At 72.9% G+C, this 41,287-nt stretch carries 39 protein-coding genes and 1 pseudogene; 1 reads left to right on the forward strand and 39 read right to left on the reverse strand.

The genetic code is table 11. From position 1 onward, the window contains the following. From EBM89_RS21065 to EBM89_RS21070, 17 genes and pseudogenes are all read right to left on the reverse strand, one after another. Positions 1-672: primosomal protein N' family DNA-binding protein (locus EBM89_RS21065; protein WP_500778882.1), on the reverse strand; the 672-nt coding region annotated here is incomplete at its 3' end. Positions 673-689: 17 nt separating this feature from the next. Next, positions 690-1,898, reverse strand: coding sequence for a methionine adenosyltransferase (metK, locus tag EBM89_RS05745; protein ID WP_122148504.1), 1,209 nt, complete (start codon positions 1,896-1,898; stop codon positions 690-692). Between the two features lie 26 nt (positions 1,899-1,924). Next, positions 1,925-3,154 (reverse strand): annotated as a pseudogene (gene coaBC, locus EBM89_RS05750) (bifunctional phosphopantothenoylcysteine decarboxylase/phosphopantothenate--cysteine ligase CoaBC); the annotation flags it as partial. Between the two features lie 13 nt (positions 3,155-3,167). Beyond that, positions 3,168-3,434, reverse strand: coding sequence for a DNA-directed RNA polymerase subunit omega (gene rpoZ / locus EBM89_RS05755; RefSeq protein WP_122148506.1), 267 nt, complete (start codon positions 3,432-3,434; stop codon positions 3,168-3,170). Between the two features lie 35 nt (positions 3,435-3,469). After that, complete coding sequence (gene gmk, locus EBM89_RS05760; RefSeq protein ID WP_122148507.1) at positions 3,470-4,045, reverse strand: guanylate kinase; 576 nt, start codon at positions 4,043-4,045, stop codon at positions 3,470-3,472. Positions 4,046-4,109: 64 nt separating this feature from the next. Next, positions 4,110-4,421, reverse strand: coding sequence for an integration host factor, actinobacterial type (gene mihF, locus EBM89_RS05765; protein ID WP_122148508.1), 312 nt, complete (start codon positions 4,419-4,421; stop codon positions 4,110-4,112). Positions 4,422-4,702: 281 nt separating this feature from the next. Continuing rightward, positions 4,703-5,527 carry an orotidine-5'-phosphate decarboxylase gene (gene pyrF, locus EBM89_RS05770; RefSeq protein ID WP_122148538.1) on the reverse strand — a complete coding sequence of 275 codons (825 nt, stop codon included), beginning with the start codon at positions 5,525-5,527 and terminating at the stop codon, positions 4,703-4,705. Positions 5,528-5,556: 29 nt separating this feature from the next. Then, the gene (gene carB, locus EBM89_RS05775) at positions 5,557-8,907 is read right to left on the reverse strand and encodes a carbamoyl-phosphate synthase large subunit (protein WP_122148509.1); all 3,351 of its coding nucleotides are present in this window, start codon (positions 8,905-8,907) and stop codon (positions 5,557-5,559) included. Beyond that, entirely contained in the window at positions 8,907-10,133 is a 1,227-nt protein-coding gene (carA, locus tag EBM89_RS05780) for a glutamine-hydrolyzing carbamoyl-phosphate synthase small subunit (RefSeq protein ID WP_122148510.1), read from the reverse strand. Before carA ends, carB begins: the two co-directional genes overlap by 1 nt. Further along, positions 10,130-10,672: a PH-like domain-containing protein gene (locus EBM89_RS05785; protein ID WP_122148511.1), complete on the reverse strand. Its 543-nt coding sequence runs from the start codon at positions 10,670-10,672 to the stop codon at positions 10,130-10,132. Before EBM89_RS05785 ends, carA begins: the two co-directional genes overlap by 4 nt. Next, complete coding sequence (locus EBM89_RS05790; RefSeq protein ID WP_122148512.1) at positions 10,672-12,036, reverse strand: dihydroorotase; 1,365 nt, start codon at positions 12,034-12,036, stop codon at positions 10,672-10,674. Before EBM89_RS05790 ends, EBM89_RS05785 begins: the two co-directional genes overlap by 1 nt. Next, a complete protein-coding gene (locus tag EBM89_RS05795) occupies positions 12,033-13,103 on the reverse strand; it encodes an aspartate carbamoyltransferase catalytic subunit (protein WP_122148513.1) in 1,071 nt (356 codons plus the stop codon). Before EBM89_RS05795 ends, EBM89_RS05790 begins: the two co-directional genes overlap by 4 nt. Next, on the reverse strand, positions 13,100-13,690 hold the full coding sequence (gene pyrR, locus EBM89_RS05800) for a bifunctional pyr operon transcriptional regulator/uracil phosphoribosyltransferase PyrR (protein WP_122148514.1): 591 nt from the start codon (positions 13,688-13,690) through the stop codon (positions 13,100-13,102). The genes EBM89_RS05795 and pyrR overlap by 4 nt, the downstream gene beginning before the upstream one ends. A gap of 202 nt (positions 13,691-13,892) precedes the next feature. Further along, complete coding sequence (gene nusB, locus EBM89_RS05805) at positions 13,893-14,309, reverse strand: transcription antitermination factor NusB (protein WP_122148515.1); 417 nt, start codon at positions 14,307-14,309, stop codon at positions 13,893-13,895. A gap of 1 nt (position 14,310) precedes the next feature. Beyond that, positions 14,311-14,874: an elongation factor P gene (gene efp, locus EBM89_RS05810; protein ID WP_122148516.1), complete on the reverse strand. Its 564-nt coding sequence runs from the start codon at positions 14,872-14,874 to the stop codon at positions 14,311-14,313. 176 nt (positions 14,875-15,050) lie between these two features. Continuing rightward, entirely contained in the window at positions 15,051-15,449 is a 399-nt protein-coding gene (locus EBM89_RS05815; protein WP_122148517.1) for a hypothetical protein, read from the reverse strand. Between the two features lie 843 nt (positions 15,450-16,292). Continuing rightward, positions 16,293-16,796, reverse strand: a complete 504-nt coding sequence (locus tag EBM89_RS21070; protein ID WP_158609521.1) for a DUF6188 family protein — start codon at positions 16,794-16,796, stop codon at positions 16,293-16,295. Positions 16,797-17,047: 251 nt separating this feature from the next. Here EBM89_RS21070 and EBM89_RS05830 point away from each other — a divergent pair, with 251 nt between their 5' ends. Next, positions 17,048-17,557, forward strand: coding sequence for a hypothetical protein (locus tag EBM89_RS05830; protein ID WP_147463464.1), 510 nt, complete (start codon positions 17,048-17,050; stop codon positions 17,555-17,557). 5 nt (positions 17,558-17,562) lie between these two features. On the opposite strand, the gene EBM89_RS21075 is transcribed toward EBM89_RS05830, so the two are convergent. The 22 genes from EBM89_RS21075 to EBM89_RS05935 all read right to left on the reverse strand — a co-directional run. Beyond that, a complete protein-coding gene (locus EBM89_RS21075) occupies positions 17,563-17,739 on the reverse strand; it encodes a hypothetical protein (protein ID WP_158609523.1) in 177 nt (58 codons plus the stop codon). A 25-nt stretch (positions 17,740-17,764) separates the two neighbouring features. Then, positions 17,765-18,226, reverse strand: coding sequence for a hypothetical protein (locus EBM89_RS05835; protein WP_233571568.1), 462 nt, complete (start codon positions 18,224-18,226; stop codon positions 17,765-17,767). Beyond that, complete coding sequence (locus tag EBM89_RS05840; RefSeq protein ID WP_122148521.1) at positions 18,223-18,882, reverse strand: hypothetical protein; 660 nt, start codon at positions 18,880-18,882, stop codon at positions 18,223-18,225. The genes EBM89_RS05835 and EBM89_RS05840 overlap by 4 nt, the downstream gene beginning before the upstream one ends. An 84-nt stretch (positions 18,883-18,966) precedes the next feature. Next, positions 18,967-20,088, reverse strand: coding sequence for a 3-dehydroquinate synthase (gene aroB, locus EBM89_RS05845; RefSeq protein ID WP_122148522.1), 1,122 nt, complete (start codon positions 20,086-20,088; stop codon positions 18,967-18,969). Continuing rightward, positions 20,085-20,639, reverse strand: a complete 555-nt coding sequence (locus tag EBM89_RS05850; protein WP_122148523.1) for a shikimate kinase — start codon at positions 20,637-20,639, stop codon at positions 20,085-20,087. The genes aroB and EBM89_RS05850 overlap by 4 nt, the downstream gene beginning before the upstream one ends. After that, positions 20,636-21,826 (reverse strand): chorismate synthase, encoded by a 1,191-nt coding sequence (aroC, locus tag EBM89_RS05855; protein ID WP_122148524.1) that lies wholly within the window; start codon positions 21,824-21,826, stop codon positions 20,636-20,638. The genes EBM89_RS05850 and aroC overlap by 4 nt, the downstream gene beginning before the upstream one ends. 82 nt (positions 21,827-21,908) lie before the next feature. Next, entirely contained in the window at positions 21,909-22,700 is a 792-nt protein-coding gene (locus EBM89_RS05860; RefSeq protein ID WP_147463465.1) for a hypothetical protein, read from the reverse strand. Then, on the reverse strand, positions 22,697-23,380 hold the full coding sequence (locus EBM89_RS05865; protein ID WP_122148526.1) for a PilN family protein: 684 nt from the start codon (positions 23,378-23,380) through the stop codon (positions 22,697-22,699). Before EBM89_RS05865 ends, EBM89_RS05860 begins: the two co-directional genes overlap by 4 nt. Continuing rightward, positions 23,377-24,441 carry a type IV pilus assembly protein PilM gene (gene pilM / locus EBM89_RS05870; protein ID WP_122148527.1) on the reverse strand — a complete coding sequence of 355 codons (1,065 nt, stop codon included), beginning with the start codon at positions 24,439-24,441 and terminating at the stop codon, positions 23,377-23,379. The genes EBM89_RS05865 and pilM overlap by 4 nt, the downstream gene beginning before the upstream one ends. 97 nt (positions 24,442-24,538) lie before the next feature. Further along, the gene (locus EBM89_RS05875) at positions 24,539-25,336 is read right to left on the reverse strand and encodes a prepilin peptidase (protein WP_122148528.1); all 798 of its coding nucleotides are present in this window, start codon (positions 25,334-25,336) and stop codon (positions 24,539-24,541) included. A gap of 5 nt (positions 25,337-25,341) precedes the next feature. Continuing rightward, positions 25,342-27,252 (reverse strand): pilus assembly PilX family protein, encoded by a 1,911-nt coding sequence (locus EBM89_RS05880; RefSeq protein WP_122148529.1) that lies wholly within the window; start codon positions 27,250-27,252, stop codon positions 25,342-25,344. Further along, complete coding sequence (locus tag EBM89_RS05885; protein WP_233571569.1) at positions 27,249-28,010, reverse strand: hypothetical protein; 762 nt, start codon at positions 28,008-28,010, stop codon at positions 27,249-27,251. The genes EBM89_RS05880 and EBM89_RS05885 overlap by 4 nt, the downstream gene beginning before the upstream one ends. Beyond that, the gene (locus EBM89_RS21785; RefSeq protein ID WP_199731987.1) at positions 28,010-29,887 is read right to left on the reverse strand and encodes a type IV pilus modification PilV family protein; all 1,878 of its coding nucleotides are present in this window, start codon (positions 29,885-29,887) and stop codon (positions 28,010-28,012) included. Before EBM89_RS21785 ends, EBM89_RS05885 begins: the two co-directional genes overlap by 1 nt. A 102-nt stretch (positions 29,888-29,989) precedes the next feature. Continuing rightward, on the reverse strand, positions 29,990-30,445 hold the full coding sequence (locus EBM89_RS05895) for a type II secretion system protein (RefSeq protein WP_233571570.1): 456 nt from the start codon (positions 30,443-30,445) through the stop codon (positions 29,990-29,992). A 215-nt stretch (positions 30,446-30,660) separates the two neighbouring features. Then, a complete protein-coding gene (locus tag EBM89_RS05900) occupies positions 30,661-31,890 on the reverse strand; it encodes a type II secretion system F family protein (RefSeq protein ID WP_199731988.1) in 1,230 nt (409 codons plus the stop codon). Continuing rightward, positions 31,890-33,482: a type IV pilus twitching motility protein PilT gene (locus EBM89_RS05905; RefSeq protein WP_233571571.1), complete on the reverse strand. Its 1,593-nt coding sequence runs from the start codon at positions 33,480-33,482 to the stop codon at positions 31,890-31,892. Before EBM89_RS05905 ends, EBM89_RS05900 begins: the two co-directional genes overlap by 1 nt. Positions 33,483-33,600: 118 nt before the next feature. Next, positions 33,601-35,271, reverse strand: coding sequence for a GspE/PulE family protein (locus EBM89_RS05910; protein WP_122148532.1), 1,671 nt, complete (start codon positions 35,269-35,271; stop codon positions 33,601-33,603). Positions 35,272-35,420: 149 nt separating this feature from the next. Next, on the reverse strand, positions 35,421-36,287 hold the full coding sequence (locus EBM89_RS05915; RefSeq protein WP_122148533.1) for a shikimate dehydrogenase: 867 nt from the start codon (positions 36,285-36,287) through the stop codon (positions 35,421-35,423). Beyond that, entirely contained in the window at positions 36,287-37,453 is a 1,167-nt protein-coding gene (mltG, locus tag EBM89_RS05920; RefSeq protein ID WP_122148534.1) for an endolytic transglycosylase MltG, read from the reverse strand. Before mltG ends, EBM89_RS05915 begins: the two co-directional genes overlap by 1 nt. Next, a complete protein-coding gene (gene ruvX, locus EBM89_RS05925; RefSeq protein ID WP_122148535.1) occupies positions 37,450-38,013 on the reverse strand; it encodes a Holliday junction resolvase RuvX in 564 nt (187 codons plus the stop codon). The genes mltG and ruvX overlap by 4 nt, the downstream gene beginning before the upstream one ends. 38 nt (positions 38,014-38,051) lie before the next feature. Continuing rightward, positions 38,052-40,751: an alanine--tRNA ligase gene (gene alaS / locus EBM89_RS05930; RefSeq protein ID WP_122148536.1), complete on the reverse strand. Its 2,700-nt coding sequence runs from the start codon at positions 40,749-40,751 to the stop codon at positions 38,052-38,054. Positions 40,752-40,872: 121 nt separating this feature from the next. Continuing rightward, positions 40,873-41,287, reverse strand: a 415-nt coding sequence (locus EBM89_RS05935; protein ID WP_158609524.1) for a hypothetical protein, incomplete at its 5' end; no start/stop codon positions are given.

Consider the following 41,287-nt stretch of genomic DNA (forward strand, 5'->3'; position numbering starts at 1 on the left):
CCCGACCTGCTCGACCTGCGCGCGGGTCGCCCCCGGGACGGCGGGCACGGCCGGCGCTGCGGAGTCGTCCGCGGCCGCGGGGCCGCCGGCACCGGTCGCCTCGGAGGCGGGCGCGCCCGAGCCGGGCTCCCGACCGGACGCCGCGCCTGAGCCGGTGTCCCCTCCGTCGACGGCGCCCCGGGCACCCGCGGCGGGCACCTCTCCCTCCGTGCGGGCGTGCCGGGGCGGCAGCGCGAGGCGCAGCACGTCGGCGAACGTCCCCGCGTACCGGTCCGCCACGGCGCGTGCGAGCCGCGCCACCGCCGGGGTGAGCACCGGCTCGGGCGACACGACCCGCCGCAGCGGGACGAGGGCGCCGTCGTGCTCCGCCTCGGCGAGCCGGTCGAGCACGTACCCGTCGACGTCCTGCGACCCGAACCGCACCTTGACCCGGGCGCCGGGCACCGCGGTCGCGGCGAGCTTCGCCGGGACCAGGTACTCGAACGGCCGGTCCAGGTGCGGGGGCGACAGCTCGACGGCGACCCGGGCGACCGGCAGGTCCGCCGCGGGCTCGACGTCCACGTCCCGAGCCCGGGCGCGCCGACGGGGCCGGGCGGGCGCGTCGAGGTCGAGCAGCGTCGGCTGCTCCGGCGTCCCCGCCGCCTCGCCCGATCCCGTGGTGCCGGTCGTCACCCCGTCCGCGACCTCGCTCAGGCGAGCGCGGCGCGCAGCGCCTCGACGCGGTCGGTGCGCTCCCAGGTGAAGTCGGCGACCTCGCGACCGAAGTGCCCGTACGCGGCGGTCTGCCGGTAGATGGGGCGCAGCAGGTCGAGGTCGCGGATGATCGCCGCGGGGCGGAGGTCGAACACCTCGCGGATCGCGGCGGTCAGCCGGTCGACCGGGACGGTCTCCGTGCCGAACGTCTCGACGTACAGGCCCACGGGGTGCGCCTTGCCGATCGCGTACGCGACCTGGACCTCGCAGCGGCGGGCGAGGCCCGCGGCGACGACGTTCTTGGCGACCCAGCGCATCGCGTACGCGGCCGAGCGGTCGACCTTCGACGGGTCCTTGCCGGAGAACGCGCCGCCGCCGTGCCGGGCCATGCCGCCGTAGGTGTCGACGATGATCTTGCGCCCCGTGAGGCCCGCGTCGCCCTGCGGACCGCCGACGACGAACTGCCCGGTCGGGTTGACCAGCAGGCGGTAGTCGCTGGTGTCGATGTCCAGGCCCGCCTCGGCGAGGACGGGCTCGACGACGTGCTCGCGGATCGCGGGCGCGAGGTCGGTCTCCAGGTTCAGGCCCGGGCCGTGCTGGGTGGACAGCACGACGGTGTCGAGGCGCACGGCGCGGTCGCCGTCGTAGGCCACCGTGACCTGGGTCTTGCCGTCGGGGCGCAGGTCGGGGACCACGCCCTCCTTGCGCACCTGCGCGAGGCGCTCGGCGAGGCGGTGCGACAGCCAGATCGGCAGCGGCAGCAGGCTCTCGGTGTCGTCGGAGGCGTAGCCGAACATCAGGCCCTGGTCGCCCGCGCCCTGCAGGTCGAGCGGGTCGTGGTCCGCCGCGTCCTGGCGGGACTCCCACGCCTTGTCGACGCCCTGCGCGATGTCGGGCGACTGCTGCCCGATGGACACCGACACACCGCAGGAGTCGCCGTCGAAGCCGATCTCCGAGGAGGTGTAGCCGATGCCGCGGACGACCTGGCGCACGATCTGCGGGATCTCGACGTACGCGCTCGTCGTGACCTCGCCCGCGACGTGCACGAGGCCCGTCGTGACCATGGACTCGACCGCCACGCGCGCGCTCGGGTCCTGCTCGAGGATCGCGTCGAGGATGGCGTCGGAGATCTGGTCGCAGATCTTGTCCGGGTGGCCCTCGGTCACGGACTCGGACGTGAACAGGCGCAAACCAGCAGAAGACATGCGCACAGGTTACTGGGCGCGCGGGCTCACCGGTGCAGCCGGGACACGACCGCGTCCCAGAGACCGTCCGCGACGGCGTCCTTGCTGCCCTCGACGGACGCGACGACCTCGCCCGCCGCGTCGAGGACGGTCACGGCGTTGCCCTCGGTGCCGAAGCCCTGGCCGCCGCCGACCGCGTTCACCGCGAGCAGGTCGGCGCCCTTGCGACGGGCCTTCGCGCGTCCGTGGTGCAGGACGTCGCCGTCCGCGTCGCCGGTCTCGGCGGCGAAGCCGACGACGACCTGCCGCCCGCCGTCGGTGCGCGCGGGCTCGGCGACGAGCCCGGCGAGGACGTCCGGGTTCTGCACCAGCGCGAGCGGCGGCGCGCTGCCGTCCGCCTGCTTCTTGATCTTGTGCGCCGCGTCGGCGGCGGGCCGGAAGTCCGCGACGGCGGCGGCCATCACCACCACGTCCGCGTCCGCCGCGGCGGCGCGCACGGCGTCGGCGAGCTCGGCGGTCGTCTCCACGGGCACGACCCGGACGCCCGCCGGGGGCCGCACCGTGAGGTTCGCGGCGACCAGCGTGACGTCGGCGCCCCGGGCGAGGGCCGTGCGCGCGAGCGCGACGCCCTGCCGGCCCGAGGACCGGTTGCCGAGGAACCGGACGGGGTCCAGCGGCTCGCGCGTCCCGCCCGCGGACACGACCACGCGTCGCCCGACCAGGTCGCGGGTGCGGGGCTTGCCCTCCGCGTCGACCAGGGCGAGCGCGGCCGCCGCGACGGCGTCGGGCTCGGGCAGCCGCCCCGGGCCGCTGTCCGCGCCGGTCAGCCGCCCCGAGTCGGGGTCGAGCACGTGCACGCCCCGCTCACGCAGGGTGGCGACGTTCGCGCGGGTCGCCGGGTGCTGCCACATCTCCGTGTGCATCGCCGGGGCCATGAGCACCGGGCACGTGGCGGTGAGCAGCGTCGCCGCGAGCAGGTCGTCCGCCCGCCCCGACGCGGCCCGCGCGAGCAGGTCCGCGGTCGCGGGGGCGACGACCACGAGGTCCGCCTCGCGGCCGAGCCGCACGTGCGCGACCTCGGGGACGTCCTCGAACACCTCGGGCGTCACCGGGTGACCCGACAGGGCCTCCCAGGTGGCGCGCCCGACGAACTCCAGCGCCGCGCGGGTGGGCACGACGCGGACGTCGTGCCCCGCCTCGGACAGCAGCCGCAGGACGTGCGCGGCCTTGTAGGCGGCGATGCCGCCCGCCACGCCGAGGACGATGCGCACGGCAGCCGGGGTCCGGGGCTCAGGCCTCGTCGGTCGCGGTGACCGTCAGCAGGCCCGCGTCGATCTCGCGCATCGCGATGGACAGCGGCTTCTCCTGCGGGCGGGTCTCCACCAGCGGGCCGACGTACTCGAGCAGGCCCTCGTTGAGCTGCGAGTAGTACGCGTTGATCTGGCGGGCACGCTTGGCCGAGTAGATGACGAGCGCGTACTTCGAGTCCGCGCGCTCCAGCAGGCGGTCGATCGGCGGGTCGGTGATGCCGATGGGCTCGGCGACGGTTCCGGACACGGTGACTCCCCGGGTCGAAGGTGGTGGGCTACCCGTCAGTCTACCGCGACGGGCAGGCCCATCAGCGAGACCAGCTCGTCCGTGGCGCGGCGGACCTCGTCGTTGACCACGACGTGGTCGAACTCCGACTCCGCGGCCATCTCGACCTCGGCCGTCGCGAGGCGGCGCGCGCGCTCCTCGGCGTCCTCGGTGCCGCGCCCGACGAGGCGCCGGACGAGCTCGTCCATCGACGGCGGGGCGAGGAACACGAACTGCGCGTCCGGCATGGTCTGCCGGACCTGCCGGGCGCCCTGCAGGTCGATCTCCAGCAGGGCCGGCTCCCCGGCGGCCAGTCGCTCCTCGACCGGCCGCCGGAGCGTCCCGTACCTGTTGCGCCCGTGCACGACGGCCCACTCCAGCAGCTCGCCCTCGGCCGCCATGCGGTCGAAGTCCTCGGGCTGGACGAAGTGGTAGTGCACCCCGTCGACCTCACCGGGTCGCGGGGCGCGCGTGGTGGCGGACACGGACAGCCAGACCTGCGGGTACCGGGCCCGCAGGTCGGCGGACACGGTGCCCTTCCCGACGGCGGTCGGTCCGGCGAGGACGGTCAACCGGGCGCGCGGCGTCGTCATGCGGTCTGGTGCTCCTGCGGTCGTGCGGCCCTCTCAGGGGCCGGGATCGGGTCCGGCGCCCGGTTCACCCGAACCGGTCGACGAGCGCCTTCACCTGGTGCGGGCCGAGGCCGCGCACCCGGCGGGTCTCCGAGATGCCGATCTCGGAGATGATCTGGCGCGCCTTGACCTTACCCACTCCCGGGAGCGACTCGAGCAGGGCGAGCACCTTGAGCTTGCCGATCGTCTCGTCCTTCTGGCCCTGGGAGATCACCTCGGACAGGGTGCCCTGCGAGTACTTCAGCCGGTTCTTGACCTCGGCTCGCGCCTGCCGCGCGGCGGCGGCCTTCTCGAGCGCCGCTGCGCGCTGCTCGGGGGTGAGAGTCGGAAGTGCCACGTGAGTCACCTTCTCATCACTGTCAGGAGGCAGGGACATGGAACTGCGTTGCCGTCCCCGTCCGGTGCGACGTCGCGCCGCTCGGGGATGGCTCCATCTCCCGAGGATGGCACGGGATCGCGTTCCCGGCACGTTCCCACAGCGTGTCGCGCCTGTGCGTCCCCCACGGCCCCGCGCAGGCGCCGCGACGGGGCGCCCGGATCGTCCCGGAACGTCCCCTTGTGCGGACCGCCTCGGGGCGCCACCGGGGCGGTCCCTCGGCAAGGGGAAGGGAGCACGACTCAGCGCAGCGCGGCGCCCGCCTCGTCGGCGGCCCGGCGGGCCGCGTCGCGCAGGGCGCCCACGTCCGGCCCGGCACCCAGGACGCCGCGCGACGAGGAGGCCAGCACGGCCCGCCGGGCGTCGCCGAACACGGCGGCGAGCTCGGCCGCCCCCGCGCCCTGCGCGCCGACACCGGGGGCGAGCAGCGGTCCGCGCACGGCGGAGAGGTCCACGCCGAGCCGGGTGGCGGCGTCGCCGATGGTGGCGCCGACCACCAGCCCGATCGAGCCGAGGTCACCCCCGGTCGTCGCGAGCTCGGCGGCGTTCGACGCCCCGGCAGCACGCGCGACGCGGTCGGCGACGGCGACGCCCTCGGCGTCCCGGGCGTGCTGCACCTCGCGGCCCTCGGGGTTGGAGGTCAGGGCGAGCACGAACAGCCCGCGCCCGGTCGCCAGCGCGGCCTCCACGGCCGGGGCCAGCGAACCCGACCCGAGGTACGGCGACACGGTGAGCGCGTCCCCCGCGAGCGGGGAGCCATCGCGCAGGTAGGCGTCGGCGTAGCCGCCCATGGTCGAGCCGATGTCGCCGCGCTTGGCGTCGACCACCACGAGCGTCTCGGTGTCCCGGCCCGCCGCGACGACCTCCTCCAGCACCGCGACCCCGGCGGACCCGTGGCGCTCGAAGAACGCCGACTGCGGCTTGACGGCGGCGACCTGCCCGCCGACCGCCTCCAGGACGGTCAGCGCGAAGGTGCGCACGCCCGCGGCGGTGTCCGGCAGCCCCCACGCGTCCAGCAGCGAGGCGTGGGGGTCGATGCCGACGCACAGCGGGCCGTGCGCGGACATCGCGTCGGCGAGCCGCGCCCCGAAGGGCCTCACGCGACGACCCCGGCGCCACCGGCGACGGCGGCACCGGCGGCGCGGCGCGCGGCCGTGGCGGCGTCGTGCTCCTGCAGGCTGGCGACCGCGAACGGACCGGCGAGCTGCGCCTCGATGCCCTGCACGGCGGCGCCGAGCTGCTGCACGGTCGTGACGATGGCCTTGTCGGCCGCCGTCGTGGCGGCGCGGATCTCGTAGCCGTCGGCGCGCGCGCCCTGGCCCGAGGGGGTGTTCACGACCATGTCGACCTCGCCCGCGGAGATGAGGTCCACGATCGTGGGCTCCCCCGCCGGACCGCGGCCGGTCGAGAACTTGCGGACCACCCGCGAGGCGATGCCGTTGCGCTTGAGCACCGCGGCGGTGCCGTCGGTCGCGAGGATCTCGAACCCGAGCTCCGCGAGCCGCTTCACCGGGAACACGATCGAGCGCTTGTCCCGGTCGGCGACCGAGATGAACACCCGGCCACCGGTGGGCAGGCCGCCGAACGCCGCGGACTGGGACTTGGCGAACGCCGTCGGGAAGTCCGTGTCGAAGCCCATGACCTCGCCGGTGGAGCGCATCTCCGGGCCGAGGACGGTGTCGACCACGGTGCCGTCGCCGGTGCGGAACCGCTTGAACGGCAGCACGGCCTCCTTGACGGCGATGGGCGCGTCGAGGTCGAGCACGCCCGCGTCGTCGGCGGGCAGCACGCCGGAGGCGCGCAGGTCCGCGATGGACCGGCCCGTCATGACGAGCGCGGCGGCCTTGGCCAGCGGGACGCCCGTCGCCTTGGACACGAACGGCACGGTGCGGGACGCGCGCGGGTTGGCCTCCAGGACGTAGAGCACGTCGGACACCAGGGCGAACTGGATGTTCAGCAGGCCGCGCACGCCGACCCCGGCCGCGATGGCCTCGGTCGAGGTGCGGATCCGCTGCAGCTCGGCCTCCGAGAGGCTGACCGGCGGCAGCACGCACGCCGAGTCGCCGGAGTGGATGCCGGCCTCCTCGATGTGCTCCATGACGCCGCCGAGGAACAGCTCGGTGCCGTCGTACAGGGCGTCGACGTCGATCTCGATGGCGTCGTCGAGGAACCGGTCGATCAGCAGCGGCGGCAGCGTGGCCCGGCCCGCGGCGCGGGCGTCGGCCAGAGCGCGCTCGACGTACTCGCCGAGCTGCTCGTCGCTGTAGACGATCTCCATGCCGCGCCCGCCGAGCACGTAGGACGGGCGGACCAGCACGGGGAACCCGATGCGGTTCGCGGTCTCGCGCGCGGCCTCCAGGGTGGTGGCGGTGCCGAAAGCCGGGGCGGGCAGGCCCGCGGCGGCGAGCACCCGGCCGAAGGCGCCGCGGTCCTCGGCGGCGTCGATGGCGGCGGGCGGGGTGCCGAGGATCGGCAGGCCGGCGTCCTCCAGGCGCTGCGCGAGCGACAGCGGGGTCTGCCCGCCGAGCTGCACGATGATCCCGGCGACCGGGCCGGCGGCGAGCTCGGCCTCGTAGACCTCGAGGACGTCCTCGAAGGTCAGCGGCTCGAAGTACAGCCGGTCCGCGGTGTCGTAGTCCGTCGAGACGGTCTCGGGGTTGCAGTTGACCATGACGGTCTCGTACTCGCCCTTGAGCGCCAGCGTCGCGTGCACGCAGGAGTAGTCGAACTCGATGCCCTGGCCGATGCGGTTCGGGCCGGAGCCGAGGATGAGGACCGCCGGGCGGGTGCGCGGCGCGACCTCGGTCTCCTCGTCGTACGCCGAGTAGTGGTACGGCGTGCGGGCGGCGAACTCGGCGGCGCAGGTGTCGACCGTCTTGTAGACCGGGCGGACCCCGAGGGCGTGCCGGACCTCGCGGGCGACGTCCTCGCCGATGCCGCGCAGCTGCGCGACCTGCACGTCCGAGAGGCCGTGCCGCTTGGCGCGGCGCAGCACCGACGCGGTGAGCTCCGGGGCGGCGGCGGTGTCGGCCGCGACCTCGTTGATGAGCTGGATCTGGTCCAGGAACCACGGGTCGATGCCGGTGCGGGCGTACACGTCCTCGACGGGGACGCCCGCGCGCAGCACCTGCTGCACGTCGACCAGGCGGTGCTCGGTCGGCGTCGAGATGGTCGCGACCAGCGCGTCCAGGTCCGCGCCGGTGAGCGCGGTCCCCGACCAGTGGAAGGTGGTGCCGGCGCGGTCGATCGACCGCATGGCCTTGCCGAGCGCCTCGGTGAAGTTGCGGCCCATGGCCATGGCCTCGCCGACGGACTTCATCGTCGTGGTCAGGGTCGGGTCCGCGGCCGGGAACTTCTCGAACGCGAACCGCGGCACCTTGACGACGACGTAGTCGAGCGTGGGCTCGAACGACGCCGGGGTGGAGCCGGTGATGTCGTTGGTGATCTCGTCCAGCGTGTAGCCCACGGCCAGGCGCGCCGCGATCTTCGCGATCGGGAAGCCGGTGGCCTTGGACGCCAGCGCCGAGGACCGGGACACGCGCGGGTTCATCTCGATGACGATGATCCGGCCGGTGTCCGGGTGCACCGCGAACTGGATGTTGCAGCCGCCGGTGTCGACGCCGACCTCGCGGATGACCGCGATGCCGATGTCCCGCAGCCGCTGGTACTCGCGGTCCGTGAGGGTCAGCGCGGGCGCCACCGTGACCGAGTCACCGGTGTGCACGCCGACCGCGTCGACGTTCTCGATGGAGCACACGACGACGACGTTGTCCGCCTTGTCGCGCATGAGCTCGAGCTCGTACTCCTTCCAGCCGAGGATCGACTCCTCCAGGAGCACCTCGGTGGTCGGCGAGTAGTGCAGGCCCTGGCCGACGATGCGGCGCAGGTCGTCCTCGTCGTAGGCGATGCCGGAGCCGAGGCCGCCCATGGTGAACGACGGGCGCACGACCACGGGGTACCCGAGGTCCTCGACGGCGGTCAGCGCCGCGTCGATGGTGTGGATGATCGCGGAGCGCGCGGACTCGCCGCCGCACACCTCGACCACGCCCTTGAACTGCTCGCGGTCCTCGCCCTTCTGGATGGCGGGGATGTTCGCGCCGATGAGCTCGACGCCGTACTCGGCGAGCACGCCCGCCTCGTCCAGCGCGATGGCCGCGTTCAGCGCGGTCTGCCCGCCGAGGGTCGGCAGGATCGCGTCCGGGCGCTCCTTGGCGATGATCGAGGTCAGCACCTCGGTGGTGATCGGCTCGACGTAGGTCGCGTCGGCGAACTCCGGGTCGGTCATGATCGTCGCCGGGTTCGAGTTCACGAGGACGACCCGCAGGCCCTCCTCCTTCAGCACGCGGCACGCCTGGGTGCCGGAGTAGTCGAACTCCGCGGCCTGGCCGATGACGATCGGGCCGGAGCCGATGACGAGGACGGAGTGGATGTCGGTGCGGCGAGGCATCAGGCGCCCTTCACGGTGGAGGTGACGTCGGTGGCCTGACCCGCGGCAGCAGCGCCCTGCTCGGGCGCGCGCATGAGGTCGAGGAACCGATCGAAGAGGTAGGCGGCGTCGTGCGGGCCCGCGGCGGCCTCGGGGTGGTACTGCACCGAGAAGGCCGGCAGGTCGAGGGCGGCGAGGCCCTCCACGACGTCGTCGTTGAGGTCGACGTGCGAGACGGTGACGCGGCCGTACCGCCCGCCGTCGTGCGGGGCGGTGGCGACCTCGTCGAGCGGCGCGTCCACGGCGAACCCGTGGTTGTGCGCGGTGATCTCCACCTTGCCCGTCGCCCGGTCCAGCACCGGCTGGTTCACGCCGCGGTGCCCGTAGCCGAGCTTGTACGTGCCGAAGCCCAGGGCGCGCCCGAGCAGCTGGTTGCCGTAGCAGATGCCGAAGAACGGGATCCGCCGGTCCAGCACCGCGCGCAGCAGCTCGACCTCGTGGGTCGCCGCCGACGGGTCGCCGGGGCCGTTGGAGAAGAACACGCCGTCCGGCGCGACCGCGAGGACGTCCTCGATGGTCGACATCGCGGGCAGCACGTGCACCTCGATGCCGCGCTCCGCCATCCGGTGCGGGGTCATGGCCTTGATCCCGAGGTCCAGGGCGGCCACGCGGGCGACCGGCCGGTCGAGCGGCGCGCCCGCCGCGTCGACGGCACCCACGACATAAGGCACGTCCGTCGAGACCTCGCCCGCGAGGTCCGCACCCGACATGCCCGGCTGGGACCGCACCTCGGCGACCAGGTCCTCGACCGGACGCGCGCGCCCGGCGGCGTCGCGCAGCGCGTCCCCGGAGACGATCGCGGCGCGCATCACGCCGCGCTCGCGCAGGTGCCGGGTCAGCGCCCGGGTGTCGATGCCGGAGATGCCGACCACGCCCTGCGCCGCGAGCTCCTCGTCCAGGGTGCGGGCGCTGCGCCAGTTCGACGCGCGGCGCGCGGGGTCCCGCACGACGTACCCGGACACCCAGATGCGACCCGACTCGGGGTCCTCGTCGTTGACGCCGGTGTTGCCGATGTGCGGCGCCGTCATCACGACGATCTGGCGGTGGTAGCTGGGGTCGGTCAGCGTCTCCTGGTAGCCGGTCATCCCGGTGTTGAAGACGATCTCGCCGCCCGTCGTGCCGGTGGCCCCGTAGGCCTCGCCGGCGAACGTCCGCCCGTCCTCCAGGACCAGCAGTGCGTCCGTCATGAGCTCTCCTCCGACCCGCTCGCGGCGGGTGTCGATCCGATCAGTTCCTGGGTGGCCGCGCGCAGCTCCTCCCCCTGGCGGGGGTGCCGCAGGCGCAGGCCGGTGTCGAGGCCGCGCGGGTCCTCGGCGGGCGCGGGGACCCAGGTCAGCACGACCAGCCCCTCGCCGCCGACGACCTTGCCGGCCATGCCGCCGGACATCCCGACCGCGCGCAGCGCCGCGCGCGGGACGAAGACGTCCGGCGCCCCTCGTCGTCGCAGTACCACGCCCGCGTCGCGCACCTGCACGGTCGCGGCCGAGCGCACGCCGAGCCCGTGGGCCCCGACGCGGTCCAGCCAGTCGCCGGCGCGCGTGGTCGAGACGTAGGTCGCCGGGACCTCCTCGGTGCGCGCGGCACCGAGGGCGTCCTCGTCCGGCACCGCGGGCGGGGCCGGGACCGGGCTGGCACCGCGCTGCAGGCGACGCCAGCCGCGCGCCATGCCGAGCAGCAGCGCCGCGCCGAGCACGACGAGGATCGTGACGGACAGCCAGGGCGGCATCAGGGGGTCACCCGACCCGCCGCGCGCGGCGTGCCGCCCGCCGTCGAGGACCGGTCGTCCTGCGGGACGCCGTCCAGCACCGTCGCGCGCCCGCGCAGGAACGTCGCGACCACCCGGCCGGGCAGCTCGCGCCCGCGCATCGGGGAGTTGGTGGAGGCCGTGGCCTGCTCCTCCGGGACCACCACGCGGCGCGCGTCCGGGTCGACCAGCACCAGGTTGGCGGGCTCCCCCACCGCGATGGCGCGGCCCTGGCCGTCGAGGCGACCGATCCGGGCCGGGTTCTCGGACAGCACCCGGGCGACGTCCGCCCAGGTCATCCGGCCCGTGTCCACCATCGTCTGCTGCACGACCGACAGCGCGGTCTCCAGGCCGGTCATGCCGAACGCGGCCGCCGCCCACTCGCAGTCCTTGTCCTCGCGGGTGTGCGGGGCGTGGTCCGTCGCGACGATGTCGATCGTCCCGTCCGCGAGGCCCTCGCGGACCGCGTCCACGTCGGCCTGGGTGCGCAGCGGCGGGTTCACCTTGAACACCGGGTCGTACCCGCGCGCCTCCTCGTCCGTGAGGACCAGGTGGTGCGGGGTGACCTCGGCCGTCACGTCGATGCCGCGGGACTTCGCCCACCGCACGATCTCGACCGACCCCGCCGTGGACAGGTGGCAGACGTGCAGGCGCGCGCCCACGTGCTCGGCGAGCAGCACGTCGCGGGCGATGATCGCCTCCTCGGCGACCGCGGGCCAGCCCGCCAGGCCGATCTCCGCCGAGACGACGCCCTCGTGCATCTGCGCGCCCTCGGTGAGCCGCGGCTCCTGCGCGTGCTGCGCCACCACGCCGTCGAACGCCTTCGTGTACTCCAGCGCGCGGCGCATCAGCACCGGGTCGTGCACGCACTTGCCGTCGTCGCTGAACACCCGTACGCGCGCCGCCGAGTCGGCCATCGCGCCGAGCTCGGCGAGGTGCTGGCCCTCCAGGCCCACGCTGACCGCGCCGACCGGGTGCACGTCCGTCCAGCCCGCCTCGCGGCCGATCCGCCACACCTGCTCGACGACACCCGCGGTGTCCTGCGTCGGCGTCGTGTTGGCCATGGCGTGCACGGCGGTGAACCCGCCGACCGCCGCCGCGCGGGTGCCGGACACGATCGTCTCGGCGTCCTCGCGGCCCGGCTCGCGCAGGTGGGTGTGCAGGTCGACCAGGCCGGGCAGCAGCACCATCCCGGTCGCGTCGATCACGTGCAGGTCGTCCGGGGCGTTCTCCGCCGCGTCGCCCGCACCCGCGCCGATCGCGGCGACCAGGCCGCCCGCCACGAGCACGTCGGTGCGGTCGCCGCCCAGGGGGGCGACGTCCTTGAGCAGGTACTGCGTCGTCATCGGGCGCTCACCTCGGGGGTCGTGGAGCGGGCGGGGGCGGTGGCGGGCGTGGCCGGCGTGCTGGTCAGGGCGGGGATCGCACCGGTCGCCGGGGGGACGCCGGTGTCGCCGTCGCCGGACAGCAGCAGGTACAGCACCGCCATCCGGACCGCGACGCCGTTCGCGACCTGCTCCACAATGACCGAGCGCACCGAGTCCGCGGCGTCCGCCGAGATCTCCAGCCCGCGGTTCATCGGACCGGGGTGCAGCACGATGCTGTGCTCCGGCAGCCCCGCCAGGCGGCGCGCGTCCAGGCCGTACAGGCGCGTGTACTCCAGCGGGCTCGGGAAGAACCCGCCGCCCGCCGTCGACATCCGCTCCCGCTGCACGCGGAGCATCATCACCGCGTCCGGGCCCTGCGCGAGCACGTCGTCCAGCCGGTAGGACACCTCCGCGGGCCAGGGACCGACCCCGACCGGCAGCAGCGTCGGCGGGGCGACCAGGGTGACCCGGGCGCCGAGGGTGTGCAGCAGGTCGACGTTCGACCGGGCGACGCGGCTGTGCAGCACGTCCCCGACGACCGCGACGTGCAGGCCCGCGAGGTCGTTGCCGACGCCGTCCGGGTTGGTCGCGGAGCCCGTCAGGTGGCGACGGATCGTGAACGCGTCCAGCAGCGCCTGCGTCGGGTGCTGGTGCATCCCGTCACCCGCGTTCACCACCGCCGCGTCCGTCCAGCCCGCGTGGGCCAAGGTGTGCGGGGCGCCCGACGCCTGGTGCCGGACGACGATCGCGTCCGCCCCCATCGCCTGCAGCGTCAGCACCGTGTCCTTGAGGGACTCCCCCTTGGACAGGCTCGACCCCTTGGCCGAGAAGTTGATGACGTCCGCGCTCAGCCGCTTCGCCGCCGTCTCGAACGAGATCCGCGTCCGCGTCGAGTCCTCGAAGAACAGGTTCACGACCGTGCGCCCGCGCAGCGTCGGGAGCTTCTTGATCTGCCGGCCCTGGGTCGCGGCCATCTGGGCCGCGGTGTCCAGGACCCGCACCGCGGCCGCACGATCCAGGTCCGTGGTGGACAGCAGGTGCCTCATCGCGCACCGCCGTTCTCGATCACGACAGCCGTGCGCCCGTCGGTCTCCGCCAGCAGCACCGTCACCCGCTCCGACGTCGACGTCGGCAGGTTCTTGCCCACGAAGTCCGCGCGGATCGGCAGCTCCCGGTGACCCCGGTCCACCAGCGCCGCCAGCTGCACCGCCCGCGGCCGACCCAGGTCGTTCAGCGCGTCCAGCGCCGCCCGGATCGTCCGACCCGAGAACAGCACGTCGTCCACCAGCACCACGACCTTGCCGTCGATGCCACCCGCCGGGACGCTCGTCGCACCGATCGTGCGCGTCGGGTGCTGCGCCAGGTCGTCCCGGTACATCGTCACGTCCAGGCTGCCGACCAGGTTCTCGGCCACCAGACCCGGCTCGACCGCCGCCAGCCGCTCCGCCAGGCGGTACGCCAGCGGGACGCCGCGCGTCGGGATGCCGAGGACGACGAGCTCGTCGCCGCCCTTGTTGCGCTCCAGGATCTCGTGGGCGATGCGCGTCAGCGCGCGGGCCACGTCCTGCTCGCCCAGCACGACGGTCGCCTGCGAGGCGTCCACGTCGTCGGGCACGGGGGTACCGGAAGTCATCCGGGCCGCTCCTTCCCCGCCTCACAGGACGGTGTTAAAGGAATGCTCGTTCCCCGGCACCCTACAGGGCGCTGATGGGTGGGGCTCCCCGGCGTCCACGGCCGGAGCGGTGATCCGCGCCACGCCGGGCGGGGGCGCCGGGCCCGGACGCGCGAGAGCCCCCACCCGGGGCGGGCGGGGGCTCTCGGCGCGGCGCGGGGCCTCAGGCCAGGAGCGTCGGCTTCAGGTCGACCAGGCGACCCAGCAGGCCGTTCACGAAGCCCGGCGACTCGTCCGTCGACAGGTCACGGGCCAGCTCGACGGCCTCGTCCACCGCGACCGCGTCCGGCACGTCGTCGTTGAACAGGATCTCCCACGCGCCGATCCGCAGCAGCTCACGGTCCACCGCGGGCATCCGCTCGATCGTCCAGCCGTGCGAGTGCGTCGCGATGACCTCGTCGATGCGCGGCCGGTGCGTCTGCACGCCCTCCACGATCTCGACCGAGTACTGCGGCAGCGCCGCCTCGGTGCCCGGCTGGGCGATCCGGTCGGCGAGCACCGTCATCGGGTCGAGCCGGCGCTGCTCCGCCTCGAAGAGGACGTCGAGGGCCCGCTTGCGGGCCTTGGTACGGGCACCCACCTCAGTCGTTCACGCGACCCAGGTAGCTGCCGTCACGCGTGTCGACCTTGACCTTCGTGTCCGACTCCAGGAACAGCGGGACCTGGATCGTGTAGCCCGTCTCCAGGGTCGCCGGCTTGGTGCCACCCGTGGAGCGGTCGCCCTGCAGGCCCGGCTCCGTGTAGGTCACCATCAGCACGGCCGACGGCGGCAGCTCGACGTACAGCGGCACGCCCTCGTTGGTCGCGACCATCGCGTTGGTCGACTCCAGCATGAAGTTCGCGGCGTCGCCGACCGTCGCGGCCGGGACCGTGATCTGGTCGTAGGTGTCCGTGTCCATGAACACGAAGTCCTCGCCGTCCTTGTACAAGTACTGCATGTCGCGCTTGTCGACGTTCGCGGTCTCGATCTTCAGACCCGCGTTGAACGTCTTGTCGACGACCTTGCCGGACAGGACGTTCTTCAGCTTGGTGCGCACGAACGCGCCACCCTTGCCGGGCTTGACGTGCTGGAACTCGATGACCGTCCAGAGCTGGCCGTCGATCTTCAGCACGGTGCCGTTCTTGAGGTCGTTCGTCGTCGCCACGTCACTGCTTCCTGTCAGGGGTCTCGGTCGCCCCACCACGCGCGTCCGCGTCGGGACGGGGCTGGGCCGTCGGACATCTTAGCGTGCGGACGTCGGCGCGCCCTTCGCACTCGGTCCAGCCGTGCCGCGGGCATGGGGTGAGCGCCGCGTGCGATCGCACTTCGACCGCCGCCCGATCAGCCCTGTGTGACCACGACACCTGCGCACACGCCGACGGCGAGCACCAGCAACGATGCGTACACGAGCATCACACGGCGTACCGGCCGGGAGTTCCGGGCCGCCACGCGCCTGCTGCTGCCACTCTCACGCAGGTCGAACTGCGTGCGCGCAAGCAGCGCAGCCCCGGCCAGAGCCGCCGCAGCCAGGCTCAGTGGCAGGCTCGGCCACCATGGCAGCAGGACGGCGGTGAGGACACCGGCGGTGAGCAGCACGACAGGCGCCCATCGCCACCGGCGGATGCGCAGATCGGTCGCTTCACGCGGTGGGATGGTCGCCGCGCCGGTGGTCACCAGCGCGAGCAATCCTGCGAACAACAGGATCCCGACGGATACCGCGCTACGGACATCGTCGGTCACAGCCAGTCCTTCGAGCACCCGTTCGGATTCGATCCCGGCACGTTCATGTACATGTTCACGTTCCCCGTTGTCTCGAACACCCCCGTTCGGGCCGAACTGCCAGCTGTAGGGTCGCGGTGACGTGCCGCGCAGACCACGCCGTGCCGCTGACGAAAGCAAGGCCAGCAGACCCCACCCCCGCGACCGCGGCCTGAACGAGCGCCCGTCGGGGGCCTCGGCCGCCCGACCACGTGCCGTTCGTGGCGGCGCCTCATCTGCCCGCCACCAGCGATCCGATCTGCAGCAGCAGCGCTCCAGTCATCAGGATCACGCGCCGCCACCGCCAGGGATCGGTCACCGCGTTCGGCGCCACGAACCTGCCGCCGGACCGCCACCGGCGAAGCGATGCGGGCATCCCCTGCTCCGTCGCACGGGACGGTCGATGTCCCAGCGCGACGAGCGACAGCGCGAGAGCCAGGGCCGAGACCCCGCGAGGCACCCATCCCGCGGCCACGAGCAGTCCGACGGCACAACCGACGACCGACATGACCGGAGCGACAGCCCAGGAAGCCCGGTAGAACGATCCTGAACGAAACCCCGTGCCGCTTGCCGCGTACAGGTCGCAGACCAGCGCGACCGCAAGGAGCGCAACCGACCACGTCTGTCTGTCAGCCGCGGCAGGCACTGTGCTCCCAGGTCCACGCCCTCGAGGCCCCGCTCGCTCTCGCTGACCTCCTCGCGACGGCACCGACGCGCGTCGCGGCGTCGGTCGTGCTCGGCAGTCCCGCTGTCACTCGACCGACTCCTGTTCCCCGGCGGCGAGCGCCAACCTCCCGTGGTCAGGCGCTCCCGCATCGTGGCAGGTCAGCGACGCCGGCGGTGCCCGAACCGGCGTGAACCGCCCGTTCGCCACCATCGCCCGGTCGAACCGCCCCACCGGGCCACCGGGCCACCGGGCCACCGGGCCACCGGGCCACCGGGCCACTGGGCCACCGTTCCCCCGGGAACGGACACCACGAGGAGCCCGCTGGGACCGCTGAGGGTCCACGCCTCGACGTCCGGGTCCGCGGCGCACTCGAGCACGGTGCCGTCGGCGATCTCGACCCGGACGGCACCGGCCTCGGTCACAGCGACGCCGACGACGACGCGGCCGAGAATTCCCAAGACGGCAGCGGACCCGCCGACTGGCGCGCCCGGGTCCACCTGCGTCACGCCGTCGCGCTCGACGACGCCGAACGCGCACTCCAGGCGCAGCTCCGCCCCGCCCTCGAACACGAGCGTGACCGCACGGTCGAACACCACCCGGTCGACCTCGCGCCCGACCAGCACGGACCACAGCGCTTCCACGGAACCGCTGGCCCCCGGCACCACCGGCACCGTCCACCCCCGTTGATCGCCACCACCCACGGTCACCGATCCTCCCGCACACGCCATCTGATCCGGGTCCAGGCGACAGGTCGTCCTGGTCGGCGAACGGGTGACGGTGTCGTCCGTCCCCCCCGCACGCGGGCCCGAGGAGCCAAGGTGGTGGCGTGGAGCGCACCAGGTCGACGGCGGCACGGCCGGCGCCTCCCCCGCGGCGTCGCGCTGGTCCGCGCCCCGTCGTGTCCCGGCTCAGGTTGTCGACGCGGATACTCGTCGTCACGGCGTTCGCGCCCGTGTTCCTGACGACCATCTCCGGGCGCGGGCGGTCGACGTGCTCGCTGGCGTGCTTCGCGATGGATCGGTCCGGCCCGACCGGCGGGTGGATGCTGCTGATCTACCTCACCTGGCTCGCGGGACCGGCAGGCGCGGCGTATCTCGCGGTGCGGTGCCGCGCGGCCGTCGAGGCCGGGCGGCTGACCGTGCGCACGGCGACCCGGACGCGGAGCGTCCCGCTCGCCGAGGTCGAGTCCGGCACGGTCATCACAAGACGCGCTCGGTGGGGCACCTCGACCGAGGTGCGTCTGCTCGTGCTCGGGAGAGGTGGCGGCGTGCACTTCCACGTCACCGATCGTGGCGGTGTGTGGCACGGCGCCCGCGCGTCCGACCTGCTGGTGTCCGCCGGCATCCCGGTCGAACGAGACCACCGCGAGCACACGGCGACCGAGTTCGACCACCTGGTGCTCGGGGGGCGCGGCTCCGACTGATCCCGTCAGGCCTCCGTGGTCGCGTGGACGACCGGGCCGTTCAGGCTGTTGGCGACGACGACCGAGAGCAGCTCCACCAACCACCGCAGGCGCTGCGCCAGGATGTCGTCCGGTTCGCCGTCCTCCTCGCGGTCGAACCGGTCGAGGTTGTCCAGCGTCCACGTGACCTGACGCCGATGCACGGTCGGGGCCGATCGGACGGCAGCGTCACCGCGTCAGCAGCCACCGCCCCAGCACCCCGGCCGCCCCGGCCCACACCAGCGACGCCAGCGTCCCGATGACGAACCGCTCCGACACCCCCGGGTCGTCCCCGCCGCGCAGCTCCGGGTACCGCCCGAGCCCCTTGATCGCCACGACGACGGCCACACCGCCGGGTTCCCCGGCGAGCAACGTCCCGGTCACGGCCAGCCGTTCCAGCACCCCGATCCACGTCCCGCCGCGCAGGCGCGCCCGGGCGCGGTCGCCGTCGGGTCCGTCCCCGGCGCGCCGCCGGCGTCCCCGGCGGGTGCCCGGGTCGACCTCGACCGGCTCGGGCTCGGGCACCGCCGCCGGGTCCGCGGGCGGCGTCCGGTCGGCGAGCCGCAGCACCCCGGCGGCGGCCACCCAGCCGAGCCCGGCGCTCACCGCCAGCGCGGCGACCACCACGACGGTCGTCCAGATCGGCGTCACGCGTCGTCCTCCTCGTCGTCGGGACGCCCATCGTGTCCGTCGGCGGCGAGGAGGCGGAGCAGGCGCGCCGCGGCGGGTCGGGCGGCGACCTCCTCGTCCCAGAGGGCGGCGCCGAGCCGCGCGCTGACGGCCTGCTGGCTGATGCCGAGCGCGGCGGCGAGGTCCCCCTGCCGCGTCGTGCCCGCGGCCACGAGGTCCACGACGGACCAGCCCGCCGCGGTCCGGCGCGCGACGACCGCGCCGAGCAGCGCGAGGACACCCTCGGCCTCGGCGGCGAGCCCGGCGTCGGGTCCACGGACGGCGAGCGGGACGTGGCGCAGGCGGGACTTGGCGGCCTCGACGGCCTCGCGGGCGTGGATGAACGCGCTGCCGGACGCCGCGCGCGACGAGGTCGGCAGCGGGGTGTCGACGGTGCCGGCGCCGATGCCGATGCTCCACCCCCCGGCCCGGACCAGGTGCAGGCTGAGCGCGACGACGAGCTCGGGGTTGGCGAGCACGCCCTGGACCTCGTCGCCGACGGTGCGCTCGAACGGCAGCACGACCGCCCCGGGACCTGCGGCGACGAGCGGGGACGCCGTCGCGAGGTCGGCGAGCAGCGCGTCGACGCGGTCGCCGACGCGACGACTCCCCTCCTGGTCCACGGTCAGGGTCCACATGGCTCCCAGGCTAGACCCTGGTAAGCCCACTTACAACGGTTAGACATTGTAAGTTGCGTTACAAGCCTGTGGGCTTGTAGGCGCTCAGCCGAGCGAGATCCCCCGCACCGGCGCCGCACCCTCGGAGACCTCCGCGTACGCCGCGACCAGCAGGGTCGGGTCCGGCCCCTCCAGCCGCGCGGGCCGGGCGACGTCGTCCAGCACGACGAACCGCAGCCGGTCCCCGCGGGTCTTCTTGTCCCGGCGCATCGCGGCGTGCAGCTGGTCCCACCGGTCGCCGCGGTACGTCGTCGGCAGCCCGAGCCCGGTGAGGATCGACCGGTGCCGCGCCACGACCGACTCGTCCAACCGCCCGGCGAGCCGCGCGAGCTCGGCGGCGAACACCATGCCGACCGACACCGCGGCGCCGTGCCGCCAGGAGTACCGCTCGACGTGCTCGATGGCGTGCCCGAGGGTGTGCCCGTAGTTGAGGATCTCCCGCAGCCCGGCCTCGCGGAGGTCCTCCCCCACGACCCGCGCCTTCACGGCCACGGACCGCTCCACGAGCTCGGCCAGCACCTCGGACTGCGCCGCGCGCACGGGGTCGGTGATCTCGTCGCCGTGCTGCTCGACCAGGTCGAGGATGCGCGGGTCCGCGATGAACCCGCACTTGACGACCTCGCCGAGCCCGGCGACGTAGTCGTGCTTCGGCATGCTCTCCAGCGCCGCGAGGTCGCACAGCACACCTGCGGGCGCGTGGAACGTGCCGACGAGGTTCTTGCCCTCGACGGTGTTGATGCCGGTCTTGCCGCCGACCGCCGCGTCGACCATCGCGAGCAGCGTCGTCGGGACGTGCACCACGCGGACACCGCGCAGCCACGTCGACGCGACGAAGCCGGCGAGGTCCGTGGTCGCGCCGCCGCCGAGCCCGACGATCGCGTCGGACCGCGTGAAGTCCGCCTGGCCGAGCACCTGCCAGCAGAACGACGCCACCTGCGCGGACTTCGCGGGCTCGGCGTCCGGGACCTCGGCGAGCAGGGCCTCGTAGCCGTGCGCCACGAGGTCCTCGCGCATCGTCTCGGCGGTCGCGGCGAGCGCGGCCGGGTGGATGACCAGCACCTTGCGGACGGCGTCGCCCAGCAGGCGCGGCAGCTCGCCGAGCAGGTGCCGCCCGATGACGACCTCGTAGGGCTGCTCCCCCGTCACCTGCACCGTGCGCGTGCTCATCGGTCCGCCCCGCTCCCGTCCTCGCGCTGGTCGGCCAGCGCGTGCTCGATCCGCTCCGCCACCTGGGCGGGGGTGATGCCGTCCGTCGAGACCACGACCGACGCGACCCGCTCGTACACCGGGCGGCGCTCGGTCATCAGCGCCTGCCAGCGCGCCCGAGGATTGCCCAGCAGCAGCGGCCGCGACTGGTTGAAGCCCACGCGCGGCGCGGCGTGCTTGAGGCTGACGTCGAGGAACACCACGACGCCGCCGCCCGCCCGGTACTCCGCCAGGGCGTCCTGCGTCGCGGCGTGCAGCACGGCACCGCCGCCGAGCGCGAGGACGCCGTCGTGCTCGACGAGCGCGACCCGCACGGCCTCGTGCTCGAGCTCGCGGAACCGCGGCTCGCCGTCCTCGAGGAAGATGTCCGCGACCGGCTTGCCGGCCACCGCCTCCACATCGGTGTCGGTGTCCCGCTGCGCGAGGTGCCAGCGCCCCGCCAGCGCGTGCGCGACGGTCGACTTGCCGGACCCCGGGGGCCCGACGAGGACGACGCGTGGCCGCGCGCTCATCGCAGCAGGTCGGGGATCGCCGCGACGTACGCCTCGAGGTTGCGGCGCACCTCGCCCACCGAGTCGCCGCCGGTCTTCTCCAGCAGGGCGTCCGCGACGACCAGTGCCACCATCGCCTCCGCCACGACCGCGGCGGGCGGGACCGCGCACACGTCGGACCGCTGGTGCTGCGCCTTGGCCGGCTCACCGCTGGCCGTGTCGATGGTGTCCAGCGCGCGCGGGACCGTGGAGATGGGCTTCATCGCCGCACGCACGCGCAGGACCTCGCCGTTGGTCATGCCGCCCTCGAGGCCGCCCGCGCGGTTGGTGCGCCGCCGGATCACGCCGTCGGCGTCCCGCTCCATCTCGTCGTGCGCCTGCGAGCCCCGGCGGGTCGCGGTGCGGAAGCCGTCGCCGACCTCGACGCCCTTGATCGCCTGGATGCCCATGAGCGCACCCGCGAGGCGGGAGTCCAGCCGCCGGTCCGCGTGCACGTAGGAGCCGAGGCCCGACGGCAGCCCGTAGACCAGGACCTCCACGACGCCGCCGAGGGTGTCGCCCGCCTTGTGGCAGTCGTCGATCTCCGCGACCATCGCCGCCGACGTCGCCGCGTCGAAGCAGCGCACCGGGTCGGCGTCCAGCGCCGCGACGTCGTCTGGGGACGGCAGGTCCGCGTCGTCCGGGGCCGACACGGGGCCGATGGCCACGACGTGCGACACCAGCCGCACCCCCGCGGCCTGCTCCAGGAACCGCGCCGCGACCGTCCCGAGCGCCACGCGAGCCGCGGTCTCGCGCGCAGACGCACGCTCCAGGACCGGGCGGGCGTCGTCGAACGCGTACTTGCGCATGCCCACGAGGTCCGCGTGGCCCGGGCGCGGCCGGGTCAGCGGGGCGTTGCGGGCGCGGTTGAGCTTCTCCGGGTCGTCCACCGGGTCCGACGACATGACGTCGACCCACTTCGGCCACTCGGTGTTGCCGATCTCGACCGCCACCGGACCGCCCTGGGACTCGCCCAGGCGGACACCGCCGAGGATGCGGACCTCGTCCTGCTCGAACGACATCCGGGCGCCCCGGCCATAACCCAGGCGCCGGCGCGCGAGCGCGTCGCGGATGTGGGAGGAGTCGACCTCGACCCCTGCGGGCAGGCCCTCCAGCACACCCACCAGGGCGGGACCGTGCGACTCACCGGACGTCAACCAACGGAGCATGGGCTGGATTCTTCCACGTCACCGGGACACGACCGCGCCCCGGTCCACGTCGTGGGCCGGGGCGCGGTCGTACGTCGGGGGCTCAGCCCACCGGGGCGAACGGGTTGCCCTGACCGCTGGGAACCGGCAGGGCCTCCTTCTCCAGGTCGCTCGTGTCAGTGACGACGGCGCTGTCCGTGAGGACGTAGGCGTAGCCCGCGATCGTGAGCTCGATGTCCCCGTCGTTGGTGGCGGGACGACCGGCGTTCGAACCAGCCGCTTCCTGGGTCACGGCGTTGATCGTGGAGACGAGGTAGAGCCGACTCGCCTCGGTCTGCAGCGATCGCAGGAACGCCACGGACCCCTCGTACGAACCGATCGACGTCATGCTGATCGGAATCGCGTAGAAGCCGGGAAGCGCCAGCGGCGCGCTCGCGTCCGTCGTGCCGTCGGTGGTCGACTCGTCCGACGTGCCGTCCGCAGCGGCATCCTCCGCCGGCGCCGTCTCGTCCGTGCCGACCTCGGGGGTGACGACGGTCGCCACGAACTGCTGGGGGACGCTCGGCGCCACCGCGGTGATCGTGACCCCCGCTGCCGAAGCGAGGTCCTGCAGCTCCCGGCTGATACTCGCCCCGTCGCCGGTGGTCGGCATCTGCAGACGCAGGGCGGCGAGCTCAGCCCGGTACTCCTCCATGTGCGTGAACTGCTCCTGCAGCTGGATGATCTCCAGCTCGAGGAGCTCGTTCTGCTGGAGCTGGCTCTCCGTCTGGGCGGAATCCTCCGCCGCAGCGGCGGTCACGGGCTCGATCAGCAGGAACCATCCCGCGACCAGCAGCAGCACGGCGACCGCGGCGGTCCCGCCCACCCACACCTTCGCGCTGGTCTGACGCCTCACTGCTCGACCTCCGGCTCGAACCGACCCGAGAGGGCCGAGGGAAGCAGGTCGACGGACGCCTGCACCTGGTAGAAGACGACTCCGTCCTCCTCGCTGATCGAGGCGGAGGAGAACCACGGGTTGGACATGCCGGAGACGCCCTCGATCGCGTCGATCCACGCCGCCGTGTCCGGGAGAGTCAACGACCGTGCCGTGAAGGCGACCTGGCCGATGGTCGTCCCCGAGAGCGGGTTGGTGCTACCTCCGTAGGGCTGTCCCGGAGCGCCGACCGCGACCGAGATCGAGTCGTAGGAGACCCCCTCCGGCGTGACGGCGCGCAGGGCCTCCAGGTAGTCCGGCCACAGGATCTCGGAGCTCATCGCCTGCTGACGGGCGATCTCCGCCGTCGCGATGTCGGAGAGGACCTGCGGGACCTCCGCGTACTGGGCCTTCTCGTCCTGCAGTCGCGTCGTCTCGGCCTGCGCCGCCGTCAGCTCCGACGCCGCGTGACGGGCGAGGAACAGCGAGCCGACGTAGCCGAGCGCGATGACGAGCAGGACTACGGCGAGCGCCAGGACCAGCAGGCGCTTCGTCGACTTGAGTCGACGGCCCTGCGTGACCTCCGCGGGCAGCAGATTGACCTGGGGCCACGTGTCGACGGGAGCAGCGTCCGGGCGACGGGTGGGTGCGGTGACACTCATGCCGCCACCCCCATCGCCAGGCCGAGCGGCACCGCGTAGGTGGCGGGGTCCGCACCGAAGGAGCGGATGTCCATACCCTTGGCGGGCGGAAGCGAGGCGAGCGGCTCGCCGACGACGACCTGCACGCGTGCGGCACTGGCCAGGTACTGCCCGAGGCCGGGGAGGAACGAGCCTCCACCGGACAGGACGATCTGCTGCACGGCTCCTCCGGGGTTGCTGCTCGCGTAGTAGACGAGCGTGTTGCGCACGGAGTCGACCAGCGCGGTGGTGACCTCGGCGACGATCTGCTTGGCGGTCAGGTCCTCCTGCGCCGTGGCGAGGCCGATGCCGACCTCACGCTTGAGACGCTCGGCGTCCGGCTGCGGGATGTCGAGCGTGCTGGACAGCGCCTCGGTGACGTCGTGCCCGCCGGCGGGCAGGATGCGGACGAACCGCGGGTGCCCGTCGACGACGATCGAGACGTTGGTGACCCGTGCGCCGATGTCGACGAACGCGACGACGCCGGTGCCGAATCCCGAACGGGACTGGATCCGGGCGACGGCGAAGGCGTTGAGATCCACCATGGTGGGCACCAGGCCCGCCTGCTCCACGGCTCGCGTGTTCGCGAGGACGGTCTCCGCGGTCGCCGCGACCAGCAGGCCGTGCAACTGCGGACCTTCGGCACCGGTGCTCGTGCTGATCGGGTGGAAGTCCAGGAGCGCGTCGCTCGCCGCCACCGGGATCAGTCCCTCGACCTGGAACGGCAGCGCGGCACGCAGCTGCGTCGGCGGCAGGGCGGGCATGTCCAGCTCGCGCACGAGCACACGCTGGTTGCCGACGCCGACCACGACGTCCTTCACGGAGAACTTCTGCTCGGCCCACAGGCGCTTGATCGCGGAGGCGACGGTCGCCGGCTCGGCGACCTCGCCGTCGTGCACCGCGCCCCAGGGCAGCGGCACGAAGCCCGCGCGCAGCACGCGCCCCGGTGCCCCCTTGGCGGCACCGCCGTTGTCGAACTCCACCTCGACCGCCCGGACACCCGTGGTGCCGATGTCGAGCCCGATCACGCGGGTCTTTGCCACCTGGCCGTCTCCTCGTCGGTTGTTGCCGTGCCTCGCGGCACGCTGTCAGGTTCATCGGTACCGCAGGCCCGATCTTGAGCGGGCGAGCGGGTGGCTCTCAGACGAAGGCGTCCAGGTAGGCCGACCAGAGCGGCTCGCCGACCACCACGCCGACGCCGGCGCCGAGGAGCATCCACGGGCCGAGCGGGATCCCCGAGCCCACGCGGGCTCGGCCCGCTGCCATCAGGGCGATCGCGAACACGCCGGCGAGCAGGAAGGTCGCGAACCACCCGATGAGCACGGCCCCCCAGCCGACCCATCCGAGGTAGAGGCCCAGCACCCCCGCGAGCTTCACGTCGCCCAGGCCCATGCCCTTCGGGTAGACGAGTCGTGCAAGGAGGTAGAAGGCGAACATGGCCGATCCTGCGACCGGGGCGCGCACCAGCGCGCTCCAGTTCGACTCGTCACCCGGCGCCCAGCTCGCCACCGTCAGCAGCACCAGCACCACCGGGTAGGACGGCAGCACGATCGCGTCCGGGAGGCGGTGCACGTCCACATCGATCAGGGCGAGTGCCACCGCGACAGCGACGAAGTACGCCAACGCCGGCAGGAACCACGGCACGTCCTGCGCCCAGCACCACCACGCGGCGAGGGCGAACAGCGCCCCCGTCGCCGCCTCGACGAGCGGGTAGCGGGCCGAGATCGGCGCCCCGCAGTCCCGGCACCGTCCACGCAGCAGCAGCCACGACAGCAGCGGGATGTTGTCCCGGCTGCGAATGCCGTGACCGCACCGCGGGCAGGCACTGGGCGGGCTCACGACCGACTCGCCTCGTGGGACCCGCCACACGACCACATTGAGGAACGAGCCGATGGCGAGGCCGAGCAGGCCGGACAGGACGACGACGAGAGGCAGCATGCCGGTCAACGTCTCACGTCGGTCGGAGTGTTGATCTCCCCCGAGTAGCGCAGCGTCCACTTGGCGTTCGCCCAGGTCGGGAAGTACGGCGGCCGCGTGTAGGCCAGCCGGGTGTCGTACTGGTAGAGCTTGCTGTACCCGTTCATCCCGGTCTGGCTGCTGTTCTGCCCGACGATGCCCCGCCAGCGCTGGGCGATGGAACCCCACACCCGCAGCTCACCGGACGACCCGCCGACCGCGTACTTCTGCACGAGGAAGGAGTGCTGGAGCGTCTGGATCGACCCGGCGATCATGATGCCGGGCTGCGGGGTGATCGACTGCCCGGGGCTCGCGTACCGCATCGGCCAGCCGACGGGGGACGACTCGCCCGAGGGGCTCCCCCAGCTGTACGCGACGGCGGTGCACCGACCCGTGTACCAGCTGTAGCTCGTGCAGCGCTCCTCCGACCGGACGCGGACCTCGCGCGGCCGGAAGACCTCGACCGAGTTCGTCGCGACGAGTCCGAGCATGTCGTCGCTCGTCTCGACCTGACCGCCGGCCAGCACGAGATCCCCGGTGACGATCACCGACTGCTCGGCCGAGATCGTGACCCGGCCGTCGAGCACTCCCTCCGCATACAGGTTGCCCTGCCCGCAGAACTTGGCCGTCTCGGTCATGTTCGTGTCGTACGTGTAGGACTGGTTCGCGCCCGTCGCAGCGCTGCCGGTGTAGTTGCCGATCGGCAGGGTCTTCCCCGAGAGTCCGCCGATCTCGCCCCCGTAGCACTGCCGGTTCGCGGTGCCGGGGGACGTGGCGGCGTAGATGACCTTCTCGTTCGGCACCGGCAGCGTCGCGCCGGACGCGGAGTCGAGCTGGTCGAGCGAACCGCACGAGGGATCCGTGGACTCGCCCGGAGCCCGGATCGCCACGGGCGCGCGGTTGCCGTTCACCGACTTCTTGTTCCACACCGTCATCGTGCCGCTGGCGTTGAAGATGACCCGGGTGGCGCCGTAGTAGTGGCACCCCGGGTTGTCCTTGAACTGGCTCGAGTTGTCCACGAGGTACTTGGGCGTCGCGTATCGCGGCTGCTCGCCGAAGGTCGCGCTGCTCCCCTGCCGCAGGCAGGACGAGTTCCAGGTGTTGGAGTTGCTCGTGACGTTCCGGCACTTGGGGTCGGCGGTCTCGAACGACTTCTCGAAGGTCGCGCCGGTGCTGTAGATCGTGTCGTTCGAGAACACGGCGCCGTCGAGCCGGTCCGAGGAGATGAACTGGATCTCGGTGCAGTCGTCAGCGGAACGGCCCTGGAACCAGTACTTGGCGTTGGTCGAGCCGTCGCGCCCGCACCCGACCTTCTGGGTGCCGTTCGTGCCGTAGACCTGCACGTTGGACGGGTCCGCGGACTCGAAGTCGGTGTAGTAGACGTAGTCGGTCGACCCGCCCATCCCGACCGTCGCCTGCACGGTGCGGTAGACGCCGTTGGAGCGCCCGGTCACGGTGAGCAGGACGGTGCCCTCGGTGAGCTTGCGGGTCGCATCGACCTTGTAGTGGAAGAACGCGTCCTTATCCGTCGTGGCACCGGCCTGGACGGGCAGCCACCCCGGTGCCGTCGAGGGCCCCCAGCCGCAGGAGTTGCTCGCCCCGGTCATCGGTCCGCGCCACGCCGCGTTGGCGCAGTCGACGGTCAGACCGTAGGTCTCCGTGCTGTCGAGCCGGCTGATGAAGTCGTCGACCCCGCTCTGGGCTGCGCTCATGGCAGCGGAGTAGTCCTGGTCGTAGCGGGCGAACCGCTGCCCGTTCATCGTGTACGCCAACGCCGTCATCGCGAGCATCGCCAGGACGAGCATCGAGCCGACGACGACCACCATCGCCGCCCCGTCCTCGTCGCCGCGGAGTCGGCGCAGCACACCGGTCAGCCGTCCCGTGCTGTTCCGGCTCATGGCGTCGAGTCCTCTCCCTGCTGGACGAACGCCTGGGCGTTCGGCAACGTGATGCGCTGGATGTACGTGGTCGGTCCGGGTGAGTTCGGGCGCGAGCTGCTCACCTTCAGCGTCACCTCGACCGCGATCACCTTCTTGAGGTCGGCGGCCGACAGCGCGCCGGACCCGCCGGGGATCAGCTGGCCGCCGTCGGCACCCCAGTAGGTGAAGACCGGCTTGGACGTGTCGACCCCGCTGGCGTAGCGACGCACGGTCAGGCGCTTCTTGCACTCGGTGCTCGCGCCGCTGGCGTCCGGGTCGCAGTAGACCCACCCGTTCGAGGTCGGCGACACCGGGTCCGGGACCTGCACCCGCTCGAGGAGCACGCCCGCGTCAGCGCCCGAGGTCGCCACGGTGTAGCTGACCTGGCTCGGACCGACCGCGGCGTTCACGTTGTCGAGGTTCGCGAAGAACTTCATCGACAACGTCGAGCCGGACATGAAGGCCGATGCGTCGAGGCAGGCGCCTGCGCACCCCGAGAGCAGCTGGCTCGGTCGCACCGAGGTGCGCACCGTCTTGCTCACCCGCTCGACCGACGTCCGCGCGGAGTCGATCTGGTCCTGCCGTGTCGAGTTCTGCGCCGTCGTACGCGTGATCCCGATGGTCAACGACGCCGTCGTGATCACGACGATGCTCATGATGACCATGACGACCAAGGTCTCGGTGAGCGTGGTCCCCCGGTCGTCGCGCCCGAGTCGCTCCCGCATGATCCGTCTCATCACCGCACCGTCCCGGGGCTGCTCGTGTTCAGGGCGATCTCGTAGGCGCGCCCGGTCCCGTCCACGACGACCGTCCCGGCGAATGTGCAGGTCCGGGCGGTGGTGTCACGGACGAACAGCCGCCAGGTGCCGGCGTCGAGCTGCGCCGTGGCGCGCGTCGCGTTGGTGGACTGCTTGCCGAACGTCGTCGCAGCCCCGGGCAGACCCGTGGAGCACGACATCGTCTCGGCACCGGTCCAGGCCACGACGCCGTAGCGCTGACCCCGGGGCAGCGCGGTCGCGGCGACCTGGGACGTCAGCGTCGCCCAGGAGATCACGCTCTGGGACCCGTAGGGCAGCACCTTGGAGTACTGGGCCGCCGGCACGCCGCGGCAGGTTCCGACGGCGGGGCCGTCGGTGACGTAGACGTACCAGTCACCCGCGGGCAGCACGACCGGCGCCGCTCGCGCGCCGTCCACGTTCACCGCGATCGGAGCGGCGCTGGGGCCGGGGCACGTCGCGAGCGACTCGCCGAGCCGCGTGCGGTTGACGGCCCACAGCACTCCCTCGGGAGCGTTGACGACCTGGAGCGTGGTCTGCTCCCACGGGAGCACGCCGTTGTCGCCGGCCTGGAGCGTGACCTGGTCGGGCCCCGGGGAGCAGGTGAAGAGCGCGCCCGAGGCGTAGAAGCTCCAGCTGCCCGGGAGCAGCGAGACCGACGCGGGATCGACCGCGCGAGCCGCGGGATCGGTGCACGCAGCGCCACCCGGTACCGCGACGACACCGGTCGTCCCGTCGGGCATGCCCTCGAGCCGGACCCGCCCGGAGGCGAGCACCGCGTCGAGCTCGACCGTGGCTCCGGACGTGACCGGCTTGGTGAAGAATCCGTTCGCCGGGACGTTGGCGCCGACGTAGGCACCGTAGGTCGTCGGCCACAGACCGGGCACCGTCGTGATCGGACCCGTGGCGGTGACGACCCTGCTGCTCGTCGAGCCCGAGGACTCGGACGCGACGAGGGTGATCTGGGCCCCGGCCGCGGTCGAGGCGTCGACCAGGGCGCCGTCGTCGCCGACCAGCCGGATGTTCACGGCCCCGGGGCGGTCGACCTGGAACAGCACGCTGTTGTTCAGCTTCCCGCGCGTGAGCGTCCCGACGCTCTTCGACGGGTTGGCCGTGCCGGAGATGTCCACGTACCCGGCATCGGAGACACGTGCCGTGTACGCGGTCCCCGCGGATGCCGGGTTGACCTGGACGACCGCGCACCCCTGCGTGTCGGTGGTACCGCTGACGGTGGCCCCGCCCCCGGTCACGGCGACGCCACGGCCCTGGTTGGGGGCCCCGGTCGCGTCGGTGATCCGCACGGCGACGAACGACACGTCCGTCGTGGTGATGCCGTCGCCCTTCTCGGGCGCCAACGAGGCGGCGGAGACGACCGGCTTGATCGAACCCATGTTCGGCCAGGTGACACGCACGGTCACGGCGAGCGTGGGGTAGGTCACGAGCGAGCCGCCGTCGCACGCGGACTGAGCGGTACCCGTCACGTTCCACTGCGTCGAGGTGGTCACGGTGTACGGGGTGCCGTCGACGACGAGCGGCTGCCCCGCGGTGCCGTCCGTGAGCGGTCGACGGTTCGTCGTGGTGCCTGCGGTCGCGAGCGCGAGGGGCGCCGACTCCGACCGGTAGAACTCGGACCGCACCATGTCGATCTCGCGCGCCGCGAGGTTCGAGGCCGCGACGCGGTTGCGGTTGCCCACACCGGCGGACTGGGTCTGGAGCACGATCGCGAGGACCGCGCTCGACAGGATCCCGAGCAGCACGCACGCGATGACGACCTCGATCAGGCTCGCGCCTCGGTCACGCTCGGCTTCTGAGTGCCTGAGCGACAGACGACGTGTCACCGCGGATCTCCTCGATGGTGCGTAGGTGGTGGCGTGGGGACTGCATGCGCGACGGGGCGGGGGCGACACACGCCCCCGCCCCGTCGCGTCGTGGCTGACCGGTCAGCAGGCGCCGGTCTCGAGGCCCTTGGCCGCGGAGTACTTGAAGTCCTTCTGCTGGCCCTCGGGGTTGGTGAGGCCGACGCACCAGGTGCTGGACTTCTTCGAGGTGTCGCTGTACTTGAGCTGGCCGGCCGTGAAGGCGGTCCCGTTCGACAGCTTGATCTCGGTCGAGAACGCGCCGGCGGCACCAGCAGCGCCGTCGGTCAGCGTCAGCACGCCGTTGGCGACGGAGGCGGTCAGCGTGCCGGTCCCGTCGACGTAGTACGTGGCGACCTCCTTGCCGACCGTGGACACGTCGGCCTTGGTGGCGGTGTCACGGGCCTTGTTGCGCTGGTTCATGAACACCGGGATCGCGATCGCCGCGAGGATGCCGATGATGATCATGACGACCAGGAGCTCGACGAGGGTGAAACCCTTGTCCTTCTCGTCCATGGACTTGCGAATGCGAGCGAGCACGGGAGGCTCCCCTTCAGATCTGCGGGTGAGGAAAGTTCAGCTTCAATTCCAGATGCGGGCCGCTATAGCCCCGCGGATGTCACTGCACAGGCTTCATCGGTGGGCCGGGAGGGCCACTTGAGCCCTCGATCGCGGTTCACCCGGTCGCGCTACGACAAAACGGACCGACCACCCGTCCGGGTGGTCGGTCCGCGTCGGACCCACGGTGCGTCAGATCACTGGATCGCGCCGTAGATGCTGAAGATCGGCATGTACAGCGCGACGATCATGCCGCCGATGATCGAGCCGATGCCGACGATCATGATCGGCTCGATGAGCGACGTCAGCTGCTCGGTCGTCGACTCGACCTCCTGGTCGTAGAAGTCCGCGACCTTGTCCAGCATCGTGTCGAGCGCACCGGTGTCCTCACCGACAGCCATCATCTGCACGACCATCGGGGGGAAGACCTTGTGCTGGGACAGCGGCCCGGTGAGCGACTGCCCGGTGCGCACCGAGTCACGCACGTCCTTGACCGCGTGCGAGATGACGATGTTGCCGCTGGTGTCACCGACGATGTCGAGCGACTGGAGCAATGGCACACCTGCGCGGATCATGGTGCCGAAGTTCCGGGTGAAACGTGCGATGGCGACCTTCTGGAAGAGCGCGCCGAACACCGGGATCTTGAGCTTGATGGGATCGAACCTCTCGCGGACCGCGAGGTCGTTCTTGTGCTTGCGCCACCACATCGCCGCGATAGCGCCCACGACCACCAAGGGAATCGCCGACCATTTCATCACCCCGGACAACCAGACGAGGAACGCGGTCGGCGCCGGCAGCGGTGCGTCGAGGTCCGCGAACATGTCGGTGAACACCGGGACGATGAAGATCAGCATGCCGATCACGGCGAGGATCGCGATCACGAAGACTACGACCGGGTAGGTCATCGCCGACTGGATCTTGTTCTTGAGCTTGACCTCGGCCTCGAAGTTGTTCGCGATCGAGAGGAGGACCTCCTCGAGGAACCCGCCGACCTCACCCGCCTTCACCATGTTGAGCATGAGCGGCGGGAAGACGTCCGCGTGCTTCTGCATCGCCGCGGACAGGGACTGCCCGGTCTCGACGTCGCCGCGCACCTGCCCGAGCACCTTGGCCAGGGCCTTGTTCTCGGTCTGCTCGGCGAGGATCGACAGCGCCCGCAGCAGGCTCAGGCCGGCGGCGACCATGGTGGCGAGCTGCCGGGCCATGACCGCGAGGTCCTTCGTCTTGACCCCGCTGCCGCCGCCGAGACGGATCTCCTTGTTCAGACCCGACGTCGACACCTCGTTGATCGCGACCGGCGCGATCCCCATGGTCTTCAGCCGGCCCGCGACCGCGCCCTGGTGCGGCGCCTCGATGCGGCCCTTGAGGACCTTGCCCCCGGCGTCGAGCGCCTGGTACTCGTACGTCCGCAGCTCGGTGGCGGCCATCAGCGCTGTCCCATCTGCCCGTAGCCCTGCGTGGTGGGCGTGCCGCCCTGCAGCGACGCGGCGCCCTGGTTGATGGACGTGGACCGGCCGGTGAGCCGGTTGTAGTCCTCGGAGTTGTGGCACTTCTCGAGACCGACCTCGTAGGTGATCTTGTGCGAGCGCACGAGGTCGGCGAGGTGCTGGTCGAGGGTGTGCATGCCCTGCTGGGCCCCGGCCTGCATGGCGGAGTAGATCTGGTGGGTCTTGCCCTCGCGGATGAGGTTGCGGATCGCGGGGGTGGCGACCATGACCTCGGTGGCGACGATGCGCCCGGTGCCGTGCGACCGCTTGCACAGGGTCTGGCAGACGACGCCCTGCAGCGCGGACGCGAGCTGGGTGCGGATCTGGTCCTGCTGGTAGGACGGGAAGACGTCGATGATGCGGTCGATGGTCTGCGCGGCGTCCTGGGTGTGCAGGGTCGCGAAGACGAGGTGACCGGTCTCGGCGGCGGTGAGCGCGACCGACATGGTCTCGAGGTCGCGGAGCTCGCCGACGAGGATGATGTCGGGGTCCTGGCGCAGCACGTGCTTGAGGGCGTTCGCGAACGAGTGGGTGTCCGCGCCGACCTCGCGCTGGTTGATGATCGACTTCTTGTGCCGGTGCAGGAACTCGATGGGGTCCTCGACGGTCATGATGTGGTCCGCGCGGGTGCGGTTCGCGAGGTCGACCATCGACGCGAGGGTGGTGGACTTGCCGGACCCGGTGGGGCCGGTGACGAGGACGAGCCCGCGCGGCAGGCCGGCGAACGAGCCGACGATCGCGGGGACGCCGAGCTCCTCGAGCGGCCGGATCTCGTACGGGATGACGCGGAACGCGGCGCCGACGGACTCGCGCTGCTGGTACAGGTTCACGCGGAACCGGGCGTGCCCGCGCAGCGCGTACGCGAAGTCGAGCTCCAGCTCGGACTCGAACTGCTCGCGCTGCTTCTGCGTGAGGATCGAGAACAGCATGCGCCGCAGCGGCTCGGCGGCCATCTGCGGCAGCCCCTCGAGCGGCTGCAGGGTGCCGGACTGGCGGACCATCGGCGGGGCGCCGCTGGTGAGGTGCAGGTCGGACGCGCCGATCTCGACCATGCGGGCGAGGACGTCGTCCAGGCGGACGTCGCCGTCGATCGCGGCCTGGCCCATGCCGGCGCGGGCCTGCCCGCCGGGGGGCGTCTGCGGGTGCGTCCGGGCGGCCTGCTGCGCGGGCAGCTGCTGCGTCGGCTGGGCCACGGGCGGCTGCGGGGCCGGCGGCTGCGGGGGCAGCTGCTGCGTCGGCTGCGCGTACCCGGGCGCGGCCTGCTGGGGCTGCTGGCCGTACGGGGACAGTCCGGCGGGCGGCGCGGCGGGAGCCTGCGCGTACCCGGGGACACCGCTCTGCGGGGTGGCGGGCTGCTGCGGGAGCCCGGCCTGCTGCTGGCGCAGCTGGGCCCGGGTGGGCGGCGCCTCGACCGGCGCCTGCACGCCGGGCACGGCGAACCGCTGCTCGGCGGGCGCGCCCGCGGCGGACGGCAGGTACGGCGGCAGGCCCCGCGTCACCTGGCGCGGGTCGTGCGCATCGGACTCGCTCACCACTGCTCCCCTTCCTCGCCCGCCCGGCAGGTGCCGGGGCGGATCACGCTCAGCAACATCGGCGCCGGGCGCCGGGTCCTTGAGGCGCGTGCGGCCGCGCCACTCCCCCGCGTGACGCTCATGCGACGACCCGCAGGATCTCCTCGAGGGAGGTCTGCCCCAGGGCGACCTTCTGCCAGCCGTCGTCGCGGAGCGTGATCATGCCCTGCTGCCGCGCGACGTGGCCGATCTCCGCCGCCGAGGCCCGCGCGACGGCGAGCCGCTCGATGTCCTCGGTCACCCGCATGACCTCGTGCAGCGCGACGCGCCCTCGGTACCCGGTACGGGAGCAGGCGACGCAGCCGACGGGTCGGAACAGCTCCGGGATCTGCTCGCCGGGCACCCAGGGGAACCGCGCGGCGGTCATCTCCTGCTCGGTCGGCAGGTACGGCTCGCTGCACTTCCCGCACAGCCGACGCGCGAGCCGCTGCGCGACCACGGCGTCGAGCGCGGACCCGACGAGGAACGGCTCGATCCCCATCTCCACGAGCCGGGTGACGGCGGACGGCGCGTCGTTGGTGTGCAGGGTCGAGAGCACGAGGTGACCGGTGAGGGCCGCCTCGATGGCGATCTGCGCGGTCTCGTGGTCGCGGATCTCACCGAGGAGGACGACGTCGGGGTCGGACCGCAGGATGGACCGCAGCGCCCCGGCGAAGGTGAGCCCGGCCTTGGGGTTGACCTGCACCTGGTTGATGCCGGGCAGCCGGTACTCGACCGGGTCCTCGACGGTGATGACGTTGATCTCGGGCTTGGAGACGGCGTTCAGCGTCGCGTACAGGGTCGTGGACTTGCCGGATCCCGTGGGGCCGGTGACCAGGATCATCCCGTAGGGCTTGGTGTACGACTCGCGGTACGTCTCGTAGTTGTGGTCGAGGAACGCCAGGTCACGCAGGTCGAGGCTCGCCGTGGAGTTGTCCAGGATCCGCATGACGATCTTCTCGCCCCACACGGTCGGCAGCGTCGCGACACGGAGGTCGATCTTGCGCCCGTTGTGGGTGACGGACATGCGGCCGTCCTGGGGCTTGCGCCGCTCGGCGATGTCGATGTCCGAGAGGATCTTGACGCGGGAGATCACGCCGCCCTGGATCTGCTTGGGCGAGCGCTGCATCTCGTGCAGCACGCCGTCGATCCGGTACCGGACGCGCAGGTCGTGCTCGGTGGGCTCGATGTGGATGTCGGACGCGCGGTCCGAGATCGCCTGGGTGACCAGGAGGTTCACGTACCGGACGATGGGCGCGTCGTCCTCGACGACGTCACCGACCTGGGAGAGGTCGACCTCGGGCCGGCTCTCCTCCTCGAACGCCGAGGACAGGTCCTCCATCTCGCCGTCGGCCCGGCAGTACCGGTCGATGGCGCGCGTGAGGTTCTCGAACGTCGCGACGATGGGCAGCACCGTCATGCCGGACACGGTCCGCACGTCGTCGACCGCGACGACGTTGCCGGGGTCGGCGGTGGCGAGCACGAGCGCGCCGTCCTGGAACCCGACGGGCAGCACCGTGTACCGCCGGCAGAGCGCGGCGGGCACCATCGAGACCGCCGAGCGGTCCACCTGGAACTCGTCCAGGTCGACGAACGACATGCCGACCTGCCGCGCGAGCGCCGCGACCAGCTGACCCTCGGTGAGGATCCCGATCTCGACCAGCGTCCGGCCGAGGGACTGCCCCCGCGCCATCTGCTCGTCCAGCGCCGCCATGAGCTGCGCCTCGCTGACCAGGCCCTCGTCCAGCAGGATCTCGCCGAGCTGCTTCACCCCGTGTCCTTCCGTCCCAGGACAGGTCCGTGCACCTGCCCCGTTCAGGACCATCGGCAGGTCGACGGGGGGAGATGAGGCGGGAGCGTCGCCCGGTTGGCGGATCGGGCCGTGACAGCGGGTGAACTGCGCTGGTCAGGCGGGCGCTGCTACGCGAGCGCGGCGGTGAGCGCGGCGTCCATGGCCGCCAGGGGCCCGGGGCGGCCGGTCATCAGCCGTACCTGCTCGACGGCCTGGTGCAGGAGCATCCGCTCGCCGGGCACGGCGACGGCACCGCGGTCGCACCACGCGGCGGACAGGGCGGTGGGCCGGGGGTCGTAGGCGACGTCCAGCAGGACGGCGGCGGGGCGGGGGGCCGCTGGCGCGGCGCGCACGTCGAGGGCGAGGGCGTCGGCGGCGCGCGGCGGCAGCGTGGAGACCACGAGGTCCGCGCGGGCCATGGCGGCGACGGCCTCGGTCAGGGGCCGGAAGACGGGCTCGACGCCCATGCGGTGCGCGGCGCGGGCGAGCCCGCCGGTGCGGCCGAGGGACCGCACGTGCACGACGGGCGTGGTGCAGCCGAGCTGCGCGAGGGCGGCGAGCGTGGACGACGCGGTCGCCCCGGCCCCGAGGACCACGGCCGAGCGGGACCCGGCGGCCGAGCCGGTCTCCAGGCCCTCGGTGAGCGCCGCGACGATCCCGTGCACGTCGGTGTTGGCGCCGGTGAGCACGGGCCGCGCTCCCCCGCCCTGCACGAGGACGGTGTTGACGGCGCCGACGACCTCGGCGAGCGGCTCGACGTGGTCGACCAGGGCCATGACGGCCTGCTTGTGCGGCATCGTGACGCTCAGCCCCGCCCAGGTGCCGTCGAGCGCCGCGACGAACGACGGCAGGTCGTCCTCCGTGAGGTCGACCGGGTCGTACGCCCAGCCGTCGAGGCCGAGCGCCGCGTAGGCGGCGCGGTGCAGCACGGGCGACAGGGAGTGGGACACCGGGTGGCCGATGACGGCCGCCCGGCGCCCCGCTGCCGGTGCCACTACTGGTTCTCGCGCTGCCAGGCGCGCAGCTCGTCCACGTACGTCTGGTGCTCGGCGAACGTCTCGGAGAACTTCGTCTCGCCGGTGTCCAGGTTGACGGTCACCCAGAACAACCACGGGCCGTCGGCCGGGTTGAGCACGGCGTCGATCGACACCTCGCCGGGGTTGGCGATGGGCGTCGGGGGCAGGCCCGGGATCTTGTACGAGTTGTACGGGTTGTAGGGCGGCTGGGCGTCCCGGGTGTCGGCGGTCGTCAGCTGCGTCCCCGGGATGCCGAGACCGTACGCGTTGATGGCGTCGATCTGGAGCGCCATCTCGATGTCGAGCCGGTTCTGGATCGCCCGCGCGATCTTCGCCCGGTCCTCGTCGAGCTTGCCCTCGCGCTCCACGATGGACGCCTTGTTCAGCACCGTCTCCCACTGGTCCTGGGCGACGCCCCGGTCGGTGAGGATCGACACGGTCCGCGCGACCATCTGCGACAGCACCGAGGCGGCGGTGGAGCCGGGCTCGACGTCGTAGGTGGCGGGGAACAGCCAGCCCTCGACGTTGCCGCCGGCCTCGGCGGGCAGTCCGATGGCGGCGGGGTCCGCGGCGGCGGCCTCGAAGTCCTCGACGGGGATCGTCGTGATCTCGTAGAGCCGCTGGTAGATCTGGTCGGCGGTGTAGCCCTCGGGGATGGTGACCCGGTTGGAGACGCGGTTCTCGGCGTCGAGCAGCGCGTTGACCGCGTCGCTCGCCTTCATCTCCATCAGCAGGGTGTACGCGCCGGGCTGGATGCCGGTGGCGGCGGGGTTGGCGGCGTAGGCGTCGGTGAACGCCTTCGCGGTCGCGACGACGCCCGCCTCCTCGAGGGTGGCGCCGATGGCGCCGCCGGTGTCGCCGGACGCGACGGTGACCTGCACCTCGCCGCTACCGGGCCCGGGGAAGTCGCTGACGGAGTCGTCGCCGCCCCCGCCGCCCGAGAACAGCCCGCCGAAGATGCTCCACACGACGAACGCCATGCCGCCGACGAGCGCGAGGGCGAGCACGAGCACGCTGGCGCTGCGGCGACGCCGGGTCTTGCGCCGACGGGCCTTGATGGCCTTGTCGTCCCGGCGCGAGCGGCGTGAGGGCGGGGGTGCCTCGTGGTGCTCCTGCTGCGGAGCACCGAGGAACAGGTCGCTCACTCGGTCGTCCCTTCGGTGTGTCCTGCGTGTCCAGCGTCCCGCGGACCCCCCGCGCGTCCACCCGGTGCGTCCTGCGGGCGGGTCGGTTCGACCCGCTCGCCGGGCCGGCGGCCCGTGGAGCGCTCCGCGTCCAACGCGGTCTGCAGGATCACCACCGCCGCGGCCTGGTCGACCACGGAGCGGTGACGTCGCCCGGATCTCCCGGACGCGTGCAGCGCCTGATGAGCGGTGACGGTGCTCATCCGCTCGTCGACCATGCGCACCGGTACGGGTGCGACGGCCTGCGCCAGCGCACCAGCGTACAAGCGCGCCGACTCGGCCGCAGCACCTTCGGTCCCGGACAGGTGCTTCGGCAGCCCGACGTAGACCGCGGCGGCGAACCGCTCGGCGACCTCCTCGACGATCTGCGCGACGTCCTTCGGCAGGTCACCGGCCTTCGGCGTGCGGGTGTCGCGGGCGAGCGTGGCGACCGGGGTGGCCACGAGACCGTCGGGGTCGCTGGCCGCGAGACCGACGCGCACGGACCCGACGTCGACCGCCAGGCGCGCCCCGCGCACCACCTCGTCCGGGGACGGGGTGGTGCCGGGCGTGCCGGCGCTCAGGCGCCCGCCTCGATCGCGGCCCGCACCCCGTCGAGGGCCTCCGGCAGACGCGTCGCGTCGGCGCCGCCGCCCTGGGCGAGGTCGTCCTTGCCGCCACCGCCGCCACCAAGGACACCGGACGCGGTCTTCACCAGGGCACCGGCCCGGACACCAGCGGCGCGCGCCGCGGCGTTCGTGGCGATGACGACCACCGGGCGGCCCTTGGCGACGCCGCCGACCGCGACGACCGCGGGGGCGGACTCGCCGAGCCGCGCCCGGACGTCGAGCACGAGGGTGCGCAGGTCGTCGGCGGCGACCTCACCGGCGTCGTGCGTGACGACGCGGGTGCCGACGACGTCGACCGCGCCCGCGGCGAGCGCGCCCGCCTGGGCGAGCACCTGGGCGGCGCGCACGGAGGCGAGCTCCTTCTCGGAGTCCTTCAGGCGGCCGAGCAGCGACGCGACGCGGTCGGCGAGCTCCTCGGGGCGCGCACCGAGCAGGCCGGAGAGCTGGCCGACGAGCGCGCGCTCCTTGGCGTGGAAGCCGTAGGCGCCGTCACCGACGAGCGCGTCGACGCGGCGGACGCCGGAGCCGATGGACGACTCGCCGAGCAGCGTGACGAGGCCGAGCTCGCCGGAGCGGCGCACGTGGGTGCCACCGCAGAGCTCGCGCGACCAGTCGCCGCCGATGGACACGACGCGCACCTGGTCGCCGTACTTCTCGCCGAACAGCGCCATGGCGCCGAGCGCCCGCGCCTCGGAGATCGGCATGACGGCGTCGGTGACGTCCAGGTCCTCCTGGAGCCGGGCGTTGACCCGCTCCTCGACCTCGGACAGCACGCCCGCGGGGACGGCCTGGCCGGACCGGAAGTCGAACCGGATGCGGCTGGGCGCGTTCTCGGAGCCCGCCTGGGTCGCGCTGTCGCCCAGGGACTCCTGGATGGCCTTGTGCACCATGTGCGTCGCGGTGTGCGCGCGGCTGATGGCGAGGCGGCGCTCGGTGTCGATGGTCGCGACGCCGGGCTCGTCGAGCGTCATGGTGCCCTCGACCAGGCGGCCGCGGTGCACGGGCAGGCCCTTGACCGGCGCCTGGACGTCGTCCACCTCGATGGTCGCGCCGCCGTCGAGCACGATCGTGCCGTGGTCGGCGAGCTGCCCGCCCATCTCGGCGTAGAACGGCGTGACGTCGAGCACGACCTCGACGTCCGCGGGCGCCGTCGCGGCGGGCGCGGGCACGCCGTCGACCAGCAGGCCCACGACGCGCGAGCGCGAGGTGGTGCGGTCGTAGCCCACGAACTCCACCGGCTTCGCCCCGGATCCCGACAGCGTGCTGTGCAGGTCCTGGTAGGCCGCGGTGTCGGTACGGCCCGCGCGCTTGGCCAGCGCGTCGGCGCGCGCCCGGTCGCGCTGCGCCTGCATGAGCGTGCGGAACGCCTTCTCGTCCACGGAGACGCCCTGCTCGGCCGCCATCTCGAGGGTGAGGTCGATCGGGAACCCGTAGGTGTCGTGCAGCTGGAACGCCTTCTCGCCGGTCAGCAGCGGGCGGGACGCGGACCCGGCGGGCACCTGCTTGGCCTCGGAGACCGCCAGGTCGAGGATCGAGGTGCCGGAGACGAGCGTGCGCAGGAACGACTCCTCCTCCGCGTACGCCACACGGGCGATGCGGTCGAAGTCGGTCGCGAGCTCCGGGTACGACGGGGACATCGCGTCGCGGGACACCGGCAGCAGCGTCGGCAGCGCGGGGGTCTCGACGCCGAGCAGGCGCATCGCGCGGATCGCGCGGCGCAGCAGGCGGCGCAGCACGTAGCCGCGGCCCTCGTTGGACGGGGTGACGCCGTCGCCCATGAGCATCAGGCCGGAGCGGACGTGGTCCGCGACGACGCGCATGCGGACGTCGTCGTCGTGGTTCTCGCCGTACGTGCGGCCCGACAGGCGCTGCGCGGCCTCGATGACCGGGAACACCTCGTCGATCTCGTACATGTTGTCGACGCCCTGCAGCAGGAACGCGACGCGCTCCAGGCCCATGCCGGTGTCGATGTTCTTCTGCTTGAGCTCGCCGAGGATCGGGAAGTCCTCCTTGCCGCCCCCGTCGCCGCGCTCGTACTGCATGAACACGAGGTTCCAGATCTCGATGTACCGGTCCTCGTCGACGACCGGGCCGCCCTCGGCGCCGAACTCCGGGCCGCGGTCGACGTAGATCTCCGAGCACGGGCCCGCGGGGCCGCGCGCGCCGGTCGACCAGTAGTTGTCCTTCATGCCGCGGCGCTGGATGCGCTCGTCCGGCAGGCCCGCGATCTGCTTCCAGAGCTCCGCGGCCTCGTCGTCGGTCTCGTAGACGGTGACCCAGATCTTGTCGACGGGGAACCCGTAACCACCCTGGTCCTGGGGCGTCGTGATGAGCTCCCAGGCGTTGCGGATCGCCCCCTCCTTGAAGTAGTCGCCGAAGGAGAAGTTGCCGTTCATCTGGAAGAACGTGCCGTGGCGGGTGGTCTTGCCGACCTCCTCGATGTCGAGGGTGCGCACGCACTTCTGCACGCTCGTCGCGCGCGGCCACGGCGCCGTCTGCTCCCCCAGCATGTAGGGGATGAACGGGACCATGCCGGCGATGACGAACAGCGTCGACGGGTCGGGCGAGATCAGCGGGGCCGAGGGCACCACGGCGTGGCCGCGGGCCTCGAAGAAGTCGAGCCAACGCTGGCGGATCTCGGCGGTGCGCATGGTGTCCTCGTCATCTCGGGCGGAGGGTCCTCCACCGGTGGTCGTGCTCGTCGTGCGGTGGCGCCGCTACACGTCCGTAGCGGGCGCCGGGTGCAGCCTAGGCGGCTGCGCGGCCCGGACCTCAGAAGGCGTACGGCAGGTCGCCGTCGCCGTCGCCCGGGTCCTCGGTGGGCTCGTCAGCCCAGCCACGCCGCGCGCGCTCGCGCCGGGCGGCCTCGCGGGCCTCGTGGTCCCGGTGCCAGGCGGGCGGGGCCGTGCCGTCGGGCTCGTCGTCGTGGGCGGCGGCCCGACGGGCGGCGCGCTCGGCGCGGATCGCGTCCACGTCGGCGTCGCCGACGAGGTCGTGCCGCAGCTGCGCCTCCCGCTCGGCCATCCCGGTGCGGAACTCCCGGCGGGCGTCGGACAGCGACCGCACCGCGCCGGCCGTGGTCGCCCCGGCCCGGAAGGCGGTCCGGACCGCGCGCGCGGCCGTGGTCGCGGTGGCTGCCGCTCCCCCGGCGACCGGACGCGCGCCCTCGGCGTGCACGCCGTGCGTG

The organism is Cellulomonas triticagri, assembly GCF_003696205.1.
GTDB classification, from domain to species: Bacteria; Actinomycetota; Actinomycetes; order Actinomycetales; family Cellulomonadaceae; genus Cellulomonas; species Cellulomonas triticagri.

What these genes read in the sequence shown, in the direction of transcription:
- metK (WP_122148504.1), bottom strand. Translation starts at nt 1,898, where the DNA reads ATGTCTTCTGCTGGTTTGCGCCTGTTCACGTCCGAGTCCGTGACCGAG.
- gmk (WP_122148507.1), bottom strand. Translation starts at nt 4,045, where the DNA reads ATGACGACGCCGCGCGCCCGGTTGACCGTCCTCGCCGGACCGACCGCC.
- pyrF (WP_122148538.1), bottom strand. Translation starts at nt 5,527, where the DNA reads ATGTCCGCGCACGGCCCGCTGTGCGTCGGCATCGACCCCCACGCCTCG.
- carB (WP_122148509.1), bottom strand. Translation starts at nt 8,907, where the DNA reads ATGCCTCGCCGCACCGACATCCACTCCGTCCTCGTCATCGGCTCCGGC.
- carA (WP_122148510.1), bottom strand. Translation starts at nt 10,133, where the DNA reads ATGACGGACGCACTGCTGGTCCTGGAGGACGGGCGGACGTTCGCCGGC.
- EBM89_RS05785 (WP_122148511.1), bottom strand. Translation starts at nt 10,672, where the DNA reads ATGCCGCCCTGGCTGTCCGTCACGATCCTCGTCGTGCTCGGCGCGGCG.
- EBM89_RS05790 (WP_122148512.1), bottom strand. Translation starts at nt 12,036, where the DNA reads ATGACGACGCAGTACCTGCTCAAGGACGTCGCCCCCCTGGGCGGCGAC.
- EBM89_RS05795 (WP_122148513.1), bottom strand. Translation starts at nt 13,103, where the DNA reads ATGAGGCACCTGCTGTCCACCACGGACCTGGATCGTGCGGCCGCGGTG.
- pyrR (WP_122148514.1), bottom strand. Translation starts at nt 13,690, where the DNA reads ATGACTTCCGGTACCCCCGTGCCCGACGACGTGGACGCCTCGCAGGCG.
- EBM89_RS05840 (WP_122148521.1), bottom strand. Translation starts at nt 18,882, where the DNA reads ATGTGGACCCTGACCGTGGACCAGGAGGGGAGTCGTCGCGTCGGCGAC.
- aroB (WP_122148522.1), bottom strand. Translation starts at nt 20,088, where the DNA reads ATGAGCACGCGCACGGTGCAGGTGACGGGGGAGCAGCCCTACGAGGTC.
- EBM89_RS05850 (WP_122148523.1), bottom strand. Translation starts at nt 20,639, where the DNA reads ATGAGCGCGCGGCCACGCGTCGTCCTCGTCGGGCCCCCGGGGTCCGGC.
- aroC (WP_122148524.1), bottom strand. Translation starts at nt 21,826, where the DNA reads ATGCTCCGTTGGTTGACGTCCGGTGAGTCGCACGGTCCCGCCCTGGTG.
- EBM89_RS05865 (WP_122148526.1), bottom strand. Translation starts at nt 23,380, where the DNA reads ATGAGTGTCACCGCACCCACCCGTCGCCCGGACGCTGCTCCCGTCGAC.
- EBM89_RS05875 (WP_122148528.1), bottom strand. Translation starts at nt 25,336, where the DNA reads ATGCTGCCTCTCGTCGTCGTCCTGTCCGGCCTGCTCGGCCTCGCCATC.
- EBM89_RS05880 (WP_122148529.1), bottom strand. Translation starts at nt 27,252, where the DNA reads ATGAGCCGGAACAGCACGGGACGGCTGACCGGTGTGCTGCGCCGACTC.
- EBM89_RS05885 (WP_233571569.1), bottom strand. Translation starts at nt 28,010, where the DNA reads ATGAGACGGATCATGCGGGAGCGACTCGGGCGCGACGACCGGGGGACC.
- EBM89_RS05900 (WP_199731988.1), bottom strand. Translation starts at nt 31,890, where the DNA reads ATGGCCGCCACCGAGCTGCGGACGTACGAGTACCAGGCGCTCGACGCC.
- alaS (WP_122148536.1), bottom strand. Translation starts at nt 40,751, where the DNA reads ATGCGCACCGCCGAGATCCGCCAGCGTTGGCTCGACTTCTTCGAGGCC.